This is a genomic window from uncultured Finegoldia sp., from assembly GCF_947252345.1.
Lineage (GTDB): Bacteria > Bacillota > Clostridia > Tissierellales > Peptoniphilaceae > Finegoldia.
The window spans coordinates 1-57,671 of sequence record NZ_CAMXVC010000004.1; the positions used below are offsets into that span (position 1 = coordinate 1).

51 protein-coding genes, 1 pseudogene, 1 riboswitch and 1 other annotated feature (1 of these 54 running past the window's edge) are annotated in these 57,671 nt (G+C 31.3%); of the genes and pseudogenes, 51 read left to right on the plus strand and 1 reads right to left on the minus strand.

Annotated features, from left to right (window positions below; all coding sequences use genetic code 11):
• The 14 genes from Q0X02_RS01470 to Q0X02_RS01535 form a co-directional block, all read left to right on the plus strand.
• Positions 1-839, plus strand: an 839-nt coding sequence (locus tag Q0X02_RS01470; protein WP_297810487.1) for a MucBP domain-containing protein, incomplete at its 5' end; no start/stop codon positions are given.
• A 143-nt stretch (positions 840-982) separates the two neighbouring features.
• Entirely contained in the window at positions 983-2,077 is a 1,095-nt protein-coding gene (locus Q0X02_RS01475; protein ID WP_297810490.1) for a metal ABC transporter solute-binding protein, Zn/Mn family, read from the plus strand.
• Between the two features lies 1 nt (position 2,078).
• Positions 2,079-2,720, plus strand: coding sequence for a metal ABC transporter ATP-binding protein (locus Q0X02_RS01480; protein ID WP_297810493.1), 642 nt, complete (start codon positions 2,079-2,081; stop codon positions 2,718-2,720).
• Positions 2,713-3,519: a metal ABC transporter permease gene (locus Q0X02_RS01485; protein ID WP_297810496.1), complete on the plus strand. Its 807-nt coding sequence runs from the start codon at positions 2,713-2,715 to the stop codon at positions 3,517-3,519. The genes Q0X02_RS01480 and Q0X02_RS01485 overlap by 8 nt, the downstream gene beginning before the upstream one ends.
• A 107-nt stretch (positions 3,520-3,626) precedes the next feature.
• A complete protein-coding gene (locus tag Q0X02_RS01490; protein WP_297810499.1) occupies positions 3,627-4,517 on the plus strand; it encodes a YitT family protein in 891 nt (296 codons plus the stop codon).
• A gap of 12 nt (positions 4,518-4,529) precedes the next feature.
• Positions 4,530-5,387: a S1 RNA-binding domain-containing protein gene (locus tag Q0X02_RS01495; protein WP_297810502.1), complete on the plus strand. Its 858-nt coding sequence runs from the start codon at positions 4,530-4,532 to the stop codon at positions 5,385-5,387.
• The gene (locus Q0X02_RS01500; protein WP_297810505.1) at positions 5,368-6,120 is read left to right on the plus strand and encodes a peptidylprolyl isomerase; all 753 of its coding nucleotides are present in this window, start codon (positions 5,368-5,370) and stop codon (positions 6,118-6,120) included. The genes Q0X02_RS01495 and Q0X02_RS01500 overlap by 20 nt, the downstream gene beginning before the upstream one ends.
• Positions 6,121-6,138: 18 nt before the next feature.
• Entirely contained in the window at positions 6,139-7,698 is a 1,560-nt protein-coding gene (locus tag Q0X02_RS01505) for a cell wall-binding repeat-containing protein (protein ID WP_297810508.1), read from the plus strand.
• Between the two features lie 100 nt (positions 7,699-7,798).
• Positions 7,799-10,222, plus strand: a complete 2,424-nt coding sequence (locus tag Q0X02_RS01510) for a hypothetical protein (protein ID WP_297810511.1) — start codon at positions 7,799-7,801, stop codon at positions 10,220-10,222.
• Entirely contained in the window at positions 10,223-11,071 is an 849-nt protein-coding gene (locus Q0X02_RS01515; RefSeq protein ID WP_297810514.1) for an ABC transporter ATP-binding protein, read from the plus strand.
• A gap of 97 nt (positions 11,072-11,168) precedes the next feature.
• A complete protein-coding gene (gene uvrB, locus Q0X02_RS01520) occupies positions 11,169-13,139 on the plus strand; it encodes an excinuclease ABC subunit UvrB (protein WP_297810517.1) in 1,971 nt (656 codons plus the stop codon).
• Positions 13,140-13,149: 10 nt separating this feature from the next.
• A complete protein-coding gene (gene uvrA, locus Q0X02_RS01525) occupies positions 13,150-15,969 on the plus strand; it encodes an excinuclease ABC subunit UvrA (RefSeq protein WP_297810519.1) in 2,820 nt (939 codons plus the stop codon).
• Between the two features lie 60 nt (positions 15,970-16,029).
• On the plus strand, positions 16,030-16,719 hold the full coding sequence (locus Q0X02_RS01530) for a response regulator transcription factor (protein WP_297810522.1): 690 nt from the start codon (positions 16,030-16,032) through the stop codon (positions 16,717-16,719).
• A 212-nt stretch (positions 16,720-16,931) separates the two neighbouring features.
• Entirely contained in the window at positions 16,932-18,002 is a 1,071-nt protein-coding gene (locus Q0X02_RS01535; protein WP_297810525.1) for a sensor histidine kinase KdpD, read from the plus strand.
• Positions 18,003-18,032: 30 nt separating this feature from the next.
• On the opposite strand, the gene Q0X02_RS01540 is transcribed toward Q0X02_RS01535, so the two are convergent.
• The gene (locus Q0X02_RS01540; protein ID WP_297810527.1) at positions 18,033-20,975 is read right to left on the minus strand and encodes a transglycosylase domain-containing protein; all 2,943 of its coding nucleotides are present in this window, start codon (positions 20,973-20,975) and stop codon (positions 18,033-18,035) included.
• A gap of 128 nt (positions 20,976-21,103) precedes the next feature.
• Here Q0X02_RS01540 and hflX point away from each other — a divergent pair, with 128 nt between their 5' ends.
• From hflX to argS, 37 genes and pseudogenes are all read left to right on the plus strand, one after another.
• Positions 21,104-22,351 carry a GTPase HflX gene (hflX, locus tag Q0X02_RS01545; protein WP_297810530.1) on the plus strand — a complete coding sequence of 416 codons (1,248 nt, stop codon included), beginning with the start codon at positions 21,104-21,106 and terminating at the stop codon, positions 22,349-22,351.
• Positions 22,348-22,992 (plus strand): YigZ family protein, encoded by a 645-nt coding sequence (locus Q0X02_RS01550; RefSeq protein ID WP_297810533.1) that lies wholly within the window; start codon positions 22,348-22,350, stop codon positions 22,990-22,992. The genes hflX and Q0X02_RS01550 overlap by 4 nt, the downstream gene beginning before the upstream one ends.
• A gap of 39 nt (positions 22,993-23,031) precedes the next feature.
• Positions 23,032-23,757, plus strand: a complete 726-nt coding sequence (gene nadE / locus Q0X02_RS01555; RefSeq protein ID WP_297810537.1) for an NAD(+) synthase — start codon at positions 23,032-23,034, stop codon at positions 23,755-23,757.
• 12 nt (positions 23,758-23,769) lie between these two features.
• The gene (locus Q0X02_RS01560; protein ID WP_297810539.1) at positions 23,770-24,495 is read left to right on the plus strand and encodes a YebC/PmpR family DNA-binding transcriptional regulator; all 726 of its coding nucleotides are present in this window, start codon (positions 23,770-23,772) and stop codon (positions 24,493-24,495) included.
• A gap of 1 nt (position 24,496) precedes the next feature.
• Complete coding sequence (lgt, locus tag Q0X02_RS01565; protein ID WP_297810666.1) at positions 24,497-25,243, plus strand: prolipoprotein diacylglyceryl transferase; 747 nt, start codon at positions 24,497-24,499, stop codon at positions 25,241-25,243.
• A gap of 30 nt (positions 25,244-25,273) precedes the next feature.
• Positions 25,274-25,870, plus strand: a complete 597-nt coding sequence (locus tag Q0X02_RS01570) for an SOS response-associated peptidase (RefSeq protein ID WP_297810541.1) — start codon at positions 25,274-25,276, stop codon at positions 25,868-25,870.
• A 124-nt stretch (positions 25,871-25,994) separates the two neighbouring features.
• Positions 25,995-26,843 carry a minor capsid protein gene (locus tag Q0X02_RS01575; protein ID WP_297810543.1) on the plus strand — a complete coding sequence of 283 codons (849 nt, stop codon included), beginning with the start codon at positions 25,995-25,997 and terminating at the stop codon, positions 26,841-26,843.
• On the plus strand, positions 26,840-27,040 hold the full coding sequence (locus tag Q0X02_RS01580) for a hypothetical protein (RefSeq protein WP_297810545.1): 201 nt from the start codon (positions 26,840-26,842) through the stop codon (positions 27,038-27,040). The genes Q0X02_RS01575 and Q0X02_RS01580 overlap by 4 nt, the downstream gene beginning before the upstream one ends.
• Positions 27,041-27,244: 204 nt before the next feature.
• A pseudogene (locus tag Q0X02_RS01585) lies at positions 27,245-27,781 on the plus strand (DUF4355 domain-containing protein).
• A gap of 324 nt (positions 27,782-28,105) precedes the next feature.
• Entirely contained in the window at positions 28,106-29,503 is a 1,398-nt protein-coding gene (locus Q0X02_RS01590; protein ID WP_297810547.1) for a glycine--tRNA ligase, read from the plus strand.
• A 4-nt stretch (positions 29,504-29,507) separates the two neighbouring features.
• Positions 29,508-30,767 carry a Glu/Leu/Phe/Val dehydrogenase gene (locus tag Q0X02_RS01595; protein ID WP_297810549.1) on the plus strand — a complete coding sequence of 420 codons (1,260 nt, stop codon included), beginning with the start codon at positions 29,508-29,510 and terminating at the stop codon, positions 30,765-30,767.
• Complete coding sequence (locus tag Q0X02_RS01600) at positions 30,767-31,654, plus strand: DNA-3-methyladenine glycosylase (RefSeq protein ID WP_297810551.1); 888 nt, start codon at positions 30,767-30,769, stop codon at positions 31,652-31,654. The genes Q0X02_RS01595 and Q0X02_RS01600 overlap by 1 nt, the downstream gene beginning before the upstream one ends.
• Before the next feature lie 176 nt (positions 31,655-31,830).
• Positions 31,831-32,115, plus strand: coding sequence for a co-chaperone GroES (locus Q0X02_RS01605; protein ID WP_297810553.1), 285 nt, complete (start codon positions 31,831-31,833; stop codon positions 32,113-32,115).
• 13 nt (positions 32,116-32,128) lie between these two features.
• Positions 32,129-33,748 (plus strand): chaperonin GroEL, encoded by a 1,620-nt coding sequence (groL, locus tag Q0X02_RS01610; RefSeq protein WP_297810555.1) that lies wholly within the window; start codon positions 32,129-32,131, stop codon positions 33,746-33,748.
• A 101-nt stretch (positions 33,749-33,849) separates the two neighbouring features.
• Positions 33,850-34,968, plus strand: a complete 1,119-nt coding sequence (locus tag Q0X02_RS01615; RefSeq protein ID WP_297810557.1) for a YcjF family protein — start codon at positions 33,850-33,852, stop codon at positions 34,966-34,968.
• Complete coding sequence (locus Q0X02_RS01620) at positions 34,961-35,176, plus strand: hypothetical protein (RefSeq protein WP_297810559.1); 216 nt, start codon at positions 34,961-34,963, stop codon at positions 35,174-35,176. The genes Q0X02_RS01615 and Q0X02_RS01620 overlap by 8 nt, the downstream gene beginning before the upstream one ends.
• Positions 35,177-35,204: 28 nt before the next feature.
• A riboswitch (THF riboswitch) is annotated at positions 35,205-35,293 on the plus strand.
• 101 nt (positions 35,294-35,394) lie between these two features.
• Positions 35,395-35,949 (plus strand): GTP cyclohydrolase I FolE, encoded by a 555-nt coding sequence (gene folE, locus Q0X02_RS01625; protein WP_297810561.1) that lies wholly within the window; start codon positions 35,395-35,397, stop codon positions 35,947-35,949.
• Positions 35,949-36,428 carry an HD domain-containing protein gene (locus tag Q0X02_RS01630; protein ID WP_297810563.1) on the plus strand — a complete coding sequence of 160 codons (480 nt, stop codon included), beginning with the start codon at positions 35,949-35,951 and terminating at the stop codon, positions 36,426-36,428. The genes folE and Q0X02_RS01630 overlap by 1 nt, the downstream gene beginning before the upstream one ends.
• 19 nt (positions 36,429-36,447) lie before the next feature.
• On the plus strand, positions 36,448-37,263 hold the full coding sequence (gene folP / locus Q0X02_RS01635; protein ID WP_297810566.1) for a dihydropteroate synthase: 816 nt from the start codon (positions 36,448-36,450) through the stop codon (positions 37,261-37,263).
• Positions 37,263-38,075 carry a 2-amino-4-hydroxy-6-hydroxymethyldihydropteridine diphosphokinase gene (folK, locus tag Q0X02_RS01640; RefSeq protein WP_297810569.1) on the plus strand — a complete coding sequence of 271 codons (813 nt, stop codon included), beginning with the start codon at positions 37,263-37,265 and terminating at the stop codon, positions 38,073-38,075. The genes folP and folK overlap by 1 nt, the downstream gene beginning before the upstream one ends.
• 189 nt (positions 38,076-38,264) lie before the next feature.
• Positions 38,265-39,731, plus strand: a complete 1,467-nt coding sequence (locus Q0X02_RS01645; RefSeq protein ID WP_297810572.1) for a carbon starvation protein A — start codon at positions 38,265-38,267, stop codon at positions 39,729-39,731.
• A gap of 120 nt (positions 39,732-39,851) precedes the next feature.
• On the plus strand, positions 39,852-40,499 hold the full coding sequence (locus Q0X02_RS01650; RefSeq protein ID WP_297810575.1) for a redox-sensing transcriptional repressor Rex: 648 nt from the start codon (positions 39,852-39,854) through the stop codon (positions 40,497-40,499).
• Positions 40,500-40,605: 106 nt separating this feature from the next.
• A complete protein-coding gene (locus Q0X02_RS01655; RefSeq protein ID WP_297810578.1) occupies positions 40,606-41,151 on the plus strand; it encodes a hemerythrin domain-containing protein in 546 nt (181 codons plus the stop codon).
• Positions 41,152-41,267: 116 nt separating this feature from the next.
• On the plus strand, positions 41,268-42,419 hold the full coding sequence (locus tag Q0X02_RS01660; RefSeq protein ID WP_297810581.1) for a glycosyltransferase family 4 protein: 1,152 nt from the start codon (positions 41,268-41,270) through the stop codon (positions 42,417-42,419).
• 85 nt (positions 42,420-42,504) lie between these two features.
• Positions 42,505-43,026: a TVP38/TMEM64 family protein gene (locus Q0X02_RS01665; protein WP_297810583.1), complete on the plus strand. Its 522-nt coding sequence runs from the start codon at positions 42,505-42,507 to the stop codon at positions 43,024-43,026.
• An 8-nt stretch (positions 43,027-43,034) separates the two neighbouring features.
• The gene (locus Q0X02_RS01670) at positions 43,035-44,024 is read left to right on the plus strand and encodes a glycosyltransferase (RefSeq protein ID WP_297810586.1); all 990 of its coding nucleotides are present in this window, start codon (positions 43,035-43,037) and stop codon (positions 44,022-44,024) included.
• 136 nt (positions 44,025-44,160) lie between these two features.
• The gene (gene spoVG / locus Q0X02_RS01675; RefSeq protein WP_297810589.1) at positions 44,161-44,463 is read left to right on the plus strand and encodes a septation regulator SpoVG; all 303 of its coding nucleotides are present in this window, start codon (positions 44,161-44,163) and stop codon (positions 44,461-44,463) included.
• A gap of 136 nt (positions 44,464-44,599) precedes the next feature.
• A complete protein-coding gene (gene asnA, locus Q0X02_RS01680) occupies positions 44,600-45,610 on the plus strand; it encodes an aspartate--ammonia ligase (protein ID WP_297810592.1) in 1,011 nt (336 codons plus the stop codon).
• Positions 45,611-45,711: 101 nt separating this feature from the next.
• On the plus strand, positions 45,712-47,046 hold the full coding sequence (locus Q0X02_RS01685) for a TrkH family potassium uptake protein (protein ID WP_297810595.1): 1,335 nt from the start codon (positions 45,712-45,714) through the stop codon (positions 47,044-47,046).
• Between the two features lie 12 nt (positions 47,047-47,058).
• A complete protein-coding gene (locus Q0X02_RS01690) occupies positions 47,059-47,736 on the plus strand; it encodes a TrkA family potassium uptake protein (RefSeq protein ID WP_297810598.1) in 678 nt (225 codons plus the stop codon).
• The gene (locus Q0X02_RS01695) at positions 47,714-48,445 is read left to right on the plus strand and encodes an RNA methyltransferase (protein WP_297810601.1); all 732 of its coding nucleotides are present in this window, start codon (positions 47,714-47,716) and stop codon (positions 48,443-48,445) included. The genes Q0X02_RS01690 and Q0X02_RS01695 overlap by 23 nt, the downstream gene beginning before the upstream one ends.
• A 19-nt stretch (positions 48,446-48,464) precedes the next feature.
• Positions 48,465-48,653: a binding site (T-box leader), on the plus strand.
• Between the two features lie 38 nt (positions 48,654-48,691).
• Positions 48,692-49,714 carry a phenylalanine--tRNA ligase subunit alpha gene (gene pheS / locus Q0X02_RS01700; protein WP_297810603.1) on the plus strand — a complete coding sequence of 341 codons (1,023 nt, stop codon included), beginning with the start codon at positions 48,692-48,694 and terminating at the stop codon, positions 49,712-49,714.
• Positions 49,715-49,722: 8 nt separating this feature from the next.
• Complete coding sequence (gene pheT, locus Q0X02_RS01705; protein ID WP_297810606.1) at positions 49,723-52,095, plus strand: phenylalanine--tRNA ligase subunit beta; 2,373 nt, start codon at positions 49,723-49,725, stop codon at positions 52,093-52,095.
• An 8-nt stretch (positions 52,096-52,103) separates the two neighbouring features.
• Positions 52,104-52,736, plus strand: a complete 633-nt coding sequence (locus Q0X02_RS01710) for a cell division protein ZapA (protein WP_297810609.1) — start codon at positions 52,104-52,106, stop codon at positions 52,734-52,736.
• Positions 52,720-54,861, plus strand: a complete 2,142-nt coding sequence (locus tag Q0X02_RS01715; RefSeq protein WP_297810612.1) for a U32 family peptidase — start codon at positions 52,720-52,722, stop codon at positions 54,859-54,861. Before Q0X02_RS01710 ends, Q0X02_RS01715 begins: the two co-directional genes overlap by 17 nt.
• Positions 54,862-57,213: an endonuclease MutS2 gene (locus Q0X02_RS01720; RefSeq protein WP_297810615.1), complete on the plus strand. Its 2,352-nt coding sequence runs from the start codon at positions 54,862-54,864 to the stop codon at positions 57,211-57,213.
• A 9-nt stretch (positions 57,214-57,222) separates the two neighbouring features.
• A protein-coding gene (gene argS / locus Q0X02_RS01725; protein WP_297810618.1) for an arginine--tRNA ligase crosses the window boundary here: on the plus strand, positions 57,223-57,671 show its beginning. Its footprint extends 1,246 nt past the window's final position; only the first 449 of its 1,695 coding nucleotides appear in the window; the start codon lies at positions 57,223-57,225; its stop codon lies beyond the right edge, outside the window.

A 57,671-nucleotide genomic window follows, 5' to 3' on the forward strand; every position in this document is an offset into this window, starting at 1 on the left:
AAGATAAGGATGGAAATACTATCCACAAATACCATAAGATAGTAACAAAATATGTTGATGAATGTGGAGACCCAATTCCAGGCAACCCTACAGAAGATGGTGAAAAGGTAGCTAAAGATATTCCTGGTTATGAACATACAAAGACAGATGTTGATAATACAACAAAAGATGTAACTCATGTTTATAAGAAAAAACCAACACCACCAACACCACCAACACCTCCAACACCTCCAACACCAGTTATTCCAACTCCAATTGTTGAAGAAGGAGAGTTCCAAGAACACCACATCTATCAAATAGTTGACAAAGATGGAAAAGTAATCTCTGTTGTTGAAGAAAAGGATGAAGATGTTACTAAGGGTAAGATTTACGAAGAGTACAAGACTTCTAAGAAGGATAAGAATGGTTACAAACTTGTTAAGGTAAAAGCAACTGATGAAAATTCAGAAAATATTGTTAAATTTGACAAGGATGGAAAGGAAACTAAGGGTAATTATGTAAGCGGTAAGAAGTTGGAAGTAACTTATATTTACCAAAAAGTTCAAGAAACTCCTAGTGCTCCAGGAAATGAAAAACCATCAGAAAATCCATCGAAAAAACCTGAATCTAACAAGCCACAAGACAACAAAGAAAATGGCAAGAAACCTTCTGACAATAAGGCAGAACAAAAGGGCGGAGAAAAACAAAACTCAGATTCTAAAGCTGAATCTAAAGGTCAAAGCCCAACAAAGAAATTGCCAAAAGCAGGTTCTGAAATGGAATTGTTGCAATTAGCAGCAGGTGCATTGTCAATAGTAAGTGGATTCGGAGTATCTTTATCGAAAAAGAGAAGAAAATAAATTCCCGATGAGATTTAAGTTTTAAAGAGACAACTCGAGAGAGTTGTCTCTTTTTTTGCTGAAAATTTTCCTTGACAAATCAAAAATTAAGAACTAGAATGATAATGCAAATAATTTGCATTAGAATTTTTTATGGAGGAAGTATGAAAAAATTAATAAAAATTTTATTGTTAGTTTTGATTATTTGCCTGGCATCTGGTTGTGCTAGACAAAACAATGAAGTTAACAATCAAAAAGCACAAGAACAAAAAGAAAAAACAGACGACAAGTCTAGTGATAAATCAAATTCAAAGAAATTATATGTAAGTTTCTATCCGTTGGAATATATGGCAAAAGAAATCGCCAAGGACAAGATTGACGTCGTGAATATTATGCCTAAAGGCGTGAGCGTTCACGAATGGGAGCCAACAGCTCAGGACATCAAGGATTTATCAGATTCCAAGATGCTCATCGTAAATGGGTTGGGACTTGAAGGTTGGTTGGATGATGTAAAATCAACTTTGAAGAACACCGAAATTGTCGATTCTTCTGCTAGCATCGAAAAGATAAAAGCTGAGGAGGAAGCTGAACACGACCACGACCATGAACACAGTGATGACCATGAAGAATGTGAATGTTGCAAGAAAAAGGAAAAATGTTGCAGCAAAGATGAAAAACCAGAATGCTGCAAGAAAGATGACAAGGACAAGGCTGATGACTCACACGAACATCACCACGGAGAATTTGACCCTCATATTTGGATTAGTCCTAAACAAGCTAGGATTCAATTGAAAAATGTTTACGAGGCTATTGTGAAATTTGACCCTGCAAACAAGAATTTCTACGAAGCTAATTACAAAGAGGTTGACAAAAAATTTGAAGATTTGGATAAAAAATACGCTGATGTTTTGAAACCTCAAAAGGATAAATATTTTATCGTTCCTCATGAAGCGTTTGGGTATTTTGCTAGGGATTATCATATCAACCAAGTTCCAATCGAAGGAATAAATTCAGATTCTGAACCTGATTTGAACAAGATGAAAGAGTTGACAAATTTCGCCAAGTCTCACAAGATTAACACTGTATTCTATGAAATGGGTGAAAGCGACAAGATTGCAACAGCTTTGGCAAAGGAAATCAACGCTAAGACTGCAGGCTTGTCAACTATTGAAGCGAAAACACAAGAAATTGAAGACGGCAAGGTTAATTATTTCTCTTTGTTAGAAAAGAATTTAGATGAAATTTCAAAAGCAAAATAATATGAATGAAGTGTTAAGTGTTGCAAATTTGGATTTTTCATACAGAAATGAAAAATTGTTGCGAAACATAAATTTTAATATTAACGAGGGAGATTTCGTGGGCATAACCGGAGCTAATGGCTCCGGTAAGTCTACGTTGTTGAAACTTATTCTCGGGTTTTTAAAGCCAGATAAGGGCGAAATCAATTTTATCGGTGGTAAAAAAGATTTTACAATTGGTTATGTTCCACAAAATAATCACGAGAAAAGTATTTCGTTTCCGATTACAGCCTATGAGATTGTTTCTATGAATGTGAGAGCTGACGGCGAAAATTCGTCTGATGAGAAGATAGAAAATGCTCTCAGCCTTGTTGAGATGAATGATAAAAAGTATTACGATTACAACAAGATGAGTGGTGGTGAACAAGAGCGAGTTATGATTGCAAAAGCTTTGGCAAATGAGCCGAAGATTTTGATTTTTGACGAGCCAACAGCGGGTCTCGACCAAGAAAGCAAGGAGAATTTGTTTCGATTGCTGAAACATTTGAACAGCCACCACAAAATAACAATTTTGGTCGTAACTCACGAATTGGAGTTTACGAGGGATTATTTTAACAGGATTTTTAGATTGGAAAGTGAATTTGTAGAGGTGAAAAATGTTTGAGATGTTCTCGTATGATTTTATGAGAAGGGCATTTATTGTCGGGGTTTTGGTGTCGATAATTGTTCCGTTGATTGGAACTTTTGTCGTCAACAAGAAAAACTCGATGGTGGGAGATGCTCTAAGCCACAGTTCATTGGCAGGCGTCGCTCTCGGACTTATTTTCGGATTTAATCCCGTAATTGCCGCTATTTTGGTGTGCGTTGTTGCGGCTTTTGGAATCGAAATAATCAGGAAAAATTTTGCGAAAAGTTCCGATTTGTCGACGGCTATAGTTATGAGCAGCGGAATTGGTTTGGCGGCTATTTTGTCTGATTTTGTTCCTGGAGCTGCAAATTTCCAATCATTTATGTTCGGTTCCATCGTTGCTATCCCAGATGTGGAGTTGTACACTGTGTCTATTGTTGCGACATTGGTTATAGTTATGTATTTTACGCTGTACAAGAAATTGGTTTATATAATTTTTGATGAGGACGGAGCGAGATTGTCTGGAATCAATGTCGATTTAATCAACAAGATTTTTACTTTTTTGATTGCCATAACCGTTGCAATAGCATCAAGAACGGTAGGTGCGCTTATGGTTTCGAGTTTGATGGTCATTCCAGTGTCTTGCGCTATAAAAATATCCAATTCATTCAAAAAAACCGTAATTAATTCCTGCCTTTTTGGAATTTTGTTCACAATCATCGGAATCAATTTGTCTTATTATTTGCAATTAAAACCGGGAGGTTCGATAGTTCTAACAGGACTTTTTGTCTTGATTTTATTAATCGTTGCGAATAAGTTTAGAAAAAATAATTAGTCAAAACACCACAGTAAAATTTTAATTTTTTGTGGTGTTTTTTGGTTTGCAAAACGTTGTAATTTCCTTTTTTTACAAGTATAATATTAAAGATGGGAGAAGATAGCATGAAAAAATTGATTAAAAAATTAATATTACTGACAATTGGAACATTGGTGCTTACTTTTGGATTTTTCTTTTTTATTATGCCTTTTAAATTGACAATAGGTGGGATTTCAGGTGTAGCGATGAGTTTGAACGCATTTTTTCCGAATGTTCCCATTGGTATTTTTGTCATGATAATGGACACAATTTTGTATATAATTGCTTTTATTATTTTGGGGAAAAGCTTCGGAGTTTTGTCGATATACTGTTCGTTTATTTTTTCGAGTTCGACAGCTTTGTTGGAAATTTTGTTGCCAAACTTCAAACCACTATCTGACGATATTTTGATTAATTTAATTTTTGGAATTATTATTTCGGCTGCTGGAATGGCTTTGGTTATAAATCAAGGTGCGTCGACAGGTGGTACGGATATTATTGCTATGATTATAAGGAAATATATGTCAATCGATGTAGGAAAGTGTATGCTCGTTGCGGACTTTTTTGTTGTGTTGCTAGGAATGTACACTTTTGGGACGAAAAGTGGAATGTATGCTATGTTGGGTATATTCATTAACTCTTTGGTTATTGACAAGGCGATTGCCGGTTTGAATACGAGAGTTAATATGATGATTACTAGCAACAAATACAAGGAAATAAATTCGTACATTATCGAGAAAATATCGAGAGGTTCTACAATTTTTAAAGCTGTTGGTGGTTTTTCCGATGATGAAAAATTCGTAATCAATACTATTGTTTCAAGAGGAGAATATATAAAAATCAAAAACTACGTAAAATCAATCGACCCGAAGGCATTCGTGTGTATATCTTATGTGAGTGAGGTTGTCGGTGAAGGATTTACGTATGAATCTGTTGACAATCCAGAATTGGAAATAATTCCAGGTGGAATGAGCTAGAATGGAGAGAGAATGTATAAATTAGGGCAGAGAGAAAATTTAAAAATCGAGAAAATAAACACTGAGGTGTTGTTAAAAAAAGACGGAGAAAAAGAATACGTCAGAATGAACGTCGATGAGTTAAATGGCGAGAAAGAAAATGACGTCGTCGATGTTTTTATTTACAATGACAATAAAAATCTTATGGCTACTAAGAAACAATCCAAGATTGAACTTGGAAAGATGGCGAGATTAGAGGTAAAAGACATCACAAAGATAGGAGCTTTCTTGGACTGTGGATTGGAGAAGGACATTTTGCTTCCGTTTAAGGAACAAACATCAAAATTGGTTAAAGGACAAAAATACTTGGTGTATTTGTATATTGATAAATCTCACAGACTTGCACTAACTATGAGAATCAAAAATTTTTTGAGAAATGATAGCGGATATGCAAAAAATGATTGGGTAGATGGTGTTATCTACAATATTGTCGATGGACTTGGTGCATTTGTCGCAGTGGACAACAAATATGAGGGGCTAATTCCTTCCAGTGAGATAGATGGAGTTATAGCTCTCGGCGAAGAGGTGAAGTGCAGAGTATCAGATGTAAAATCAGATGGCAAATTGGATTTGTCATTCTTTGAGCCTGCGTACAAACACATTTCCTCTGATGCTGATGTCATTATGGACGAACTTAAAAATTCAGATGGTTTTATACATTTTAACGACAAATCAGATGCAAATAAAATTAAATCTGTGTTTAATATGTCAAAATCAAGCTTTAAAAGAGCTGTCGGGAGACTACTAAAGGAAAATATGATACAATTTTATAACGACGGAATAAAATTAACCAGAAAAGGAAGAGGTAATGATGGAAGAAAAAAAAGATAAGGTGTTGGCAGTAGTAAATGGTGAAGAAATAAAGCAATCAGAGGTTGATAGTTTTATTCATGCTTTGGGCTACAGAGGTGCACAATTCAATAATGAAGAGGGAAAGAAAAGATTGACTGATGAATTAATCAACAGAAAACTTTTGTTTTTAAATGCGAAAAAAACTGGATTGGACAAGAACGAAACTTACTTAAAAGAAGCTCAAAAACAGGCTGAGGAGTTGTTGAAGGATTTTGCGATGGCGAATATTATCAATTCAGTAAGTGTAAGTGATGATGAGTGCAAAGAATACTACGAAAATCACAAAGATATGTTTAAGGTTCATCCTACATTTACCGCTTCTCATATTTTAGTTGATGATGAAGATACTGCAAATAAAATCAAAGAAAAAATTGACAACAACGAAAACTTTGAACAGTTAGCTAAGGAATACTCTACTTGTCCATCAAAAGAAAGAGGAGGAGATTTGGGAACATTCCAAAAAGGTCAAATGGTCAAAGAATTTGAACAAGCTTTGATAGAAAACAATGTTGGCGACATTGTAGGTCCTGTTAAGACACAATTCGGATATCACATTATCAACATCAAGGGCAAAACAGATGAAAAAGTAAAATCATTTGAAGAAGCAAAGAATGAAGTAAAGCAAACTTTATTGCAATTGAAACAACAACAAGCTTACATTGACACGACAGATAAATTACAAAAAGAATACAAAATTGAAAAATTTTATTAATAATGAGTGGAGAATTAAATGAATAATATTAAAAAAAGGATAATAGCATTTCTATTGGGTTGTAGTATGATTTTTTCATCCGCTACAACAGTACTTGCAGATAATAACAAAGACGAGTCTGCTACTCAAAAATCAGTTTCCAGCTTAGATAGAATTGAAGGGAAAAATAGATTTCAAGTAGCCGAAAAAGTTATGATGGATTTTTACAAAAATTCCAAAAAGATTGTATTGGTTTCTGCTCTAAAATTTCCTGATAACATAAGTTCAACTGTAATGAGTCAAGGGAATATTCCGATTTTATACACTTATTCTGACAAATTAAATGATTCTACTGAAAAAGTTTTGAAAGAAAAAAAACTAGATGAAGTTATAATAATAGGTGGAGAAAAATCTGTAAGCAAAGATGTGGAAAATCACATCAAAAATGATTTGAAAATCAATGTTGTTAGATATGATGGCGAAGATAGATATGAAGTAAACACTAAAATCGTATCTGAGAAGTTTAAGAGCAATTCCTCTGAAAAGCAAAACTTGGTTGTAGCAAGTGGGGAAGTGTTCGCAGATGCAATAAACTCTACATCTTTAGCGCAAAAAAACAACGCACCTATAATTTTGGTATCGAAAAATAAGATGTCCAGCTCAACAAAAGATTATCTACAATCATTTGGTGGAAATAATATCGGCGAAATCTATGTTGTCGGAGGACAAAATACAGTTTCAGACAAAGTTTTAAAAGAAATTCGTGCGATAACAAATGTAAAGCCAAAAAGAATTAACGGAAGAGATAGATATACTACTTCCGTTCAAGTTGCAAAAGCTAGCTTTGCAACGCCAAGTAAAGTTATATTTGCGAGTGGAGAGGTTTTTGTTGACGCATTAGTTGCTGCTCCACTATCACAAAAATTGAACGCTCCTATTTTACTTGTAACAAAAAATTCAATTGATAGCAGTATAAAAACATACGTCGGCAACAATACATTCGAAAAAATGTATATTGTGGGTGGTAAGAACACCGTATCAGACAAAGTCAAAGAATTGGTTTTGAGCAATAAATCCGAAGATACACTATCAACAGATTCAAGATATCCAGGGATGAAAATTCGTCGCACAAAGCCTCTTCCGGGTTTAGAAAATGCAGAAGAATTTCCAATTCAAATCAGTAAAGACACAATTTTAATGGTAAGAGGTCATTACGATGAAAAGATGGCTAATGATATTTTCAAACTATTAAACAATTATCGTAAAGAAAATGGATTGAAAGAGTTAAAACAAGATAATTCTATGGCCCCAATTGCAAAAACAAGAGCTGTAGAAATAGTTCAATTATTCGAGCATTTGAGACCGAATGGGGGATTGGTTACAGATATCTCCAACATCAACGGTGAAAACATCTACAACGGACCTTACACTGCTGATGGTGCAATGGAAGCTTGGAAAAATTCTCCGGGTCACAACGAAAATATGTTGAGAAAAGTGTTCACAAGAGTCAATGTAAAAGTTTTTGTGACTAAAGCTTATTACGAAAATTCAAATCAAACTTATGACAGATATTACGCTGTTCAAATTTTTGGAATTTAAAACTCAATGAATAAAAGTCGATGGTTATTAAGCCATCGCTTTTTTTTTTGAAAATTTGGTATAATATTTACAATACATCTCGGTATTGCAGGGGGAAACTATGCTTAAATATCTAAATAAAAAATTAATCAGAAACAAAACGTATTTTTTCGTGACTTTAATGGCTTTAATAATGTGCTGTGTGACTATTTTCTTGCAAATTCAAAAGTCATCATACTATGAGCTAGATAGAATAAAAGAAATTGAATCGAGCACGGATAGTTTGATTGCGTATTTTTTGAAAAATAAACGAAACGGCAAGAAAATAAATACAAAACTTAGCATTGAAGAGAACAATAAAATATACGATAAGCAATTAAAATATTATGGGAAATTATCTGATAATCTGTACGAGATAGATAATTTTATGTCGACAAATACGAATAAGTCATCATTTGGAGAATACAGCAGAAAATACGATGCGAAGGCTATATATACTCACGAACAAAATGTTTTAAAATTGCTCAACGAACTCCACTCGCATATAGGTTCTAACAAGATTACAATTGACAAGGATTATATAAATTTCTTAAAACAAAGAAATGTAGAAGAATCAGCAAAAAATAACGGAGTTATAAATGAGTACAAACAAATGAATTTTGCGTCGATTATTTCTAATCAATCTTCTATTTTATTTGGTGTAATTCCAGCTGTGTTTTTGGCGATATTTCTAGTAATTTCCTTGGAAAATGACGATGTGTTGAAAAAGTTGCCCTTCAAAAACAATACTATTACAAAAAACAGATTTTTTATGAGTCTACTAATTTACGTTGTGTATATTTTGTCAGTTTTATTATTTCTTATGTTTATTAGCACATTATTTTTGGATGGATTTGGAAAATTTGATTACTATCACATATCGGTACTAGAAAGATACAAATTCTTAACTGAAAAGCAGAAATTAGGATTTGTACAGTTGGAGTATTTGAAACCATACGAAATCTTGTTTAGGGGAATTTTAACCTTGATTTTATCTTCGAGCTTTGCATTTGGAATGCTATCATTTGTCAAGAAGGTTTCCACATCAAAAACAATGGAGTTGATTTGCTCGATAATTCTTGTAGGTGGTTTTGTTGGCGATTTGTTATTGTTCAATCATAGATTCAATCCACTCTTCATAATTAAATACTTCTCATGGACGCAAATATTGAGCTTGTGGTTGATAGATATAGTCCTAATATTTTTCTGCTTCACGACTGAAGATAGAGTTAAAAAAGAAAAAATATCTTACAGAAAAGTTGATACTATGAGTGTGAAGGGAATGGTGTTAACTAATATAATTTCCAAGCAAATGGTTATTTTTGTTGTAGTCACGGTTGGATTATTTTCGTTATTTACGGCTTTCAAAACTGAAAAATACAATAAATTAAGCGAAGAAGGAGAACAGGTCCACAAGAATTACTTAGCTTTTGGAGAATCCTACAAGGCGAAGATATTAAATGACCCTTATCAGTCAGATGCAGAAATTAAACAAAATCTTGAAAATTTTGAAAAGGAATTTGAAAGTGGAATAAAAGAATACCGAGTTTATATCAATAGAAAAAAAGAGCCGGATAAGTTTTACAAATTTTATCAAGATAAATTCACATCCGGTGATTTGAGGTTCGATCAAAGTAGTGGGTTTATGGATAAGAGCGATTCTTTGAGTATGTACACAAAAAGATATATGTACGATAAGCTCGAAATATTAAAAAAGATGAAGGTGATTCCCTCAAATAGATTATACGATGGAATATACAACGTTGATTACAATCCTGAAGATGGAGTTAAATATTTGAAGATAAAAGACAGGATATTTTCGTACTTGTTTAATGGAAGCTGTGAGGGTATTTCTGGAATGAACTTGATTTATGATTTTTTTTACACAAAATTCAACATTCTAGTAACATTGTTGTCTGCTTGTTTATTCGGGAGTCTGTTATCGAGAAATAAGAAGATTATAGAAATACAAAAACTCACACCACTTAAGAAAAATTCCATTTACAGGAGAAATATTCTTTCGAGTATTTTTAGCGCGATAATTGGATTATTAATTGTTTTGACAATTGTATTTGCAATAGGATTAGCAATTGGTGGAGTTGGAAATTTATCACTTCCAACGATGAGAATATCCGACATAATGTTCACAGCAGAAGTTATGAGAAATGGTGAGTTTATTTTCAAAAGCGTTATATTGTCGATACTTAGTTGTGCTTGCATATCAATGGTTATTAGCGTTACAAAACTATTCATAGACAATAAAATGTCTAATTTGATGCTAGCGTTGATTGTAATTTTTTCCATGGGATTGCCATACATTGTGAAAGTAGTTCCGGCATTTTTGCCATTGTCTTATATGGATAGCTCAGCTGTGGCGAATGGATTTATGTCGTTTCATCAACAAAATGGATATTTGAGTTTCACATTTGGAGTGGTATCAGTCACATTGTGGACTGTAGTATTGTATTTTATTGGCAAGAAGAAATTTCAAGAAAAGAGGAAATAAATGTTACAGGTTATTGATTTAATAAAAAAATACAGCGACAAAATAATTTTAGACAAGGCTGGTTTTGAACTTGAAAAAGGTCAAATCAAAGCTTTAGTTGGACCTAACGGCTCTGGAAAAACTACTTTGATGAACAGCATCTCAAATTCTATAAAAATTGACGGGGGAAAGATTTTGATTGATGGAGAGCAATACAATGATGAAAAAATCTTCACTAAGTTAACTTTTTTTAGAGACGAAACAATCCTCGATGGTAATATGAAAGGGATAGACTACTTGGAATTAATTAAGTATGCGTATAATAAATCTTCAGAAGATGTGAATAAAATTTGCAAAAAATTTGAAATAGAAGGATTTGCAAATAAGAGAGTCGGAGAGTATTCGCTGGGAATGAAGAAAAAATTGATGTTAGCAATGTCTTTCTTGCCGGAAAATGATTATGTTTTGCTGGACGAACCATTAAACGGTTTAGACCCAACGAGCGTTATAAAAACGAAAAATTTTTTAAAAGAGATTGCCCAACAAAATGTGGGAATTATTATTTCAAGTCATGGATTGAATGATTTAGATGATATCAGTCGTGATATTTTGTTTTTAAAGGACAAGAAAATCTTAGAAGAAAAATTGGAATCAGTTAAATATTTGCAACTTTCAACTTCAAATGATGAACTGGTCAGAAAAACTTTGACGAAAAATGGTTATGAATACGAAAATAATCTCATTATTTTAAAAGGCGAAAATATTGAAAAATTATTGAAGGACATTGTAAATTTAGATGTTAATATTTATAACGTGGATAAAAAATCAAAATCCTCACAAGAAAGATATATGGAACTGTTTGAAATTTGATTTGACGAGGCTCTTTTTTCGGAGTCTCTTTTTTATTGAATAAAAAAAATAGATGATATATAATAATTAAGTAAAACATATGTTCAAGGGGTGAGTTATGGAATTTAAATTATATTCAAAGTTCAAGCCGACAGGTGACCAACCACAAGCGATTGATAAACTTGCAAATGGTTTGATAAATGGAAAAAATCATCAAATTTTAAAAGGAGTTACTGGTTCGGGCAAAACTTTTACAATGGCAAATATTATTCAAAAAGTTCAAAGACCAACTTTGGTCATAGCTCACAACAAAACTTTGGCATACCAATTGGCTAGTGAGTTTAGAGAATTTTTCCCGGAAAATGCAGTTGAGTTTTTCGTGTCGTATTACGATTATTATCAACCAGAAGCATACGTTGTTCAATCCGACACCTATATTGAAAAGGATTCAAGTATCAATGAGGAATTGGACAAACTACGTCACAGTGCTACTATGAGTTTGTTCGAGAGGCGAGATGTAATAATTGTTTCATCTGTTTCTTGCATTTACGGTTTGGGAGACCCAATCGATTATGAAAATTTGGTTATATCTCTGCGCCCAGGAATGGAAAAAGACCGAAATGAAGTTATGAGAAAATTAATTGATATTCAATATGTCAGAAATGATATAAATTTTACTCGTGGTACTTTTAGAGTTAGGGGAGATAGCTTGGATATTTTTCCTGCATCCAGTGGAGAAAAAAGCGTCAGAATAGAATTTTTCGGAGATGAAATTGATAGAATTACAGAAATTGATGCGTTGACTGGAGAAATAATTGGCGAGAGAAATCACGTCGCGATTTATCCTGCCAGTCACTATGCGACAACTCAGAAAAAAGTTGAAAAAGCTATCGTGACTATTGAGGAAGAATTAGAAGATAGATTAAAATATTTTAAAGATAACAACAAATTGTTGGAAGCTCAAAGGCTAGAGCAAAGAACGAGATACGATATAGAAATGTTAAAAGAAATGGGATTTTGTACTGGAATTGAAAACTATTCAAGGCATATGTCTCAGAGGAAACCCGGTAGTAGACCGTACACGCTTATAGACTATTTCCCAAAAGATTTTGTGACGATGATAGACGAATCACACGTTACTGTTCCTCAAATTGGTGGAATGTACGAGGGAGATAGGTCAAGAAAAACTAGCTTGGTGGATTATGGATTCAGATTGCCGTCGGCACTCGATAATCGTCCATTGAAATTTTGCGAGTTTGAATCTATGATGAATCAAGTTATATATGTGTCAGCAACTCCGGGTAAATATGAAAAGGAAAAGACTAATGAAGTCGTAGAACAAATCATCAGACCTACTGGATTGTTGGATCCAAAAATTGAGGTTCGTCCTACAAAAGGACAAATTGATGATTTGGTTAGCGAAATCAATAAGACTATAGAAAAAGGCGAACGTATTTTGATTACGACTCTTACAAAAAAAATGAGCGAAGATTTGACGAGATATCTCGAAGATTTAGATATCAAAGTAACTTACTTACATTCGGACATAGATACTATTGAAAGAATGGAAATAATAAGAGATTTGCGAGAAGGAAAATACGATGTTCTTGTTGGAATAAATTTACTGCGTGAAGGACTAGATTTGCCGGAAGTATCGCTTATTGCAATTTTGGATGCAGACAAGGAGGGCTTCTTGCGTTCCGAAACTTCGCTTATACAAACAATTGGTAGGGCGGCGAGAAATGCTAATGGACACGTTATAATGTATGCAGATACAATAACGAGGTCTATGAATGTCGCAATCACCGAAACCAACAGACGTAGGGAAATTCAGAAAGAATACAATGAAAAGCATCATATAATTCCAACTACTATTAATAAATCCGTACGAAAGAGAATACAAAACACTTTTGTAGCTGAAGAACAAGAAAATTATGATTCTGATAAGGTTACAGAATTTTCTAAGGAAGAAGTACAAGTTCTAATAGAAAACTTGAATGGCGAAATGTTAAAAGCCGCTGAAGAATTGGATTTCGAAAGGGCTGCTACTTTGAGAGACCAGATTAGAGATTTAAAAAACACTTACTAAAAGGAGTAAAATGAGTAAAGATAAAATAATTATAAGAGGAGCTAAAGAGAATAATCTAAAAAATGTTGACCTCACAATTCCCAGAAACAAAATGGTCGTTTTTACTGGGTTAAGTGGTTCGGGAAAATCCTCATTAGCTTTCGACACTATATATGCGGAAGGACAACGAAGGTATGTTGAATCGTTGAGTTCTTATGCGAGACAATTTCTCGGACAGATGGACAAACCAGATGTAGAATACATTGAAGGTTTATCTCCATCTATTTCTATAGACCAGAAAACAACAAATAACAATCCACGTTCTACCGTAGGAACTGTTACAGAAATATACGATTACTTTAGGTTGCTTTTTGCCAGAGTGGGTACTGCGTATTGTCCGATTTGTGACAAGAAAATTGTCAGCCAAACCGTAGACCAAATTGTAGATAGTGTGAAAGAATTAGAAGAACGCTCGAGGATTCAGATTTTGAGTCCAGTTGTCAAAGGGAAAAAGGGTGAATACAAAAAACTAATCCAAAATCTAAGAAAAGATGGATTTATTAGAGCAATTATTGATGGAGAGCAGGTTGAATTAGCGGATGAAATCGAACTCGACAAAAACAAAAAACACGACATAGATGTAATAGTCGACAGAATTATAATCAAAGATGGAATTGATTCAAGGCTCACAGATTCTATTGAAACTGCTCTTAGATTATCGGAAAACAACGTCAAAATAGATGTAGTTGGAAAAAATGTTATTTCTTATAGCACATCTATGAGTTGCCCGGATGGACATATTTCTTATCAAGAATTGGAACCCAGAGATTTTTCGTTCAACAATCCTTTTGGAATGTGTCCTCATTGTAACGGCCTTGGATTTCATAAAAAGGTCGATGAAGATTTGGTGATACCAAATAAGGGGCTTTCGATTTTACAAGGAGCGATAGACCCTTACCAATCTTCTAAACCGGGAGGATATTATTTTGAAATTATAAAAGCTATAGCAGATTCATATGATTTTCCGCTAGATAAACCATTAAAAGATGCTCCGAAGAAAATGATAGATGAAATTCTGAATGGTTCTAAGAAAAATCTGTCATTTGTATTCGATAGCCATTTTTCTGGAAGGAAAAAATTTGTTGGGAAATTTGAAGGAGTATTTAAAAATCTCGAAGAAAGATATCAACGTAGCACTACCGATTCAACTCACGAAAAAATAGGTGAGTATATGACCGATGTTGAATGCGATTACTGTCACGGTGCTAGGCTAAAAGACGAATATCTATCGGTAAGAATAAACGGTAAAAATATTTATGAAATTTGTCAAATGCCAGTGAAAGATTCTCTACTATGGTTTAAAAATTTGAAATTAGAAGAATCCAAAAAATTTATTGGCGATGAAATTTTGAAAGAAATTGTAAACAGACTTCAATTTTTGAATGACGTTGGTCTTGATTATTTGACATTGGATAGGTCGGCTTCCACTTTATCTGGTGGGGAATCTCAAAGAATTAGATTAGCTACACAAATTGGCTCGGCATTGGTTGGCGTTGTCTACGTACTGGATGAGCCATCTATTGGGCTTCATCAAAGAGATAATGACAAACTAATTAAAGCTTTAAGAAATTTGACTGACATTGGAAATACGCTAGTAGTTGTCGAGCACGACGAAGATACGATGAAAGAGTGTGACTATCTTGTTGATATTGGGCCGGGAGCAGGAGTTCACGGTGGTGAGATAGTTGCCTGTGGTAGCATAGATGACATTATAAAAGAAAAAAGGTCGATTACTGGCAAATACTTGTCTGGAGAACTGGCAATTGAGATTCCAGAAAAAAGAAGAAAACCAAAAGGATTTTTGGAATTTAAAGGGTGCAGAGAAAATAATTTAAAAAATATAAATGCAAAATTTGCTCTATCATGTTTTAATTGTGTTACTGGTGTTTCAGGTTCAGGAAAATCATCATTGGTAAATGAAATTGTATACAAGAAATTGGCACGTGATTTGAATAATGCCAAAATGAAAAATGGAAATTTCAAATCCGCTAAGGGAATAGAAAATTTAGACAAAGTTGTTCAAATTGACCAGTCACCAATAGGAAGGACTCCTAGAAGTAATCCTGCGACTTATACTAAAGTATTTGATTTGATAAGGGATTTGTTCGCGGCTACACCGGAAGCTAATATGAGAGGATATCAAAAAGGAAGATTTTCTTTCAATGTGAAAGGTGGAAGATGTGAAGCTTGTAAAGGTGATGGCACTATAAAAGTAGAAATGCACTTTTTACCAGATGTTTACGTTCCATGTGATGTCTGTAAAGGTAAAAGATACAATAGAGAGACTTTGCAAGTAAAATATAAAGGGAAAAATATCTCGGATGTATTAGATATGACGATTGACGAAGCGTTGGAATTTTTTAGAAATTTTCCACCTATTAAAAATAAATTGCAAACACTACAAGATGTAGGTTTGGGTTATATAAAATTAGGGCAATCATCAACTGAATTGTCTGGTGGTGAAGCTCAAAGAGTGAAACTCGCCAGTGAATTATCGAAAAAAAGCACAGGAAAAACTATATATATCTTAGATGAACCAACAACAGGACTTCATTCTGCTGATATCGACAAATTAATTGAAGTGCTACAACGACTCGTTGACCAAGGAAATACCGTAATAGTGATTGAACACAACCTCGATGTTATAAAAGTTGCAGATTATATTATAGATTTAGGCCCTGAAGGAGGAAATGGGGGAGGTGAAGTTATCTTTCAAGGAACTCCAGAAAAATTGATTAATAATAAAAACTCTTACACAGGAAAATATTTAAAACCAAAACTTAATCGTTAAATTTTTGTAATAATCACTTTCTTGATTTTAGTGTATAATAAAGTTAGGAAGGTGATTTTTATGTACAATATTATGGTTGTCGATGACGAAAAAGACATTGTAAAGGCAATAGAAATATATTTAAAAACCGATAATTATAATGTCATAAAAGCTTACAATGGTTATGACGCACTTGAACTAATGCAGAAAAATCAAATAGATTTGTTTTTAGTCGATATAATGATGGAAGGAATGGATGGTTTGGAATTGACGCAAAAAATAAGAGAAGTTTCGAGCGCACCAATAATTATTTTGTCGGCAAAAAGCGAATTAAACGATAAGGTAATGGGATTAAATATAGGAGCAGACGATTATATAACAAAACCATTTGACGCGGTCGAATTATTGGCGAGAATAAAATCTTGTATCAGAAGACTCGAGCTCACAAAAAATAATTCTCTAAAAGGTAACGTCTACTCGGCAGGACGATTGACTATAAATGACGATAAAAAAGAAGTATTGATAGATGGCGAGGAAATTAAATTAACTCCTTATGAATATGGGATTATTTTATTGTTGCTAAAAAATAAAGGAATAGTTTTTACTTCTGAGGAAATTTATGAAAATGTATGGGAAGCACCACCTTATGATGTTAAAAAAATAGTTTCTGTCCATATTTCAAGATTAAGAGAAAAAGTTGAAATAAATCCAAGACGTCCTGATTTGATAAAATCAGTTTACGGAATGGGTTATAAAATAGAGGACATTTAATGATAACTTGGATTAAAAGAAAGTTTAGGTCTATCGATGGCTATGTTGAAAAGCAAATTGTAGATTTATTACTTTACTTTAGTTTTGGATTTATATTAGTATTCACTTTTTCGTTTTTTGTTGAAAATATTGTCAATATATATAATTTTTCAATTATTTTCTCATTGATATACTTTGGATTGGCTTTTTTCTTTTCTGTTGTCAAAATAATTATGACTATTATTAAAAAGAAAAAAAATGCTTTTTTGATATATCAATTTTTAAGTAATTTTAAGACAAAATATTACAATATTTACGCAGAATCTTTGCTAATTTTACTATTTTTGGTCTACACTATGGCTACTATTATGGTGACAAACAGAAATTTGTTTGGAATTATTTTTATTGGCTCGATACTGGCAAAAATTTATATATCAATCTTGACTAATAATTTGGGAAAAATTTTACTGAACAAAAAAGTCGAGGCAATGTATTCGGGCAAAGACATAGATGTTTATATCGACGACGACATTTACAAAGATTCTGTATACCTAATCAATCATCTCCACGATTCTGTTATAAACACCATGCAAGACAAAATAAATTCTGAAAGAATGAAAACAGAACTCATCACAAATATTTCACATGATATAAAGACACCTCTTACGTCGATTATAAATTATGTGGATTTATTAAACCACGAAAAGGATGAAAATGAAAAACAAAGATACATCGAGATATTGGAATACAACGCAAAAAGATTGAAAACCATGGTTATTGACCTTATTTATGCTGCTAAAACAGGAACTGGCAATATTGATATCGAGATGGAAGTTGTCGAATTAAATGAATTGGTGCTACAAGTTTACGGTCAATTTGACTCTGATTTTAGCAAAGAAGCTTTGGATTTTGAATATCACGATAAAAGAAAAACTGTTTTGATGATGACAGATGGGGCAAAATTGTCGAGAGTAATCGAAAATATTTTTAGCAATATCGTAAAATACTCAAAGCCAAGCACAAAGGTAATAGGTGAATGCGATGTAATAGATGACAGCATAATCCTCAAATTTTCAAACGTCTGTAAAAATAAAATCGAGGTTAGTGCCAAAGATTTGATGGGTCAATTTGTTCGAGGGGAAAAATCTCGCCACTCAGAGGGCAGTGGATTGGGTTTGTATATTGCAAAAAATTTGATAGAATTATTAGGCGGTACATCAAAAATATCGTTGGATGGAGATTTATTTATTTACGAAATAAAATTTAAAGTTACAAGAAAAAAGAAAAAAAATAAAAGATGTTAATCTTGGCCTTGACCAAAATTAACATCTTTTTTAATTTGTTTTGCTATCAGATGAATTACTGTCTCGTGTTTTTCCAGATGAATCTTTTTTATCAGTTGATTTATCATCTTTGTTGCTTGGCTTTTTTTCTTTTTCATCTTTGTTTTTGTCTTTATCTTTATCTTTATCTTTATCTTTATCTTCTTTTTCATCTTCTTCTGGTTTTAAGATATTGAAGATTGTCCTGTCTGAGTAACCAGGCATACAGTATTTCCAATCTTTAGGAATAATATTATTGTTGTCTTCAGGTTTATATGGAGGCTCTCTTTTTATGAATACGCCCCAGCCTAATTCCCAAGGAGGTGTATTGTCAGTTGCGAGCTTTCCATCAACTACATCAATTCTTCTGGATACATACAAATCAGAAACCTCAGTCGGTTGAGTTCCGGCTTTGTAAATTTCTTCTTTAACAGTACCTCTTGGGTCACGTCTGCTGTATTTGCTTGGCAATTTATTTGCAAGCGTGTCAACTTCCAATCTTATAATTCCATCTGGTTCATCAAATTTAATTGGAATTTTATCTTCCAAAGTGTATTTATTGACCACACTCCAAATCTGAACAACTTTTTTCTGACTTATTTGTGTCATCTTCAACTGTTGATTGTCAAATCCAAGCCATGTGCTGATGGTGTAGTATGGACTCATTCCACAGAACCAAACATCTTGATAATCACTTGTTGTACCAGTTTTTCCGGCAATGTCAAATCCGTCTAATCTAGCGTACTTAGAGTAATTATAATCAGTTGATGTCCTTAAAATATCTCTCATTATATAAGCAATCTGTGTACTGACTACCTCGTTTTGTTTTTGTGGATTTTCAATTATAACTTTTCCCAAGCTATCTGTGATTTTTGTAAAAGATATAGGCTCTCTGTATTTTCCTTCATTATTCAAAGCGTTGTAAGCACCTGCCATTTCAACAGGAGTGAATCCCTTTGTCAATGAACCCAATGCCATTGCAGAAGTGTTTTCGTCGTTTTCTGAATTATTTTCTGCAGCACTTATATAATTATCTGCTCTTGGATTTTTTGCATTTATTAGGCCGAATTTTTCTAAATAAGTTTTTGATTTCTCGATTCCAATATCTTCTAATACTTTTACTGCTGTAACGTTGATTGAGTTTTCAACAGCATGTCTTAGCGAAACCAAACCTTCATAACCCTCGTACCAGTTTTTAGGCCATAATTCGTGTTTTTCATTATAGTGTGGTAAATCTTCTAAGCCTGAAGCAGGAGAATAACCATTGTCCAAAGCGGGAGTATACACACCTAATGGTTTCATACTTGAACCTACTTGTCTTGGAATATCTGATGCTCTGTTTGTGGTGTCTTTTTTATTTGAAAATCTTCCGCCAACCAAAGCTTTTATTTGTCCTGTTGTTTTGTCCAAAACTACAGATGAAGATTGAGGTTGTTTTATTCCGTCTTCATTAATTGTGTAAAAATCTTTTGTAAAAATCAAATTATTTTGGTTGTCAAATTTGAGTAAGTTTGGATTTTTTTTGATATATTCGTCATTAATTGTAATATCACCATTATCAGAAGTGCTTAAATTGTTTTTTCCGATATTTATGGAAGAAATTTTGTGTGTAACCAAATTATTGGTTTCATTAACAGAATAATAGTCTTTTAAATCCAAATAATTTCCGTATTGTTTTACTTTTATAGATTTTGAGTATTTAAATGTTATTGAACCATCAGGATTTTTCACATAATCACTCGGAGATATGAAAAACTCATCTGAATCATTTAATAAATTGTTCTTTTTGAAATAAATTACTTCTTTCTTGGAATTTGTAATGTTGCGTTGATTATCTGAAGACCATTGAAGCAAACTGTATGTTGAGCCATCAGAAATAATTTCATCAACTTTTTTATCGTACAATTCTTCAAGTTTATTTTGCATATTCATATCAACGCAGGAATATATCTTCAAACCACCATTAATCAGTTTACTCTTTGCTTCTTGTTGTGTGTAGCCTTTTTCCATCAATTTCGATATAACTTGCTCATATATTATATCAGAGTAATAATTAGACAAATTATCTATATTTTTTATTCCTGGTTTTATTTGTTTAGCTATGTTTTCTTTGAGAGCATTGTCGTATTCTTGTTGTGTAATTTTTTTGTTATCCAACATTTTCTTGAGAACATAGTCACGTCTTTTTATAGTTGTTTGATTGTAAACCGCCTTGTATGTTTCTCCAGCTAAATTAACCTCACCTACAATTTTTGATTGGTCTTTAACTTGTCCGGGTTCAATGGCCTTGTACAAAGCTAAGTTAGTGGGACTTTTTACGATTCCAGCTAAAGTAGCACACTCTGACAATGTCAATTCATTTACGTTTTTCTTGAAATAAATTTCAGCTGCAGCTTGAACACCGTAGGCGTTTTGTCCTAAGAAAACAGTGTTCATATAAGTTTCTAATAATTTTTCTCTTCCCAAATAGTGAGTAAGCTGCAGTGCTAAATAAGCTTCTTTGAATTTTCTGTCGAATGACCTTTCGTTTGACAAATATAAATTACGAGCCAATTGTTGAGCAAGCGTACTTGCACCACGCTTCATTGAACCGGAAGATATATTATCAAAAATTGCTGAGGCAATTCCAATTGGATCCAACCCGTTGTGTTTATGAAATCTCTCGTCCTCAACAGATATAAATGCGTCCATCATATATTTAGGTATTTTGTCTAATTTGACAACTTCACGATATTCTGTGGTTCTTATTTTTTCAATTAAATTTCCATCTTGATCCAAAATTTCTGAAGTTTGATTCATCATATTATTTATTTCTTCTGGATTAACTTGTGGAGCAAGTTGCATTGCACGAACTCCAGCGACACCAATGATGCCTCCAATGAATGCAAATAAACAAATCAAACATAATATTAAAATTTTTATGGATTTCAATATTATATTTTTATCTTTATTCATAAATATCCTCCATAAAATGTATATTAAATATTATACCACAAACTTAAAAATCAACATATATCAATGAATAAACGATTGATATTTTATTATGCGAAATCTTATTATATAATATTAACAAAGGAGTAATAATGAAAGAAAAAACAATTTTAGTTTATTTTCAATTGAGAGATAAAAAAATAAATCAAGAAGACATAAACGAAATGGAAAGCTTAATAGAATCTTCAGGTGGAGAAGTGTGTGCAATCGCTGAGGTCAAAAAAAACTTCATAGATTCAAAATACTATATAGGCAAGGGGAAATGTCTTGAATTAAAAGAATCTGCAGAAATGTTGGAAGTAACAACTCTGATATTCAATGTCGAATTGTCAGGTTCGAATATAAAAAATTTGGAAAATATTACTGGTTTAAAAATAATAGACAAAACAAATTTGATTTTAGATATATTCGCAAGTCGCGCTAAAACAAAGCAAAGTGTACTACAGGTTGAACTAGCGGAATACAAATACAGATTGCCACGACTAATTGGTTTCGGAGCGAATTTATCGAGAACAGGTGGTGGAATCGGGACAAGAGGTCCTGGTGAAACAAAACTTGAAGTTGACCGTAGAACTATTCAACGAAAAATTGACAATATTAAAAGAGAACTTAAATCAATCGATAAAAGTCAAGAGAATATGCGTAAACATCGTCTCAAATCAGATATTAAAATGGTTAGTATGGTCGGCTACACTAATGCTGGCAAGTCAACGTTGTCGAATAAATTGGTAAACTTTTATAAGGATAAATACAATGAGGAATTTGCAACTGAGGATTTGTTGTTCAAAACTTTGGATACTACGCTCAGAAAATGCCAGCTTCCGAATAAAAAAGACTGTCTAATTATAGATACAGTAGGATTTATAAAAGATATTCCAACAGACTTGATTGAGGCATTCAAATCCACATTGATTGATTTGAAATACTCTGATTTGATTATTTTCGTATTGGATTTGTCAAGTTCGGATTTAGATAATCAGATAACTACGACCATGGATATACTTTTTGAATTGAAGGTATTAGATAAACCTATGATTACTGTGTTCAATAAAAAAGATAAAAGCATCAATCCTATTTTGAGTCATAATTTGGAAAATAAGATTAAAATTTCCGCTTTTGACGATAACGATATTGAAGAATTACTTTTTAAAATTCAAGAACAACTATATGGCCAATATAAAAAAGTTGAGATGGAATTTGATTATTCTCATCAAGATTTGTTAAACAAATTTCTTCAAAAATTTAAGTGCGAAGATGTGATTTATAACAACGATAAAGTGACACTTAATGTCAGCTTACCAGAATCAGAGATAGATAAATATGAGGAATATATAATATGAAAAATTACAAGAGTATACACAAAAGTGTTGATTTTTCTTTTGTAGTAAATAAGTCTGAGTTCATTGGTAATTGCAAGTTCATCGAAAGCGAAGAAGAAGCTTTGCAATTCATCGATATGATAAGAACAAAATACAACGATGCTACGCACAATTGTTTTGCGTATATCATTGGTGAAGATAAGCTTATTCAAAGATTCGATGACGACGGTGAACCATCCCAAACTGCGGGGATTCCAATTTTAGAAGTTATCAAGAAAGAGGATTTGACAAATGTTTGTGTTGTTGTCACTAGATATTTCGGAGGTATAAAACTCGGCGCTGGAGGGTTAATTCGTGCGTACACAAAGGCTGCGAGTGAATGCTTGAATGATTCTACAATTGTAGATAAAAAAATATTCCGAGATTTTAGTATAGAATTTGAATATTCTTTTGTAGGTGCAATTGAGAATTTTTTGATGAACAACGATATTTTTGTTAAAGAAAAAAACTATCTGGAAAAAGTAAAATTTGAAATATTAATGGATGAAGATGATTATGAATTGATAGAGCAAAAATTAATCGATTTGACGAACGATAACATAAAATTTTCGTTGCTGGAATTTAACTATCAATCTTCATTAAATGGCAAGTTGATATTTTAAAATATGTTAAATTGTGATAAAATTTGAGGGTGAATTAAAATGAATTATGCAAAATTATGTGACGATATAACAAGATGGATAAAAACAGAGGTTGAATCTGCAAATTTAAAAGGAGCAGTATTCGGAATTAGTGGAGGCATAGATAGCGCAGTCGTAGCTTGTCTGTGCAAGAATGCCTTTGGAGATGATGCGTTGGGGTTGATAATGCCAATTGCAAGTAATCCGAAAGATGAAGAAGATGCTAAGATTTTGGCAGAAACTATAGGCTTGAATTATAAAAAAGTAGATTTGAACAATGGATTTGATGCTTTAATGAGCACTTTCGAAGACAATAAAGTTCAAATGGCTAAGTCAAATATAAAGCCAAGACTTAGAATGATAACTTTGTACTACTATGCGCAAAATAACGGATATATGGTTTTATCAGGCTCCAATCGTTCTGAATTTATGACTGGATATTTTACAAAGTACGGAGATAGTGGTGCTGATTTGATGCCTTTATTAAACTTATACAAAAGCGATATTTTTGAAATGGCAAAAGTTTTGGGAGTTCCCGATGTTATTCTGAACAAAAAACCAAGTGCTGGTTTATGGGAAGGTCAAACTGACGAAGATGAGTTCGGTTTTACTTATAAGGAATTGGATAATTATTTGATGAACCAAACTTATACAAAATCTAAGGATTTAATTGACAAGAAAATAAAACAATCTGAGCACAAGAGAAGATTTGCAAAATCATTTGAGTTCGATAGAAATAAATATTAAGGATGTGATTTTATGTCAGGACATAATAAATGGAGTAAAATTAAAAATAAAAAAGGCAGTGAAGATGCCAGAAGAGGTAAAGTTTTTACTAAAATGGCGAGAGCTATCTCTGTTGCAGTCAGAGAAGGGGGAGCTGATCCTGAATACAATCCAAGTTTAAAATCTGTCATAGAAAAAGCTCGTGCTGAAAATATGCCTAACGACAATATTGACAGAGCAATAAAAAAAGCAAGTGGAGATGGGGATTCTGCAAACTACGAAAACATTATTTATGAAGGATATGGTCCAGAAGGAGTAGCCGTGATTGTAGAATGCTTGACTGACAATAGAAATAGAACTGCTTCTGATGTTAGACATTATTTCGATAAATTTGGAGGAAATCTTGGACAAAATGGGTCTGTATCTTTTATGTTTCAAAGAAAAGGTCTTTTGTTAATTGACTCAGAATCACTTGATGAAGAAGAAGTGATGATGGACAGTTTAGATGCAGGTGCGGAAGATTTCGAAGTTGAAGATGGAGTTTTTGTTATAAATACTGCTATGGAAGATTTTGCTGCTGTCAGAGATACGCTGCTTGAAAAAGGATACAAATTCATTAAATCAGATTTAGTGTATGAACCTGCAAATTACGTAAAGATTAATGACCAATCCAATATTGATAAGATGGAAAAATTAATTGATAACCTCGAAGATAGCGACGATGTTCAACAAGTAAGCCACAATTGGGATAATGAATAAAATGGATAGAGTAGCTTTTTCCATTTTTGGAATTGATATTATGTGGTACGGCATACTGATTTCCTTGGGGGTTGTTCTTGGGTATCTTGTAGCCGTAAGATTGGCAAAAATAGAAAATATATCAGAAAATACAATACTGGATATTCTAGTTTGGTCACTACCGCTAGCAATAGTTGGTGCGAGAGCATATTATGTAGTATTTGAATGGGATTATTATTCAAAAAATATAAAAGAAATAATAGACATTCGTGGCGGTGGACTTGCAATTTACGGTGGTATAATCGCCGCCGTAGGAACTTGTTTAGTAATTTGCAAGAAAAGAAAACTACATTTTTTAAAAATTACTGATATTTTTATGCCGGCAATAGCACTTGGACAAGCTGTAGGAAGATGGGGTAATTTCATAAATAAAGAAGCATATGGCCGTCCAACTAATCTTCCCTGGGCTATTACAATAGATGGAATAAAAGTACACCCTACTTTTTTATATGAATCGCTAGGGGATTTTTTGATATTTTTATTGTTAGCATATATATTTAAAAACAAAAAGAAATTCGATGGACAGATTACTAGTTTATATATGATTTTTTACGGTATACTAAGATATTTTGTAGAGGGATTGAGAACGGATAGCTTGTACATTGGAATTTTTCGAGTAAGTCAACTGGTCAGCATTGTAATTATCATTATAGGAATAACAATACAACTCAAATACAAAAATAAACTTCTTAAGTCAGATGAAAAATAATCATCTGACTTTTTATAAAGCAATATTGAGGTGATAAACTTGTGTTCAAGATTTGAACTAAATACTTCAGAATTGGAATTATTAAAAAGATATGGAAAAACTGAAAAATTGAAAAAATTTAAATCTAGTTTAGAAATTTTCCCTGGTCAGCAGATTTTGACATTGGCATCTGATTTCAGGTATATGAGATGGGGAATAAATGTAAGTTTTATGAAAAAATCAATCACAAATTCAAGAATTGATAAAATTTACACAACGAAATTTTTCGAGGATGATTTTAAAGAAAGAAGATGCTTGATTCCTGCGACAGCGTTTTTTGAATGGGATAGGAAGAACAAAAATAAATACAAGATATATGTTCCCGAAGATAAAATTTTTTCGATTGCAGCTATATTTAGAGAATACACAAGCAAAGAATCTAGTATAAGTCATGTCAGCATATTGACAACGATGGCTATGGGTAAAATGAATGAAATTCACTCAAGAATGCCAATAATCATACCTAAACATTTTGAAGAAAATTATTTGATGTGCACTGAGCCAAAGAAAGTTTATGAATTTTTGATTAATAATTATGTTGATTTGGATTTTAAGAATTTGTCAGACAGTCAACTGTCTTTTTTGTAATACTAATAAATTTAGAAAATATAATAATTTTATATAAAATTTTAAATATAAAGTCGATACAAGTGTATCGGCTTTTCAATGACAAGAATTTTTCGAGATTAAGTATGAAATTCTTAATTAGCAGATGAGATTGTCGGGAAAAGAAACTGATATGTTGTATGGAAGATTAAAGGACGACTTGATAGAAGAAACAAGAAGACAAGCAGGAATATTGGGATTAGATGCTGATTTTTATGAGGACTTTATCAGAAATTCAGATGCAATTATAAACGGTGATTTCAAATCGGCGAAGTTTAGCGACAGGATATGGGCTAACGGATATAAGATGAGAGGTAATTTGCAATCTGGAATACACAATTCAATGTTGTTGGGAGATAATCCAAGAACGTGGGCAAGGAAGCTTGAAGAAAATTTGAGCGAAGAAATGGACGACACAGGAAAACAAAACGCGTTTTATAATGCGTTTAGGTTAGCTGTGACGGAGTCTGCAAGAGTGCAGATAAACACGGGATTGAATTTGATGAGAAAAAGCGGATATGAAAAATACATTTGGATTGCGGAACCTGGGGCGTGTCATATATGTGCACCTTTTAATAACCACGTTTTCGATATAGAAAATTCAGATATTGGCGATGAGTTGCCACCAATGCACCAGTTTTGTAGGTGTTCGATTGCAGCGTATTACAATATTGCCGAAGATGAGGATTCGGGGTATAATATAGATGAAATAGAAAAGACTGAACACGCAGAAAAAAGAAGAGAAGAAAGAAATGTGTCAGATGATGATGTATCTGACGAACTAAACGAACCTTTGTATGTAGGAGATTTGGAAATTGATAAAAATGGAAGACCGAGTCGAAAATACGTTGGTAAAAATGCTACTGTTGTTATCAATCCAGATACAAACAAAGAGATAACATCTTGGAGAACGAGTTCAAGGTTGAGGAAAAAATTTGAGAAAGGTGGGAAATGATGTTTACAGATGAAGAAATGAAATTTTTAAAAAAGTTGAATTGGAAAAAAACTTTTAATTTAAATGATAGTGATATATTCGAAATGGAAGACGTTGTTTCTAATTTTTTACAAATTAATGGATTTGACAAAGATTACAAAATAACAAAAGACGGAAAGTTAGCTGAAAATATCTTAGATAAAATAGCCGAATACTAAAAGCACACTAACAAGATAAATGTTAGATGTGCTTTTTTAGTGCAATAATCGTGAATTAATCGTGTAAAAATTGCGTAAAACAAGTAAATATCAACAATTAATCGTGCTTTAATCGTGCGATTTTTTTATTGTCTAAGCCTTGTGGACGTTAAAACTAGGGAGAATATAGTTAAGCATTAGAACTTTAAATTATGGAGGAAAAGAATGGAAGAAAACAAAGAAATAATTGATGAAACTGAACAAAGTGTAAATGAATCGACTGAAAGACAAACGAAAAAAGATGAAAATGTAAAAAAAGAGCAGTCAGAAAAGAAATACACGGACGAAGATGTGAATCAAATTATTAACAGCAAGTTTAAAAAGTGGAAGACGGAACAAGAAAAAAAGATATCGGAAGCACAAAAACTTGCACAAATGGACGAAGCTGAAAAAGCTGAGTACGAAAGAAAGCAATTAGAAGAAGAACTACAAAAGCTGAGAAGTGAAAAGACAAAAAGCTAAATGATAAGCGTGTCAAGGAAGATGCTGCAAGAAAATAACATCAGTATCTCAGATGATTTAATTTCATCAATAATTACAGAAGATGCGGATAAAACAAAAGAAAACATCAACGCTTTTATCGAAAACTTTAACGCAGCGGTGGAAAAAGAGGTCAACGAAAGGCTGAAATCAACTCCACCAAAGAGGATGTCAAATAATAAGACTTTAAGCAAGAAAGATATATTTGAAAATGTACTATAATAAAAAAATTGATTTTAATGAGTGGTTTGCTGTTTTGAAATTTAATAAATTTTAGATTTTGAATTTACTTTTCTGTTTATTTTTATTGTTCTCATTGAATGATTATGTTATAATATAAAAGAATATTAAAAAGCGATGAAGGAAATTATAAAATAACAATAGCAGAGAGTTAATGTTTGGTGCGAATTAACATGTTAAAAAGGCAATCTGGAGCTGATAATTCTAAGAGTGATGTTTATCATAATTAGGGTGGAACCGCGGAAAATATTTCGTCCCTGAAGTTTTACTTCGGGGATTTTTATTATTTTTAATATGGAGGATTTTATGAGAAACGAAGACAAAACTATGGAAAAATTAGTAAGCCTGTGTAAATCAAGAGGAATTATATTTCCTGGAAGTGAAATCTATGGTGGATTATCAAATACATGGGATTATGGTTCATTAGGAGTTGAAATCAAAAATAATATTAAACGCGCTTGGTGGAAAAAATTCATTCAAGAATGTCCATACAATGTCGGATTAGATGCAGCGATATTGATGAATCCACAAACATGGGTAGTTTCTGGACACGTTGGGGGATTTTCCGACCCACTAATCGACTGTAAAGAATGTAAATCAAGATTTCGTGCTGATAAACTAATCGAAGATTATTTTATGAACGAAAAAGGTGAAGAAATTACAGGACTTGATGGGAAATCAGAACAAGAATTGCTGGATATTATTGCAAAGGAAAATATTAAATGTCCAGAATGTGGTAAACACGATTTTACTGATATAAGGAAATTTAACCTTATGTTCAAAACATTTCAAGGTGTTACTGAAGACAATAAATCAGAAATTTATCTTAGACCTGAAACTGCACAAGGTATATTTGTGAATTTTAAAAACGTTCAGAGAACATCAAGGAAGAAGATTCCTTTTGGTATAGGACAAATCGGAAAGTCATTTAGAAATGAAATTACTCCAGGAAATTTCATATTTAGAACGAGAGAGTTCGAACAAATGGAATTAGAATTTTTCTGCAAGCCAGATACTGACTTAGAATGGTTTGACTATTGGAGAAGTTTTTGTAAAGAATTTTTGTTGAGTTTAGGAATGAAAGAAGAAAATCTTAGACTTCGAGACCATTCGAAAGAAGAATTGTCATTCTATTCAAAGGCTACGACTGACTTTGAATATTTATTCCCATTTGGATGGGGAGAGTTATGGGGAATAGCCGACAGAACTGACTATGACTTATCAAAGCACAGTGAAGGTTCGGGTGAAAAAATGGAGTACATGGACCCTACAACCAATGAAAAATACATTCCTTACTGCATCGAACCATCGGTTGGCGTTGATAGAATGTTCCTATCATTCTTGTGTGATGCTTACGATGAGGAAAAATTGGAAGATAATACAACAAGAACTGTACTAAAAATCCATCCAGCACTTGCTGCATACAAGGTTGCAGTTCTACCTTTGACTAAGAAATTAAATGACAAAGCAATGGAAGTATATTCAGAATTATCAAAGAATTTTATGACGCATTTCGATGATGCTGGTTCAATTGGTAAGCGATACAGAAGAGAAGATGAAGCAGGAACTCCTTATTGTGTGACGATTGATTTTGACACATTAGAAGACGACACTGTCACAATAAGAGATAGAGATACAATGGAACAAAAAAGAATGAAAATTGATGAAATAATAGAATTTGTTAATAAAGAAATGGAGTTTTAAATATATGAAAGAATCATTAAATCCTTTGGAAAATGCGAGATATCAAATTAGAAAAGCTTGCGAAATTTTAAAATTAGAAGATAGTGTATATGAATTACTTAAAGACCCATACAGAGTTATAGAAATTAATATTCCTGTAAAAATGGATGATGGCTCTATAAAAGTTTTCAAAGGATATAGGTCACAACACAATAACGCAATGGGACCAACAAAAGGTGGATTGAGATTCAGAGAAGATGTCAATTTAGATGAGGTAAAAGCATTGTCTATCTGGATGACATTTAAGTGTCAAGTGACAAATTTACCATATGGTGGTGGAAAAGGCGGAATAATTGTTGACCCAAAGAAATTATCTGAAGGAGAATTGGAAAGATTGTCTCGAGGATTTGTAGATGGAATGTACAAGTATTTGGGAGAAGATTTTGATGTACCAGCACCAGATGTAAATACAAATGGTAAAATTATGAGTTGGATGGCAGATGAATTTAACAAATTAACGGGTAAAAATCAAATTGGTACTTTCACTGGTAAACCAGTAGAATTTGGCGGTTCATTAGGAAGAACAGAAGCAACAGGATATTCCGTAGCTTTAAGTGCAAAAAAAGCAGCCGAAAATATGAATTTAAAAAATCCTACTGTTGCGCTACAAGGATTTGGAAATGTTGGATCATACACAATGAAATTTTTGATAGACCACAATATGACAGTCAAATACATTATGGAATATAACGACGAATACGGCGTTTATGCTATATATAAAGAAGACGGATTTGATTTTGATGAATGCTTTGAAATTTCGCAAACAAATGAAAAAGACTTTACAAAAATAAAAGGTGCAAAAAGAATTTCCAACGATGAATTTTTTGGAGCTGATGTTGATATTTTGATTCCGGCAGCTCTTGAAAATGCAATCACAAAATCAAATGTTGATTCTATTAAAGCCAAAATTATAGTAGAAGGAGCTAACGGACCAATCACAAAAGATGCCGATGAGATTTTAAACGAAAGAAATGTTGTTGTTGTTCCGGATATATTAGCAAACTCAGGCGGAGTTACTGTATCGTATTTTGAATGGGTTCAAAATAAAATGGGATACTATTGGTCTGAAGAAGAAGTTATGGATAAAGAGTTCAAATTGATTGACAAATCATATGATGAAATATGGAATTTATCAAAGAAATTGAACATATCATTCAGACAAGCAGCTTATGTAAATTCAATTAAAAAAATCAGCAAAACAATGAAATTACGTGGATGGTATTAATGACTGATAATATTGAATTTAATGACGAACTAAAAATAACTAAAATAAAACAAACATCTTTTAACCCTACCCACATTTTCGAATGTGGGCAGGCTTTTAGATGGCAAAAAGAAGAAGAAGACTCTTCTTACACAACTATTGATGGAAATATGTATTGTAATGTCAGTTTGGTTGGCGATTTTGTTTATTTAAAAAATTGTACAAAAGAGGATTATTACAAGAAATGGGAAAATTATTTTGATTTAAAAACAGATTATACAAAGATAAAAGACACTCTATCATTCAATGAGACGCTCAAAAGTGCAATGGAGTATGGAAGTGGAATAAGAATATTAAACCAGGATAAGTTCTCAACGATTATTTCATTTATAATTTCTGCAAACAATCAAATTCCAAGAATAATGAAATCAGTCAACATAATTTGTGAAAATTACGGAGATTTAATTGGAGAGCTAAATGGCAAAAAAATTTATTCTTTTCCGACACCTGAGAAATTATCAAAAGTTCCAGTAGAAGAAATGAGAGAAATATGTAGAGTGGGATTTCGCGATAAAAGAATTATAGATGTAGCTAGAATGGTTGCTACAAATGAATTTGATATTGATAGAATTAACGCTCTTGATAATGGAAAACTAAGAAATGAGTTAATTAAACTTCCTGGAGTTGGGCCTAAAGTTGCAGATTGTATTATGCTTTTTTCATATAAAAGGCACAACACTTTTCCAGTTGATGTATGGATTAAAAGAGTGATGGAATATTTATTTATAAAAAAAGAAACCAATAAAAATTTGATTTCAGATTACGCAAACAAATTATTTGGTGATTATGCAGGATATGCACAACAGTATTTGTTTTATTATGGAAGAGAAAATACTATTGGAAAATAATCGAAAATCACAAACAAAATAAGACGATAAAACGAATAAAATAAAGATATATTGTAGTATATAAAAATAAATACAACTAAATGAGTTTGAAAAAATGCTACTAGTGGTTTATTATATAAGAGGATTGACACTCACAGAAGATGAGTGCTAACAAAAAACATTTTAAGGAGGATATTATGAATTTAAAACCTATTGGTGATAGATTAGTATTAAAAAAACAAGAAAAAGAGGAAGAAAAAACATTCTCTGGAATAGTTCTCCCATCTTCGGCGAAAGAAGCTCCTGTTTATGCAGAAGTTATTGCGATCGGCTCTGAAGTTGAAGAAGATGAAAAAATGAAAGGAAATATAAAAGTAGGAGACAAAGTTATTTATTCTAAATACTCTGGAACTGAAATTAAACTTGAAGATACAGAATATATACTAGTAAAATATGAAGATATTTTGGCTGTTGTAGAATAGGGGGTTATTTTATATGGCAAAACAAATTAAATTTTCTGACGATGCTCGTAAAAGTATGGTCGAAGGCATCAATAAATTATCTGACACAGTAAAAGTTACATTAGGACCTAAAGGACGCAATGTCGTTTTGGATAAGGAATATGGTGCCCCATTAATTACAAATGATGGTGTATCAATTGCCCGTGAAATTGAATTAGAAGATGAATATGAAAATATGGGTGCACAATTGGTTAAAGAAGTTGCTACTAAGACTAACGATGTAGCAGGAGATGGAACTACAACTGCAACTTTATTGGCTCAAGCAATTATAAGAGAAGGTTTGAAAAACTTGGCTGCAGGAGCAAATCCGATTGTTCTTCAAAAGGGTATAAGAAAAGCAGTTGAAAAATCTGTGGAAGCTATTAAATCAAGAAGTCACAGTGTTACTACTAAAGAAGAAATTGCAAATGTTGGTAGCGTATCAGCAGCAGATGAAACTATCGGTAAGCTAATTGCAGAAGCTATGGAAAAAGTTGGAAACAATGGGGTAATTACTGTTGAAGAATCAAAATCTATGGGAACAACTCTAAATGTTGTTGAAGGAATGGAATTTGACAGAGGATATGTATCACCATATATGGTTACTGATTCAGACAAAATGGTAGCTGCGATGGAAGATCCATTCATTTTGGTTACTGACAGAAAAATTACAAATATTCAAGATATTTTGCCTTTGTTAGAACAAGTTGTTCAACAAGGAAAGCCATTATTTATAATCGCAGAAGATGTTGAGGGCGAAGCTTTAGCTACTTTGGTTTTGAATAAAATAAGAGGAACATTTAATTGCGTAGCTGTTAAAGCTCCAGGATTTGGTGATAGAAGAAAAGAAATGCTTGAAGATATCTGCATTTTAACAGGAGCACAATTAATTACAGAAGATTTGGGAATTGAATTAAAAGAAGCTTCTTTTGATATGTTAGGAAGAGCTAGAAAAGTTAACGTTTCAAAAGACAAGACAACTATAGTTGATGGCAACGGAGACCAATCTAAAATTGAAGAAAGAATCAATCAAATTAAGGGTAGAATTCCAGAAACTGATTCTGAATATGATAGAGAAAAACTTCAAGAAAGATTAGCTAAATTGTCAGGAGGAGTTGCTGTTATTGAAGTTGGAGCAGCTACCGAAACAGAATTAAAAGAAAAAAAATTGAGAATAGAAGACGCACTTGCAGCTACAAGAGCCGCTGTAGAAGAAGGAATTGTTGCTGGTGGTGGAACTATTTTGATTGATATTATAGATGAAGTAGAAAAACTAGTTGACGAAGTAGAAGGCGACGAAAAAACTGGTGTAAATATTATATTAAAAGCTTTAGAAGAACCTGTAAAACAAATTGCAATCAATGCTGGAATTGATGGTTGCGTAATAGTTGAAAATGTTAAAAACAAAGAAAAAGGAATTGGATACGACGCATACAAAGGTGAATATGTTGATATGCTAAAAGCAGGCATCGTTGACCCGACAAAAGTAACTTTGTCAGCATTACAAAACGCCGCATCAGTTGCAAGTTTATTGTTGACAACAGAGGCAGCAGTTGTTTCTATTAAAGAAGATGAACCAGCAATGCCTCAACCAGGTCCTGGTGCATATATGTAAATTAAGTAAAAAGATGAGGAAATTTTCCTCATCTTTTTTTATGCTCAAAAAATGTTTTTTGAAAATTCATATCGGGTATATATTAATCGGGTTGATTAGAAATGAGTAATTACGATTTAATAAATGAAGTGCTAGAAAAAACAAATAAAGAAATTAAAAATATGAATCCAATTAATATATTGTTGGTTGGTAAAACAGGTGTTGGAAAATCTACTCTTATCAATGGAATGTTTAGAGAAAATTTGGCTGATACAGGTGTTGGAAAACCTGTAACAAAATATTTGCAAAAAATCACAAAAGAAAATATTCCGATAAATTTGTATGATACACAAGGTTTAGAACTCAATACTCACAATCAAAAGGAAGTATTAGAAGAAATTTCTAGCTTATTACAAAAATTAAGACAAAAAGGGAATAACGAAAAAATTCATTTGATTTATTATTGTATAAATTCAAGCGGTTCAAGAATTGAAGATTCAGAAATAGAAATCATAAATAATTTAAAGAACTTTGCGCCGGTTATCATTGTTCTTACACAATCTTTGGGAGAAAATTCTGCTGAATTAAAACAATATATTGAAAGTTTGAATTTAAATGTTGCTGACGTTATAGAAATACTCGCAAGACCATACAGAATCAATGATATTGTAATAGAAGAAAAAGGATTAAAGGAGTTAATGTCGAGAAGTTTTGAACTTTTAGATGAAGATATCAAAAATTCTTTTATTAATGCCCAACAAGTAGATATAGATTTAAAAACCAAAACGGCACGACGTTGGGCTAGAAAGTATATAAAGACCGCTTTTGGAATCGGATTTGTACCGATACCTTTTTCTGATGCTTCTTTACTTGTTCCAATGCAAGTAGCGATGATAGCTCACATTAATGCTATTTTTGGAGTGTCGATGGACAAACAAAAAGTTGTATCCATAATTGCTGCAATTGGAGGAACAGGAGGGGCAACATTTACAGGAAGATTTATAGTTACGAATGCTTTGAAATTAATACCCGGCATAGGAAGCATTGCTGGTGGATTGATATCAGCTGCAACAGCATCCTTTATGACCATGGCACTAGCGATGAGCTATATAGAAGTACTTTCATATATTGCAAAAAGAGAAAAAATGGGAATTAATATGGATTTTTCAGAGATAGAGAAAATTATGCAAAATTCTTATACAGACTATTTAAAAAACAGAAGGGGGAAAAATGATGAATGATTTAAGTAAAGAAGAATTTATAAAAAAATACAAAGATGGTAATTACGATTTTGCAGTTCAAAATACTTGTAGAGCTGTCGAGTATGCAAAACTAGAAGATTGTTTTAATGTTTCCGAAAGAAATAGAGAACCTTCTGATATTATAATTTATGAAAATGACGAAATGATAGATTATTTTCATTACAAAGGCTTAAAGTATGAAGATTAAAAATATTATGCTTGTGGTATAATATAAATACAGAGTAGGATTGATGCGTTAAGTGTAATAAGATAGGGAGTTGCTTATTAACGAAATTTTTGCGATATCAATGCCGCTTCCGCTGATAATATTGATTAGTGGGAGCATTATCTTTTACACAGGATAATGCTTTTTTTATAGAGCACTCCAATGTGCTCTTATATTTTTTAAGAGAGGAAATTAATGAAATGGATAAAGATAAAATAGAACAAGCAGTATCTATGATTATAGAAGCTATAGGCGAGGACCCCAACAGAGAAGGCTTAATTGAAACTCCTCAAAGAGTTGCCAGAATGTACGAAGAAATTTTCAGTGGATTGAAGAAAGATGCCAAGGTGCATTTGTCGAAATCGTTCGAGATAGTGGATGACAATATGGTTATTGAAAAGGATATACCTTTTTATTCAATGTGTGAGCATCACTTACTTCCTTTTTGGGGAAAGGTTAACATAGCGTACATTCCAGACAAAAGAGTCGCAGGACTTTCTAAATTGGCCAGAACGGTGGATGTTTATTCAAAAAAACCACAATTACAAGAAAGACTTAACATCGAAATAGCAGATGCTATGATGGAATTTCTGAAATGTAAGGGGTGTTTAGTCACAATCGAAGCAGAACATATGTGTATGAATATGAGAGGAATAAAAAAACCGGGAACATCAACAACTACATCAGTTGCTAGAGGAGTTTTTGAAGAAGATTTAAACTTGAAGAATGAAGCTTACAGATTGATGGGATTGTAATGGAAAATACTGATATAGTATTAAATCATAAATTATTCAATGAAAAATTAAATAAAATCGAAGATGATGAGAAAACTAGAGTTTTTTGCAAACACAACCTTTCCCATTTAATGGATGTTGCTAGAATATGTTACATTCAGTGTCTTGAAGAAAATTTGTTAATTGATAAAGACTTGATATATGTTACAGCACTATTACATGATTTGGGAAGAGCTGATGAGATTGACACAGGAATCAATCATAATATTTTGTCAGTCAAAATTGCTGAGGAAATTTTAAAAGATTTAAAATTTGACGACAAATCCAAATCTAGGATATTAAATGCTATAAAATATCACAGATATAAAATAAAAAATAAGGATAGATTTGTAGAAATTTTTTACAAATCAGACAAATTATCTAGGATGTGTTTTAGATGTCCAGCCAATAGGATATGTAACTGGTCATCTGAAAAGAAGAATAGAACTGTAATTTACTAATTTAACGAGAGGATAAAAAATGAAAATTAGAAATAAAGAATTTGATTTTAAAAATGAAGCTTATATAATGGGAATTTTAAATGTTACTCCAGATTCTTTTTCTGATGGTGGAAAATGGAATAATGTAGATAATGCCGTAAAACACGTAGAAGATATGATAAATGAAGGAGCTAGTATTATTGATATAGGAGCTGAATCTACAAGACCTGGGTATACTCCAATCACTAGTGAAGAAGAACTAGAAAGATTGATTCCGATTATAAGAAAAATCAGGGAAAATTTTGATATTCCTTTGTCTATTGATACTTTTAAAGCGGAAACTTTCAAAGAGGTAGTTAAAGAAGGCGTTGATGTTTTAAACGATATTTGGGGATTGAAATCTGATTGCAATATGGCAAAATACGCAAAAGAACTTGAAACGCCAGTTATCTTAATGCACAACAAACATAACAATAACTATGATGATTTAATGCAACAATTGAACAAAGAAACGTTAGAATCTGTGGAATTGGCAAAAAATGCTGGGATCAGAGAAGATTTGATAATACTTGACCCTGGCATAGGATTTGCGCTAGATTATGAAAAAGATTTAACAGTTGTAAATAGGATAAAAGAATTTGTAAATCTTGGATACCCTGTTTTATTGGGAACAAGTAGAAAAAGATTTATTGGAAAAGCAATGGGAATCGATGTCGCTTTGAACAGAGATTTTGGAACGGCGATAACAACAGCTATCGGAGTTATGAATGGTTGTTCTATATTTAGAGTTCACAATGTAAAAGATAATTATCAAGCAATGAAAATGGCGTTAGCCATTAAAAGAGAAGGTAGATAATGGACTATCTTTCGATAAAAGATTTAGAAATTTACGCAAATCACGGAGTATTTCAGTCTGAAAAAGAGTTAGGACAAAAATTTTTAGTGACAATAATAATGGGCTACAATATGAAAAAAGGTGCTGTTTCAAATAATCTTGAAGATTCTATTCACTATGGAATATTGAGTAATGAAATCTATGATTATTTTCGTTCGGAATCTATAGATTTGATAGAAACTGTTGCGTACAAGTTAATCGAGTTTATATTTAAAAAATATAAAATTGTTCAAACATTGACTGTTGACATAAAAAAACCGTGGGCACCGATAAATTTACCATTAGACACTGTAAAAGTTTCGGTTTCAAGAAAAAAAAGGAGGTATTTTCTAGGACTTGGCTCTAACATAGGTGATAAAACAAATTACCTCGAATTAGCTATAAGCAAATTAAAAGAAATAGATAGCATTGAAATAAGCAAAATTTCACAAATGTATAAGACAAAAGCATGGGGAAATACAAATCAAGATGATTTTATGAATTGTGCTATAGAATTAATCTCGTTTGAAGAGCCAGAAGATTTGCTTAAAATCACTCAAAAAATAGAGATAGATTTAGGTCGTGTACGTCACGAAAAATGGGGACCGAGAACCATTGATATTGATTTGCTTTTCTGTGACGATGAGATTATATACAAAGATGATTTGAAAATTCCTCATCCATTTATCCAAGATAGAAGATTTGTACTAGAGCCTATGATGGATATTGCAGAATTTTTTGTTCATCCAGTCTACAGGAAAAACATCAGGCAGTTGTTTTTAAAATTAGATTGATACATTTGACTTCTTTTGAACAAAACAAAATTATAATTATATTGCGGCGATTTACATCGCCGTTTATTATTTTGAATGATAAATAACAAATTATTTTTTTTATTACAATAAATTGTATCAAAATATTTTTGAATATTTTAGAACATTGTATTATACTATTTAAGTACGAATTTTATCTAAGGGGGAAATATGATTTTATTTTTAGTAGGTACAGCTATATTAATCATCGGTGGATATTTTTATGGAAAATTTTGCGAAAAAATATTCCAACCGGATGATAGAATTACGCCTGCGATTAAAAAAGCAGATGGGGTAGATTATGTCGTTATGAAAAAATGGAAAAACGAATTAATCGAACTTTTGAATATTGCAGGCACAGGTCCAATATTAGGGCCGATTCAAGGTATTTTATTTGGTCCTATAGCATTTTTAACAATTCCTATAGGATGTGTATTGGCGGGAGCTTGTCATGATTATTTCATCGGAATGATTTCAATGAGAAATGACGGAGCACAAGTTCCGAAAATGATTCAAAAGTATTTGGGTTCAAAAACAAACAAGGTTTATAATATCATTATTTGGATTCTAATGCTTATTGTAGGAGTGGTATTTATTTATACACCAGGGGATTTGATAGTTAACGATATTTTGAATATGGATGTCAATGGAACTGTTATATGGGTAGTTTATGGAATTATACTTTTATATTATCTATTGGCAACTCTATTTCCGATTGACAAAATAATTGGCAGAGTTTATCCAGTGTTCGGCGCTATCTTAATTGTCAGTGCTGTTGGAGTTTTTGCTGGTGTTTTATTGGATGGAGGATTAAATTTACACAACATCACCGAAGGCGTACTTTTGAGCAGACATCCACTTGGTCAAAGTTTTATACCTGTTTTTTTCATAACTGTTGCTTGTGGTATTCTTTCCGGATTTCATGGTTCACAAATTACTTTAATATCCAGAACTGTTAGAAGCGAAAGAGAAGGAAGATCTACTTTTTACAATATGATGATAGCAGAAGGACTCATTGCGATGTGCTGGGCAGCTGGGGCTATGGTTATGTTTAACAGAGGAACTAGTTTGAATACAAATGCTACTCTAATGGTTGGAATTATTTCTAAGACTTTTATGGGCAAGATAGGTGGTCTATTGGCAATAATTGGTGTTATAGTGCTTCCTATTACAAGTGGAGATACAGCATTTAGGTCTTTACGTCTTATGATTGGTGAACAATTCAATATTAGCCAAAAATCTGTTAAAAACAGAATTATTTTGAGCTTAGCAATTTATGTTTTTGCAATTATAATTTTGTATTTTGCAAAAACTAACGGCAATGGTTTTAATTTGTTATGGAGATATTTCGGATTTACTAACCAATTGGTCGCAGTGTTTGCGTTGATGTTAATTACGGTTTACTTGATGATAAATAAAAAGAATTACTGGATTAGTATGATACCAGGAATATTTTACTCATTCATTGTTTCGAGTTATATCGCACATGAAGACTTAGGGTTTTCATTGGATAAAAGATTAGGAATCGACGGATACGTTGCAAGTTATATTGTCGGAATAATAATTTCGTGTCTATTTATTTTCTTTGTAATTAAAAAAGGAAAAGGACAACAAAATAATCCAGAATTATTGGGATAAAATCTGAGTCAAGCAGTAAAATGCTTGACTCTTTTTGATTTAAAAACTCATTACATTTTTATTGAAAAAAAAATACCTTTTTGATATAATTATATTAATAACAATGAATGGAGTGATAAAATGGCAAGGGCAAGAGTATCATTAGCTGTTGTTAAGAGACTTCCAAAATATTACAGATATTTAGGAATGATTGAGCAAAAGGGAATTATTAGAGTATCTAGTCAAGAATTAAGCAGCATAACTGGATTGACAGCATCACAAATCAGACAAGATTTGAATCATTTTGGTGGATTTGGTCAACAAGGTTATGGTTATAATGTCGAAGAATTAAAATCTGAAATAGAAAAAATTATGGGAATAAATAAATCCTATAAAGCTATTATATTAGGTTGTGGTAATATAGGAAAAGCTATAATGAACTACAAAGGTTTCAAAACAACAGGTTTTAATATCGTTGATGTATTTGATCATGGAGATAAAGTGGGAAGTAAGATTTCTGATTTTGAAATTAGAGATATAAACGATATCGAAAACTATATGAAAGATGTTAAGCCAGAAATCGCAGTGATTGCCCTACCAACTGATCAAGCCCAAAATATTTGCGATATTCTAGTTGAAGGAGGAATTAAAGGTGTGTGGAATTTTGCGTCTTTGGACTTAAAACTACCTAAAGAAGTAGTATTGGAAAATGTTCATTTAGATGAAAGTTTGTACACATTAACATATTATATGAATAATTTAGCAGATTATCCAGGAACAAAAAATTAATGATAATGACAATATACTCAGCGTTTTATAGCGCTGAGTTTTTTTGTAACTATTGTTACATAAATAATATTTTTTTTACTGTATAATGAAAAAAAGGAGTGATATTATGGATAGTATATTAATCTTAGAGAAAGAACATGAAAATATCAGTAAAATTATTGATTTGATGAAGGAAAAATCTATTGAATTTATTAATAGAAAAGAAATAAATGTAGAATTTGTAAAGTTATTAATTGTTGTTTTAAAAGAATATGCGGATAAATTTCATCACAGAAAAGAAGAAGAAATTCTATTTAAAAAAATGCAAGAAGACTTAGGTAGACTTGGTGAAGTGATGATAATGAATGGGATGTTAGTTGAGCATGAATTTGCGCGTGGAATTATATTTGATTTAAATCAAAATATTAAACTGTATTCAGAAGACAAGTCAGATGAAAATTTTGTAGAAGTAATTGGGAATTTAATGTCGTACAGAAGGCATTTACAAAAGCATATCGAAAAAGAAAATACTGTTGTATATCCTTACGGAAAGAATAATTTATCGAAAGATAGATTGAAGGAAGTTGAAGAAGAAACAATAAAGTTTTTAGAAGATAACAAAGAAGTTCACAAGGAATTATTGAAAAAAATTGATACATTATTTAATATGTAAACTTAAAAAGAGGGATTAGATTAATTAATCCCTTATTTTATCGCACAAAATTGTAATATTGTTGTAACAAATTGGTGATATTCTAATATGCTATAATGATATACGGAAGGTGTTTTATGAAAATATTAATTACCACAGATACTTACAAACCAGCTATTAATGGTGTTGTAACTTCTATAGTATCACTGAAAAAAGCTTTGAAAAATTTGGGTCATGATGTTAGAATACTTTCGTTTTCGGATAGTTTTAATTCAAAAAAAACAAATGACGAATATTATATGGGTTCATTAGGTGCAGGTAGGTTATATCCTGATGCAAGAGTGAATAAATTATTATACAATAGATTCTTTGATGATATAGTTGAATGGAGTCCAGATATTGTGCATTCACAGACAGAATTTACGATGTTTTTACAGGCCAGAAGAATTTCAAAAGAATTGAATATTCCATTGTTACACACATATCATACTGTTTATGAAGATTACACTCATTATTTTTCATTGAACAAGACAATAGGCAAAGAATTAGCAAAACAATTTACTAAGCAAATTATAAGAAAAACTGATGGCGTAATAGTACCTACTAAAAAAATTTACAATTTATTGAGCGAATATGATATTAAAAAAGAGATGTTTATCGTTCCAAGCGGAATAAATGCTGATAAACTATCTAATTGCGATGATTTTGATGTAAGAAAAGGATATAAAATTGATGCGGACAAAAAAATAGTTTTATTTTTGGGCAGAATTGGCAAAGAAAAAAACATTACAGAAATTTTGAAGTATCTTGAAGACATCGGAAGAGAAGACGTTGTATTCATTGTAGCAGGTGGAGGACCTTTTTTATCAGAACTTAAGGAAATATGTTCTAATTTATCTATAAGAAATAACGTAATATTCACTGGTATGATTGACTCATCAAAAGTAGGCAATTTTTATTCACAAGCTGACGTTTTTGTTTCAGCATCTACTTCCGAAACGCAAGGCCTTACATTTATTGAATCAATGGCTTGTTCAACACCAATAATTTGCAGAAGGGATGAGTGCTTAGACGGAGTATTAATCGATTCTGTGACTGGTTTTGGATATGATAATGAAGAAGAGTTTAAGGAAAATCTTAAAAAAATCCTAGATGACGATGATTTGAGAATACAAATGGGGAAAAATGCGAAGAAAATCGTTGATGAAAATTATACCGTAGAATCATTTGGCAAGAAAATAGAGAAAATATACAAAAAGGTAATAGACATTAATGAAAAATCTATTTAATAAAATAATAGAGGCTGACAATTCAAGATTGCAAATATTATTTCATATTTTGAATGCAATTGGCATAATTATTAGTATTATATTTATGGTATATGCCTGGAAAACAGGGATATTAAAAGATATTGATAAATTCCAAGATTTTATGAATAAATTTGGGCAATTAGCTGTACTCATTTTTATTATCTTTCAAATTATGCAAGTTGTTGTTCCTATAATACCTGGAGGAATTACCTGCCTAGGAGGGGTTATTCTATTCGGCTCTTGGATGGGATTTGTATACAATTATATCAGCATTTGTATTGGGTCACTGATAGTTTTCTTTATTGGAAGAAAATATGGAACGCCATTGATTATCGCAATTTTTGGGAGAAAAGCTTATGACAAGTACATTAGGATTTTGAACAAGAATAATAGATTTGACACTGTGTTTGCAGCTTTAATATTTTTCCCAATAGCACCTGACGATATGCTATGCTACATTGCAGGAACAACTAAAATGAAGTTTTCCAAGTATTTTTGGATAATAATTTTAGGCAAACCTCTTTCAATAGCTATTTACTCGTTGGGATTAGAAATTATTTTTAAAAAATTAATATTAAGGATTTAAGACTATAAATGAAGATTTTAATTTACAAAGGAGATTATGATTTAGTCAAAAAAAGTGGTGTTGGACAAGCTATAGAACATCAAGAGAAGGCACTAAAACTTAATAACATTGATTATACTACAGATGAAAATGAGCATTATGATATTGTCCATATTAATACAATTATGCCAAAATCAAAATGTTTTGCAAAAAAAGCCCGAAAACAAGGCAAAAAAATTATATATTATGGTCATTCTACAATGGAAGATTTCAGAAATTCATTTAGAGGAGCTAATATTCTAAGCGGATTATTCAAAAAATGGATAATTAGTTGCTATAATTTGGGGGACATAATAATAACTCCCACTATGTATTCCAAAAAAATTTTAGAAAGCTACAATATAAATAAAAAAATATATAATTTATCTAATGGAATTGACCTTGATAAATTCAAAGGTGATGAAAATAGCAGAATTAGATTTAGAAAAAAATTTAATTTAAAGAACGATGATAAAGTTATCATTTCCGTTGGTCATCTTATTAAGAGAAAAGGCTTGGACGATTTTTTCGAAGTTGCGAGATTATTACCGGATTATAAGTTTATATGGTTTGGTTATACAAACCCAAAATTATTGACAACTCATATTAAACGAGCTATTAAAAATAAGCCTACAAATGTTACAATGGCTGGTTATATTGACCAAAATGATTTGGTTGATTGCTACAAAGGCAGTGACTTATTTTTATTTATGACAAGAGAAGAAACAGAGGGAATAGTTTTATTAGAAGCTTTTGCATCTAAGATACCAGTTCTTGTTCGTGATATAAAAATTTATGAAGATATGTTTACAGATGGCAAGGAGCTTATCAAAGCAAAAACTAATGAAGAATTTAGAGATAAAATTATTGAAATTTTAAATGAAAATAAAACAACAGTTAATGAGGCGTACAAATACGTTGAAAAACGAAGTGTTAAAAATATCGGAGAAAAATTGAGCAATATATATTCTGAATTATGAAATATTTGTGCTTAAACGTTATCATAATATCAAAAATATATATGAATTATAAAGGTTTGGATAATATTTATATTTATTTACAAAAGAGTTTTTTAGTTGTATAATAAAATTATATAGTTAACAAGGCGGTGATGTTATGCAAATTACAGATGTAAGAGTCAAAATATTAAATTTCGACAATAGGTTAAGAGCTGTAGCTTCTATTGCTTTTGATGATGAAATCGTAATTCACGATATCAAAGTGATAGATGGAGAAAATGGTATGTTTTTGGCTATGCCAAGTAGAAAAATCGGTGATGGTAGATATCGTGATATAGCTCATCCAATATCTTCTACAACTAGAGAAAAAATCGAAGAAGCGATTTTTACAAAGTACAATGAAGAATTAGAAAAACAATCTTCAATTGAATCGGAACAATTAAATGAGGAACAAGAATAATCAAGATAATAATTGATGCACTATTCAAAAAACCAGCGTTAGTTTGTCAACTGACACTGGTATTTTTTTGATTTTACATATTATAATTTTTTGGTATAATATAAAATTATAATTGTATTATAAAAAGGAGATAGTTATGGAACTACAAATACCCAAAGGATATAAATCATCTTTAGATTTATTAGAAACACAAAAAGCAATTAAAATCATCAAAGATTTTTTTCAATATAGGTTGTCGGATTCACTTAATTTAACAAGAGTATCAGCACCTTTGTTCGTAAGAGCAAATACAGGAATTAATGATAATTTAAACGGAGTTGAAACACCAGTAGGATTTGAATTTCTTGAAAATGGCTCAATGAGTAGACTTGAAATTGTTCAATCATTAGCGAAATGGAAGAGAGTTGCATTAAAAAAATACAATATAGAAGAAAATCACGGAATCTATACGGATATGAATGCCATCAGACCTTCTGAAATTTGTGACAATACTCATTCATTGTATGTAGACCAGTGGGACTGGGAAAAAGTAATGTCACCAAAAGATAGAAACATAGATTATCTAAAAGAAACTGTAAGAAAAATTTATCAATGTTTTTTGGATACGCAAACAATGTTAATCAATTCATACGAAGGTTACAAAAAAATATTGCCTGATGAAATAACTTTTGTAACAACTGAAGATTTGGAAGATATGTATCCAGAAAAATCATCAGATGAGAGAGAAAATCTCATCACAAAAAAATATGGAGCGGTTTTTTTAATTGGAATTGGCGATGAACTAAAATCGGGGAAAGCACATTCGGACAGGTCTCCAGATTACGATGATTGGAGCTTGAATGGGGATATTTTGGTGTACAATCCTGTTTTGGATAATTGCTTGGAATTGAGTTCAATGGGAATTAGAGTAGACAAGGATAGATTGGTTTATCAATTAAACAAGAAAAATAATAATGACAGAATTAATTTGGAGTATCACCAATTATTGTTGAATGATAAATTACCACAATCAATAGGTGGTGGTATTGGCCAGTCAAGAATTTGTATGTTTTTCTTGCAAAAAGCTCACATAGGTGAAGTTCAATCTTCTATTTGGCCAGAAGATATGGTAGAAAAATGCGAAAAATTAGGAATAAAATTATTATAATTTTTAAAGAGTTATTTATTTCAACAAATAAGTAACTCTTTTTTTATTACTAGCTATTATTTGAGTTTTACTTTTAAATTTATTTGTAGTATGATTTGATTATGAAAAAGATACAAAAATATTTAAAAGATAATCCGCCATTGGTTTTAATTCTAAGCTTTTTTTCTTTGATAATAATAGGCTCTTTTTTCTTATGGTTACCTATTAGTCAAAATAAAATAAAAATAGAATACTTAGATTGTCTTTTCACTGCTACATCCTCGGTTTGTGTAACAGGATTAGTTACTGTTCCGACTTTTAGTGCGTGGAGTGTTTTCGGCAAGACTATAATTATTATATTAATTCAAATGGGTGGATTAGGTTTTATGACATTTGCAACTCTGATTGCACTTGTTATGGGTAGAAGAATTACTTTAAAAGATAGATTAATAATAAAAGAACAAACAAATAGTATTGATATGCAGGGTATGGTTAAGCTAATTAAGTATATTTTAATATCAACTTTTACGTTTGAAACTATTGGTGCATTACTTCTGATGATAAGATTTGTACCAATGTACGGATTTAAGGGGATTTTTTACAGCTTTTTCCACTCTATATCAGGATTTTGCAATGCTGGGTTTGATATTTTAGGGCCAAATTCATTGATAGATTTCAATACTCATTGGTTTATTTTAATGGTTATTGGTTTATTGATAATCATTGGTGGTATAGGATTTAATGTTATATTGGATATTGTTCACAATAAGTTAAATTTTAGAAAGTATACTTTGCATACGAAAATTGTTTTGACAACGACGATTTTAATGCTATCAATTACTTCGATTTTAATTTTTGTTATGGAATTTGCCAATCCCTATACTATTGGAAAATTAAATGTTTTTAATAAAATATCAAACTCTATTTTTCAAGCTATCACTCTTCGAACTGCTGGATTTGCATCAATTAGTCAATCAGATTTGCTTGATAGTTCAAGCGTTTTATCTATTTTGAATATGTTTATCGGAGGTTCACCTGCCGGAACAGCTGGAGGTATTAAGACAACAACTTTTGCGTTATTGATTATTGTAGCTATTAGTGAAATAAAAGGCAGAGAAGATGTTGAAGTATTTGATAGAAGGATAAGAGTATCGCAAATAAAAAAAGCCTTGGCAATAATAACACTATCATTGGCATGGGTAATATTTGTAACATTTTTGATTTTGTTAATAGACAAAGCAAAATATTTAGATGTAGTATATGAAGTTGTAAGTGCATTTGGTACGGTTGGATTGACTAGAAGCTTAACTCCAAACTTTAACAGTATATCGAAAATACTAATTATAATGACAATGTACATTGGGAGAGTTGGCTCATTGACGATATTATTTGCACTTTCAAATTCAAAAAACAAAAAAGCTTATAAAGAAGCACACGAAAATATTATTATAGGTTAGGTTAGAATATTTATGAAACAATTTGTAGTTGTTGGCTGCGGTAGGTTCGGCAGAGCCTGTGCAGTCGAGTTAGCAAACACTGGTCACGAAGTTTTGCTAATAGATAATAATGAAGATACAGTTGATGAGATGAGTAGAATAGTTACTCATGCTGTATACATTGAACATTTGACAGAGAACTCTCTTAGTTCTGTAGGGGTAGGTAATTTTGATGTAGCAATAGTTGCTATTTCTTCAAATTTTGAAGCTTCAATTTTATCTACAGTTGTATGCAAAAAATTAGGCGTTAAAAAAGTTATCACAAAAGCTAAAGACACATTGCATGGAAATATTTTGTTAAAAGTAGGAGCAGATAAAACTATCATTCCGGAAAATGATTCTGCTGTTAGACTTGCAAGGAGCTTGAGTAGTGACCAAATATTTGATTATATTGAATTTACTGATGATTACTCCATAGCAGAGATTACTCCAAAAAAAGAATGGATAGGCAAGAATTTTATAGAAATTGGTATCAGAAGCAAATACGGTATTAACGTAGTCGCAGTAAAAAATCATGGACAGATGAACATCAACCCTGCCCCTGATTATTGCGTAAAATTTGAAGACTATTTGATAGTAATTGGTTCTAATGATGATTTAGAAAAGATTACAAACGCAGGCGATAATAATGATAACCTCTACGTCAAATAAAATTTACAAACATTGCAAATCACTATATTCGAAAAAATTCAGATATAAATTCAGTGAATTTATAATAGAAGGCTACAAACTGTACAATGAAGCTTTGCGTTCACGATTGAAAATCAAGCAAGTAATATTGAGAGAAGGAGAAGCTCCAATAGAAGGAAGTGTTATTTTTGATAAAAAAACATTCGATAGCTTGAGTGAGATGAATAATTCAGAAGGAATTATTTGTGTGGTAGAATTTTTAGAAAAATTTCAAGATGATAGTGACAAGATTTTGTTCTTAGAAAATATAAACGACCCTGGAAATTTAGGCACGATAATCAGAAGTGCCGAAGCTTTTGGGTATAAGAAAATTATTATGTCACATAATAGCTGTGATATTTACAATTTAAAAACTGTTCGAAGTGCAATGGGAAGTTTATTTAGATTATCGATAGAATACAGAGATATTAGTATTTTAAATGAGTATAAAAATAAAGGATTTAAGATTTATGAAACTTCCTTAGAAAAAAATTCAAAAAGTATTTTAGAAATAAAGAAAAAAACAAAACACATTTTAATCATAGGTAATGAAGCGAATGGGATTTCAAATGAAATCAAAAGTTTTGCCGATGAGTTTCTCATTATACCAATGGATGGGATAACTGAATCTTTGAATGCTTCGATAGCAGCGAGTTTAAGTATGTTTTATTTGTCTAAATTGACAAATTAATAATTATGTTATAAAATATAAAAAAATGTTGAAGAAGAAAATACAAATGTAGATATTAAGAGAGGTATGGGTTGGTGAAACATATTTATCGAAATTTGTTGGTTCGCTTTGAAGTTGCCAATAGGCCGTATAATGTGCGTTAAACTTATGAGTGATGTTATCATAAATTGGGTGGTACCGCGGAAAAATACAATCTTTCGTCCCATATCGGGATGAGGGATTTTTTTATTTGTAAAAGGAGATAAAATGAAAAAAGAAATTTTAAAAATTAAAGAAAAAAGCTTGGGCTTAATAGAACAAGCAAGTGATTTAAAATTATTAGACGAGATTAGAGTAAAAATTCTTGGTAAAAAAGGTGATTTGACATTACTACTTAGAAATATGGGTAATTTGTCAAAAGAAGAAAGACCAATAATTGGTCAATTAGCAAATGAAGTGCGTTCTAAAATTGAAGAGTCACTATCTGAAAAACTTGAACAATTAAAATCTGAAAAAAAGAAATTTAAATTAAAAGAAGAAGAAATTGATGTAACGGCAAATAGAGGTATGAGAGAAGTATCTCATAAACACCCATTAAACGAAACAATAATTCAGCTTGAAAATTTATTTCAAACAATGGGATTTGATATTGTAGATGGTCCTGAAATCGACACAGTTGAAAATACATTTGATTTATTGAACTCTCCGAAATATCACCCATCGAGGTCGTTATCAGACACATTTTATTTAGATGACAAAACAGTTTTAAGGCCACACACATCAAGCGTACAAATAAGAACTATGAAAACACAAAAACCTCCAATAAGAATGGTTTCTGCGGGAAGAACATTCAGATTTGATGATGTAGATGACACGCATTCACCGATGTTTCATCAAATTGAAGGTCTTGTAGTTGATAAAAATGTTACTATGGCTAACTTAATGGATACGATTAATATTTTTATTAAAAATTTATTTGGAGAAGAAATTCAAACGAGATTTAGACCACATTACTTTCCATTTACTGAGCCATCTATGGAAGTGGATGTTACTTGTTTTGATTGCAAAGGTAAAGGATGCCTAAGCTGTAACAACACTGGTTGGAGCATGGAACTTTTAGGTTGCGGAATGGTACACCCAAATGTTTTGCGCAATTGTGGAATTGACCCAGAAGTATACACTGGATTTGCTTTTGGAATGGGCGTTGATAGAATAACGATGGTTAAGCATAAAATTGATAATATTAGATTATTGTACGATAATGATAAGAGATTTTTGGAACAGTTCTAGGAGGAAATATGTTATTACCTATTAATTGGTTAAAAGACTATGTAGATGTAGACGAATCTATAAAAGTAATCACTGATAGACTTTCAGAGACAGGAAGTCACGTCGAATCTGTAATTGACAAAAGCGAAAATTTGAATGACAAATTAATTGTCGCAAAAATAAATAAAATTGAAAAACACCCAAATGCTGACAAATTATCTATTGTAACATTAGATACAGGAGATGGAGAAGCAAATGTAGTAACTGGAGCGAAAAACATAAAAGAAGGTCAGTATGTTTGCTACGCAAAAGTAGGTGCGACACTTCCTAGAGGTATTGTTTTGAAAGAAGTTGACCTAAAAGGTGTTGTCAGTCCAGGAATGCTTACAAGCTTTGAAGAAATGGGATTTGAGACATCTGTAGTTGACAAAAACTCAAAAGAAGGGATAGCCGTATTGTCTGAAAATAAAGTTGGAGAATCCGTTATTAAGGCATTGGAGATTGACGAACCTATTATCGAATTTGAGATAACCCCTAATAGACCAGATTGCTTATCAGTGTTGGGTATGGCAAGAGAATATGCTGCATCATTTGGAAAAAAAATAAAGTATCCATCAATAGATATAAACAAATTTGAAGATGATGTAAAAAATTATATTTCCGAAATTGATATACAAACAGAAAAATGTAGTAGATATGTGGCACGAGTAATCAAAAATGTAGAAATAACTGATAGCCCACAATGGCTTAAGAACAGACTTATACAATCAGGAATTAGACCTATTAACAATATTGTTGATGTAACTAATTTTGTAATGCTAGAAACTGGTCAACCTATTCACGCTTATGATTTGGATAAAATTTCAGATAAGAAAATCATTGTAAAAGAATCTGGAAAAGAAAAATTTACAGCTATTGATTCAGTGGAAAGAGAATTATCAAATGATATAATAATTTGTGATGGCAAAAACACTCTTGGAATTGCTGGAATTATGGGAGGATTGGATTCTGAGATAACAAAAGAAACTAAGAATGTTTTAATTGAAGCGGCTAGTTTTGATAGTGATACAATCAGATTATCTTCAAGAAGATTACAATTGAGGACGGATGCTTCTACAAGATTTGAGAAAGGCGTAAGCCAACAATTATGCGATTTAGCTTCTTTGAGGGTTTGCAAATTAATTGAAGACATCTCTGAATCTACTGTAATCAATAATTCTTTTGATATAGTAACAAAAGAAGAAAAATTAGAAGATGTCACTTTGTCATACAAAAAATGTAATGAGTTATTGGGTTCTGAAATTTCAAATGAAGAAATTAAAAATATTTTGCAGTTATTGGAATTCAAAATAATTTATGATGATGAAGAAAAGATAACTGTAAAAGTACCATTCCATAGACAAGATGTTGGAATATATCAAGATTTAATAGAAGAAGTAGGTAGAATTTATGGATTTGAAAAAATAGGAGCCAAACCTTTAATAGGAAAGCTGAAAAGAGGTATTAAAAGTCAGGAACGAATTGCTATTGACCATTGCAAAAAAGCAATGTATTCAATGAACACATATGAAGTTCTTTCGTATTCTTTTATAAGTCCTAAGTCATATAAAAAGGCTATAGTTCATATGAATGATGATGAGTTAATTAAACTTATCAATCCATTAGGAGAAGATTATTCAGTAATGAGATCTACAATTTTGCCAAATATTTTAGATATTCTATCTAAAAACTACAAAAATAAAATTGAAGATATTTGTGTTTATGAATTGGGTAATACTTTCCACGTGAAAAATGATGATAGATTGGAAACCAAAAAATTAGCAATTGGAATGTATGGCAAATATGATTTTTACGATATTAGAGCTATGATTTTGTCTTTATTTAATGAACTCGGTATAAAAGATTATATAATTAAAAAGAATACAAATAATAAGACTTACCATAGTGGAAGATGTGCTGATGTAGTAATTAACAATGAAATTGTTGCCACATTTGGTGAAATTAGTTTTGAAGTTGCAGAAAATTATGATTTTGACAATAGAGTTTATGTTGGTGAAATTCATTTTACAGAATTGATTAAATTTATGGATTTCAAAAAAATATACACACCAATTAGTAAATATCCTTCAATTGAACGTGATATAGCTCTTGTGGTTAATAGAGATTTGGAAAGTATCGAAATTGAAAAAGAAATAATTAAGCATTCTAATGGAATTATAAAAAAAGTATATCTTTTTGATGAATACAAAGGTGAACACGTTGAAAATGATAAGAAGAGTTTAGCTTACAGGATAATTTATCAATCTAAAGATGAAACATTAAAAGATAAGATAATAGAAAAGATACAAGAAGAAATATTAATGTCATTAGAACAAAAATTCAATGCAACATTAAGAAAGTAGGAAGGCATATGAACAAATTACAAGTTGTAATTCAAGGTACGACTTATAATATAGTAACTGATAAGACTAAAGAACAAACTGATGAAATAGTATCTAAAATCAACAAAAATATTTCGGATTGCAAAAATAATAATCCTAAGTTAACAACATTAAATGCAACAATTCTTTCACTTATGAATTTAGAAGAATCATACGCAAACACAGTAACTGAGTTTAGACAATATAAAGAAGAAAATGCTCCGATAGTTAAGGATTACAAAAAATTAAAACTCGATTGTGAGAAACTATATCAAAATCTTGTAGTTAAAGAATCTGATTTAAAGAAAATAAATAAACAAGTCGAAGAATTAAAACAAAAATCAAATAAAGAAATTGATGATATTAAAAGCAATTCAAATGTTTATATTTCTGAATTAAAAACTAGTTACGAAAAAAAAATAAATGAATTAACGAAAAAAATCGAAAAAAATAATTCTACAATAGAAGATTTAAAAAATCAGATTGAATACTATAAAAATGATAATGACTCGGTATCTAAAGAATATAAGAAATTAAAAGATGATTACAATAATTTAGCATTCGAAAAAAATAAAATTGAAAATATCCTAATGGATTACCAAAGGAATGAAACAATTGACTAATGAAATTTTAGCTCCTTGTGGAAATTGGGAAATGGTTAAAGCCAGCGTTAGTGCTGGCTGTAACGCTATTTATTTGGGAACAAAAGAATTTTCAGCTAGAGCTTATGCAGAGAATTTTACAGTAGAAGATGTAGAGAAGGTTGTGCAATACTGTCATCTTAGAAATGTTAAAGTATATGTAACATTGAACACTCTAATCAAAGAATCTGAAATAAAAAATGCTATAAATTATGTAAACAGATTATATAATATCGATATCGATGCGTTGATTGTTCAAGATTTAGGATTGGCATATCTTGTCAATAAATTTTTTCCAGATTTGGATTTACACGCATCAACTCAAATCAATATCAATAATTTAAATGGAGCTATTGTAGCAAAGAGAATTGGATTTAAAAGAATTGTACTTGCTCGTGAAACAGATATTGAAGAATTAAAAAATATAAGAAACAACTGCGATATTGAGATTGAAGTTTTCATTCATGGCTCATTATGTGTGTGTCAATCGGGGCAATGTTTGATGAGTTCTCTTAATGGTGATAGAAGTGCAAATAGAGGAAGGTGTGCTCAACCTTGTAGGAAAGATTATACCATTGAATTGAAAAATAAGACCATTAATTCAAAATTATCATATCTATCTCCGAAAGATTTGTGCACAATAGATAATATATCTGAAATTGCTAAATTCTGCGATAGTCTTAAAATCGAAGGAAGGATGAAATCAAAAGAATATGTTTATTCTGTAGTTAAATCTTATAGAGAAATGTTAATCAATAATAAAAATGATTATTTCTTGGATGAGGTAAAAAATAGAGGATTCACAAAAGGTTTGATCAACAATTGTTCAGGCAAAGATTATGTGGAATTAGGTCGAAAAAGTCAAGTTAAAGGTAATGTAGTTGGCAAAATAATAAGAAAAGGTCAAATCAAATTTCTAAAAGATGTTTTTAAAAAAGATATACTAATCTTATTTAATGGAACAAAAACATTCCCTCTTACAATGACAGAAGACTATAGAACAAACAGCGTCATTTCATTTGAAAATATTGATGACGCTGTTGTTAATTCAGAGGTTAAAAGGGTTAGTCATATAAAAATTGTTGAATTATCGGAATCCGAAAAAAATGTTCAGATAGATTTAAATGTTAAATTTATTTGCAAGAGTTCTAGTCCAATAGAAATTTATGTAAACGAGGTAAAATACACTACAAATACGATTGCTCAATCAGCTAAAAACAAACCAATTGATAATTCGTTTGTCATAAATCAACTACTAAAGACTGGAAATTATCCTGTTAAAATAAGAAGTTTAAATGTTGAATTAGATGATGGTTTATTTCTGTCAAAGAGTCAGATCAATCAAATCAGAAGAGATTTTATAGAAAGTTATTTAAATTCAATTTCAAACTTCAACAAAAGAGCATCAAAAAATATAGAATCTTACCAAATAAACGAATTGATTTCAAAAAGGACGGCTTCTTACAAAGAAATAAAAACAGTTTTTGAAAATGAAATTGACGGATACAGCGATAAAATTTCATCTAATTTTATTGTTAAAGTTCCTAGATTTTTGAATGAATCGAAAACAAAAGATTTCATTAAAAATTGTAGAGAACACAGTGTAAATAGATTATTAATAAATAATTTAGGAGATTTAGTAATCGCTGAAAAATTACAGGCAAAATATATAGTGAGTGATTACCAAATGAATGTATTTAATTCATTTACAAGTAAAGTTCTTTATGATTTGGGCGTTGATGTTATAACATTATCGGTTGAACTAAACAAAAAAGAAATAAAACAGATAATCGACAATTCTCCATATAAATATGAATTAGTTGTAGAGGATAATTTAATTAATATGATTACAGTATACTGCCCTTTTTCAAGTATAAAAAAATGTGATGCAACAAATTGCCAAAATTGTAGTTTTAATGATTGCTTTATTACTGGAGATTTTTCAAAATATCGTGTTATTAGAAAAAATGGATATTCTTTAATTTATTCTTGTGATAAAATTAGAATAGATACTGATAAAATAAATTTAGATTTGTATTCTGTTAGAAAGAATAAATCTGCAATTGGAAAACCTAATGAGTTTCATTTTAAAAAAGGAATTTTATAGATGGATAAAAAAACACTTAAAACATTGGAATACAATCAAATAATAGGGAAAATTGAAAAACTTTGTAAATCAAAATTAGGCAAAAGTTTAGCCGATAATTTAAAACCGTTAGTTGATTTAGATGAGATTAGAAAAAATCTGGACTTAACATATGAAGCTATGAGTATGATTTATAAGTTCTCAAATCCACCAATTTATGAAATAATAAATGTAAAAGCTAATATAATGCATGTTTCTAAAGGCGGTTATATTATTCCTGAGATTTTGCTCAAGATTGCTCAAATTTTAAGTAGCGTACATGATATTAAAAATTATGCTAGTGAATCTGACGAAAATCAAGAAAATTATCCAATGATTATGGGTATGATTTACACATTGGTCGAGGAACAAGAACTCATTAGTACAATAAATAGTGCTATAATTTCTGAAGATGAAATTAGTGATAATGCAAGTAGAAATCTTTTTAGGATACGACAGACTAAAAGACAAAAAACTGAAAGCATAAAAGATAAAATAAACAGCATACTGTCATCTAACGACCAAGCGCTACAAGAAAATATTGTGACTATGAGAGATGATAGATATGTCATTCCAGTAAAGGCTTCTCATAAATCATCGTTTAAAGGAATTGTTCATGACCATTCATCTTCTGGGCAGACAGTTTATATCGAACCTATGGAAGTTGTTGAATTAAATAATGAGCTTAGAATGCTTGAGGCAGAAGAACAAGAAGAGATTATTAATATTTTAAAACAAATTTCGAATAGAGTTTACGCTGTAAAAGAATCAATATTTATTGACCAAGATATTTTATCTCAATTGGATTTTATTTTTGCAAAAGCAAAATATGCAATTGAAATAGATGCTACAAATCCTAAATTAAATACAAATGGTTATTTTAATTTTAAAAATGCACGTCATCCTTTATTAGACCCCAAAAAGGTTGTTCCAATTAGTATTTATTTGGGCGATGACTACAATACTTTGGTTATTACCGGTCCGAATACAGGAGGCAAGACTGTGACATTAAAAACAGTTGGCCTGATAACTTTGATGGCTCAGTCTGGAATTTTAATTCCGGTATCTGAAAATTCGGAAGTTGCAATTTTCGACAATATATTTACGGACATCGGTGATGAACAAAGCATAGAACAATCATTGTCAACCTTTTCGGCACATATGAAAAATATTGTCCATATTGTCAATAATATCACTTTCAATTCGCTAGTGCTTTTTGATGAGTTAGGAGCTGGAACAGACCCAACAGAAGGAGCTGCATTAGCTATTGCCATTTTAAGAATTTTTCTTAATAAGTCTATAAGAACTATTGCTACAACACATTATTCTCAATTAAAAATATTCGCATTGACTGAACAATATGTTAAAAATGGCTCTGTGGAATTTGATATAAACACATTATCACCTACCTATAAATTGACAATTGGTATTCCAGGAAAATCAAATGCTTTTGAAATATCAAGAAGACTTGGATTGGACGATGATATAATAAATAATGCAAAACAAATACTCACCGAAGAAGACAAAGATTTTGAAGATGTATTATCTGATATTGAATCCAAGAAAAAACAAATTGAAGAAGACAAGAATAGGCAACTGGAATTAAAAGAAGACTTACTGAAATTAAGAGAACGATACGAAAGAGAACTAGAAAAAACAAAATTTGAGAAAGAAAGAATAATTGAACAAGCAAAAGAAGAAGCGAATGAAATTTATTCAAAAGCAAAAGAAGAATCAAGAGAGCTTATTAATAAGTTAAAATTTTTAGAAAAAGACTCTGATGCTAGGAGCATCGCTAATGATGTCGAAAATAAATTCAATAAAAAAATTAAAAAAATAAACGATAAAAAGCTTTTAAAAGAGATTAATCAAAAACAAAATTTTGAGCTTGGAGATGAAGTTGAGATTCTTGGTATTGAACAAAAAGGTACAATTGTAACTGAACCTGATAAAAAGGGAGATTTGCTAGTTCAAGTAGGAATATTGAAAATTAATGCGAATGTAAAAAATTTGAAGAAAATTCAAGAAAAAGAATTGATAAAATCTTCAAAGAGCATTAAAAATATTATAAAGAACAAAGCTAATTCAGATATCAAAAGTGAAATTGATTTGAGAGGAAAAAATATTGAAGAAGCAATCTATGAATTGGATAAGTATATTGATGATTGCGTTATAGTAGGGCTTAAAAAAGTTAATATCATTCACGGAAAAGGGACTGGTATGTTAAGAAAAGGTATACGAGAATATTTACGAAACGACAGAAGAATCAAAAAAATTGAAGATGCGGCTTATAACGAAGGTGGCATGGGAGCTACTTTTATTTATTTAAAATAAGGGGAAAATATGATAAATTTTAAAGATGAAGTAAAAAAAATTATAATGAGTTTTGATACGGGTTTAAGTGAAAGTGAAATTATAAGTTTAATTGAAATTCCACCGAATAGTTCTATGGGTGATTTTGCATTTCCGGTTTTTAAATTGGCAAAAACATTTAGAAAATCGCCCAATTTAATTGCAGAAGAACTTGCAAATAAAAAATACAATAATGACAACATAAAAAAGATTGCGAATGCCGGACCATATGTTAACTTTTTTGTAAATAATTCAAAATTAGTTGAAAGTGTTTTGAAAGATGCTGTGAAAGATGATTTTGGAAGTAGTCATATCGGAAATGGTAAAAATGTTGTTCTGGATTTTTCTTCCACAAATATTGCAAAGCCATTTCACATTGGACATTTGCGTTCAACTGTAATCGGAAATGCAATCAGAAATATTATGAAATATCAAGGATA

Excerpts from the sequence above, each read along its gene's own strand:
- Q0X02_RS01475 (WP_297810490.1), top strand. The coding sequence starts at position 983 with ATGAAAAAATTAATAAAAATTTTATTGTTAGTTTTGATTATTTGCCTG.
- Q0X02_RS01480 (WP_297810493.1), top strand. The coding sequence starts at position 2,079 with ATGAATGAAGTGTTAAGTGTTGCAAATTTGGATTTTTCATACAGAAAT.
- Q0X02_RS01485 (WP_297810496.1), top strand. The coding sequence starts at position 2,713 with ATGTTTGAGATGTTCTCGTATGATTTTATGAGAAGGGCATTTATTGTC.
- Q0X02_RS01490 (WP_297810499.1), top strand. The coding sequence starts at position 3,627 with ATGAAAAAATTGATTAAAAAATTAATATTACTGACAATTGGAACATTG.
- Q0X02_RS01495 (WP_297810502.1), top strand. The coding sequence starts at position 4,530 with ATGTATAAATTAGGGCAGAGAGAAAATTTAAAAATCGAGAAAATAAAC.
- Q0X02_RS01500 (WP_297810505.1), top strand. The coding sequence starts at position 5,368 with ATGGAAGAAAAAAAAGATAAGGTGTTGGCAGTAGTAAATGGTGAAGAA.
- Q0X02_RS01505 (WP_297810508.1), top strand. The coding sequence starts at position 6,139 with ATGAATAATATTAAAAAAAGGATAATAGCATTTCTATTGGGTTGTAGT.
- Q0X02_RS01510 (WP_297810511.1), top strand. The coding sequence starts at position 7,799 with ATGCTTAAATATCTAAATAAAAAATTAATCAGAAACAAAACGTATTTT.
- Q0X02_RS01515 (WP_297810514.1), top strand. The coding sequence starts at position 10,223 with ATGTTACAGGTTATTGATTTAATAAAAAAATACAGCGACAAAATAATT.
- uvrB (WP_297810517.1), top strand. The coding sequence starts at position 11,169 with ATGGAATTTAAATTATATTCAAAGTTCAAGCCGACAGGTGACCAACCA.
- uvrA (WP_297810519.1), top strand. The coding sequence starts at position 13,150 with ATGAGTAAAGATAAAATAATTATAAGAGGAGCTAAAGAGAATAATCTA.
- Q0X02_RS01530 (WP_297810522.1), top strand. The coding sequence starts at position 16,030 with ATGTACAATATTATGGTTGTCGATGACGAAAAAGACATTGTAAAGGCA.
- Q0X02_RS01535 (WP_297810525.1), top strand. The coding sequence starts at position 16,932 with ATGACTATTATTAAAAAGAAAAAAAATGCTTTTTTGATATATCAATTT.
- Q0X02_RS01540 (WP_297810527.1), bottom strand. The coding sequence starts at position 20,975 with ATGAATAAAGATAAAAATATAATATTGAAATCCATAAAAATTTTAATA.
- hflX (WP_297810530.1), top strand. The coding sequence starts at position 21,104 with ATGAAAGAAAAAACAATTTTAGTTTATTTTCAATTGAGAGATAAAAAA.
- Q0X02_RS01550 (WP_297810533.1), top strand. The coding sequence starts at position 22,348 with ATGAAAAATTACAAGAGTATACACAAAAGTGTTGATTTTTCTTTTGTA.
- nadE (WP_297810537.1), top strand. The coding sequence starts at position 23,032 with ATGAATTATGCAAAATTATGTGACGATATAACAAGATGGATAAAAACA.
- Q0X02_RS01560 (WP_297810539.1), top strand. The coding sequence starts at position 23,770 with ATGTCAGGACATAATAAATGGAGTAAAATTAAAAATAAAAAAGGCAGT.
- lgt (WP_297810666.1), top strand. The coding sequence starts at position 24,497 with ATGGATAGAGTAGCTTTTTCCATTTTTGGAATTGATATTATGTGGTAC.
- Q0X02_RS01575 (WP_297810543.1), top strand. The coding sequence starts at position 25,995 with ATGAGATTGTCGGGAAAAGAAACTGATATGTTGTATGGAAGATTAAAG.
- Q0X02_RS01580 (WP_297810545.1), top strand. The coding sequence starts at position 26,840 with ATGATGTTTACAGATGAAGAAATGAAATTTTTAAAAAAGTTGAATTGG.
- Q0X02_RS01590 (WP_297810547.1), top strand. The coding sequence starts at position 28,106 with ATGAGAAACGAAGACAAAACTATGGAAAAATTAGTAAGCCTGTGTAAA.
- Q0X02_RS01595 (WP_297810549.1), top strand. The coding sequence starts at position 29,508 with ATGAAAGAATCATTAAATCCTTTGGAAAATGCGAGATATCAAATTAGA.
- Q0X02_RS01600 (WP_297810551.1), top strand. The coding sequence starts at position 30,767 with ATGACTGATAATATTGAATTTAATGACGAACTAAAAATAACTAAAATA.
- Q0X02_RS01605 (WP_297810553.1), top strand. The coding sequence starts at position 31,831 with ATGAATTTAAAACCTATTGGTGATAGATTAGTATTAAAAAAACAAGAA.
- groL (WP_297810555.1), top strand. The coding sequence starts at position 32,129 with ATGGCAAAACAAATTAAATTTTCTGACGATGCTCGTAAAAGTATGGTC.
- Q0X02_RS01615 (WP_297810557.1), top strand. The coding sequence starts at position 33,850 with ATGAGTAATTACGATTTAATAAATGAAGTGCTAGAAAAAACAAATAAA.
- Q0X02_RS01620 (WP_297810559.1), top strand. The coding sequence starts at position 34,961 with ATGAATGATTTAAGTAAAGAAGAATTTATAAAAAAATACAAAGATGGT.
- folE (WP_297810561.1), top strand. The coding sequence starts at position 35,395 with ATGGATAAAGATAAAATAGAACAAGCAGTATCTATGATTATAGAAGCT.
- Q0X02_RS01630 (WP_297810563.1), top strand. The coding sequence starts at position 35,949 with ATGGAAAATACTGATATAGTATTAAATCATAAATTATTCAATGAAAAA.
- folP (WP_297810566.1), top strand. The coding sequence starts at position 36,448 with ATGAAAATTAGAAATAAAGAATTTGATTTTAAAAATGAAGCTTATATA.
- folK (WP_297810569.1), top strand. The coding sequence starts at position 37,263 with ATGGACTATCTTTCGATAAAAGATTTAGAAATTTACGCAAATCACGGA.
- Q0X02_RS01645 (WP_297810572.1), top strand. The coding sequence starts at position 38,265 with ATGATTTTATTTTTAGTAGGTACAGCTATATTAATCATCGGTGGATAT.
- Q0X02_RS01650 (WP_297810575.1), top strand. The coding sequence starts at position 39,852 with ATGGCAAGGGCAAGAGTATCATTAGCTGTTGTTAAGAGACTTCCAAAA.
- Q0X02_RS01655 (WP_297810578.1), top strand. The coding sequence starts at position 40,606 with ATGGATAGTATATTAATCTTAGAGAAAGAACATGAAAATATCAGTAAA.
- Q0X02_RS01660 (WP_297810581.1), top strand. The coding sequence starts at position 41,268 with ATGAAAATATTAATTACCACAGATACTTACAAACCAGCTATTAATGGT.
- Q0X02_RS01665 (WP_297810583.1), top strand. The coding sequence starts at position 42,505 with ATGGTATATGCCTGGAAAACAGGGATATTAAAAGATATTGATAAATTC.
- Q0X02_RS01670 (WP_297810586.1), top strand. The coding sequence starts at position 43,035 with ATGAAGATTTTAATTTACAAAGGAGATTATGATTTAGTCAAAAAAAGT.
- spoVG (WP_297810589.1), top strand. The coding sequence starts at position 44,161 with ATGCAAATTACAGATGTAAGAGTCAAAATATTAAATTTCGACAATAGG.
- asnA (WP_297810592.1), top strand. The coding sequence starts at position 44,600 with ATGGAACTACAAATACCCAAAGGATATAAATCATCTTTAGATTTATTA.
- Q0X02_RS01685 (WP_297810595.1), top strand. The coding sequence starts at position 45,712 with ATGAAAAAGATACAAAAATATTTAAAAGATAATCCGCCATTGGTTTTA.
- Q0X02_RS01690 (WP_297810598.1), top strand. The coding sequence starts at position 47,059 with ATGAAACAATTTGTAGTTGTTGGCTGCGGTAGGTTCGGCAGAGCCTGT.
- Q0X02_RS01695 (WP_297810601.1), top strand. The coding sequence starts at position 47,714 with ATGATAACCTCTACGTCAAATAAAATTTACAAACATTGCAAATCACTA.
- pheS (WP_297810603.1), top strand. The coding sequence starts at position 48,692 with ATGAAAAAAGAAATTTTAAAAATTAAAGAAAAAAGCTTGGGCTTAATA.
- pheT (WP_297810606.1), top strand. The coding sequence starts at position 49,723 with ATGTTATTACCTATTAATTGGTTAAAAGACTATGTAGATGTAGACGAA.
- Q0X02_RS01710 (WP_297810609.1), top strand. The coding sequence starts at position 52,104 with ATGAACAAATTACAAGTTGTAATTCAAGGTACGACTTATAATATAGTA.
- Q0X02_RS01715 (WP_297810612.1), top strand. The coding sequence starts at position 52,720 with ATGAAACAATTGACTAATGAAATTTTAGCTCCTTGTGGAAATTGGGAA.
- Q0X02_RS01720 (WP_297810615.1), top strand. The coding sequence starts at position 54,862 with ATGGATAAAAAAACACTTAAAACATTGGAATACAATCAAATAATAGGG.